Below are 57671 nucleotides of genomic sequence, written 5' to 3' on the forward strand. Positions count from 1 at the left end.
ATTTTCCAAAGCTGTTACGTTATATTTCATATTACTAAGGAGAATCGTTATGTTAAAAATAATGTTGCCAAAGAAAGCTTTAAATTCAAAGACATCCATCGTATAACAGGTCGACAACGCTGTAACATGGTCCTGTAAATATTGAAAAGCTGAGTCAAAGTGTTTGCGCTTTAATTCTTCTGTAAACCAATCTAAACTAAAATTTTCAGGTTTGGAAGGCAGATTAGGGAGATTCTGTTTCTTAAAGAATGATTGTTCGGGAAAATAAAAGCGATAAGCTAACAATTTTAGCAGACTTTCTTTGTAAACTGTCCCTAATCGAGAAAGGTCTGCAAACTCCTCCGTCATAGCCAGGCTAATTTCCGGAAATGACTGTACAAGTTGGTGCGCCAATTTAATGACCTGTGGTAGATTCTCCTCGTTTATATTAATTAAGTATCCAATAATACTATCTTCAACGTTTAATGGCTCAAGAACAGTTTGGCTTATGTTAAGTTGAATGGTCTCTTCGATTTTCATTTTAATACTTGTTTGAAATTCTGCGCTCTTACTAGATGGGTGGTTCCTTAGATCCGCTCCGATTAAACAATAATAACGATATGGAAAAGCCTGGGAGACTAACTCTGAATCATAATTTACTTCATATCCTGAAATGAGCTTCTCAATAATCTGCCCAATTGGAAGATTACGTTTTGATTTATTTTCCACTTTCTGAAACGAAGGGATTCTGCATGATGCCGTTTTTAAAGCTTTTAACAGCCCGTCTGCATTGAGCTTGGGCTTTAATATATAATCAACAACGCCACTTTGGAAGGTGGATCGTACATAATCGAACTCTCCAAAACTGCTTAAGATAATAATTTCAATGTGAGGATATTTTTCCTTCACAATTCTCGTTAATTCTTCTCCATCCATTATTGGCATGACGATATCTGTAATGATGATATGTGGGTCCGTGGCTTCGATTAATTCCAGTGCTTCCCGACCATTCGAAGCTTCACCGACAATCATAAACCCCTCTTGCTCCCAATTTATATAGTGCTTAATCCCTTGTCTGATTAACATTTCATCGTCTACAATAAGTGTTCGGCATAGTTCCCCGACTGTCAACGCAATCCCTCCAGAAGATGACCTGTACAATTAGAAATTTCAATATTTTTATTATACTATAACAAATTCATTTATTATTTTTTAATGGCTGCCAATATGTTGTACCTATCTCAACCATTCATGGTGTCAACATGGTGTCAGGCACCACACAAAGACATTTGTCCACGGCTGGTGCCTGACACCATGTTGGCGAATTATATGAATAAATTCCCAGTAGGTTTGGATACTATTTTTAAGAAGGGGTGTGTATTGTGAACATAAATTCATTATGCTATCTCGGATTAGGTTTGTTAAGTATCATTCTTTTGAGTTATGTATGTTATAAAAAAGGGGTACGAAGGAGTTTGCTGCTTTTTTTAGCGATGGTCGGTATAGGGTACATCATTGAGGCGGTCATTTATAATTTACTAGGTAGCTATCAATATTATCCGAAACTTATCAAGCACAATGCTATTTATGATAGTAATCTGGGAGCGATCGCATCGAATGCATTAGCCTTGCCTGTAACCGCCACCTTCATCGCAGCTTTTCACAAGAATTGGCTTTGGATTGTTTTTATTACCGGGAGTTTCGCAGGGATTGAGTGGTTATTCCTAAAGCTGGATATCTATACCCACAATTGGTGGGAGATAGAATACACCTCACTGGGGCTGCCTTTTTATTATATATTTGCAAAAATATTGCACAAAAAAATCAGGCTTCCGTTAAAAGGAATGATTCATTCCTTTTGTCTATTTCTCATTATTGGGCCCTTTGCGGGGAGCTTTCATATTTTTCCGATTATGTTTTTCTCCAATCGATATTATGAATTGGGCATGTTTGAAAATTAAGCAAAGGATACAACTGCTTTTGGGGCCATCTTCTATCTATGTGCCAGTCTCTTCTATGTTGCCATCGTGAAGTTTCATTTGATACCAAGATGGTTAAAGTACATTGTCACAGCCCTATCTATGTATACAGCCACAATCCTTCTTAGAAAAACAGGTATATTGCACAGTCAAGTTTGGTGGGATACATCCTATTACATTTTATTATCAATTGCAGCACTATTATTTTCAGAAACAATCAGCAAACAATTAGCTAAAGGGACTTAAGGTGTCAGGCACCGTACGTGGACATTTGTCCACGTACGATGCCTGACACCTTCTCATTTCACCTTTTCATACACAATTAAAAATGAAGCTGGATTTTTTGCGCTTCCTCGAGCCTTTCCTGTTTCTCATTAAACACGTCGCTGGTTAGAATTTTAATCCATTCTATTTTCTTACTCTCAGCTGGGTCTACAATAAAGCCGAGGCTTCCACGCTTGACTTGGTTCCCTTCGATTTCACCATTTAAATGGTCAAGATACATATCCTGTTTCCAGTCCATTTTTACTCCTGTATTCGTTTCAAATAGGGCAACTGGGGCAAAATTCCGCGTTTCTTTCGATTTATTTTTAATATCGGCACTTATTTTAATAAAGTCAAATTCCTCTGCCTCCGTTAATGGGTGTTAATAGTCAATTAGACTATAATCTGGCCGGTAGTGCAGCAGTTTTATTTCCTTGATTGTAAACTCGATATCCCCCAAATGATAGACACTATTTATTGGTTTGATCGCCTTTAAGGTTGCTTCCCCCTTTTCATCGGTAACAGATTGGCCTACTTTCTGTAATGTTGAATCATCAGTCACCTGCGGACTATTATAGTAGGCATTATGATCGTGTTCGGAAATCTTTTTTGTTGCTGTGGAGATCTTTTCTGTTTTTGAATCGGTCTTGTCTTTATTTGGTTGAATTGAAACAAATGAACAGCCCGTAAGTAGAAAAACTAATGCAATAGTTATCATAGTTTGTTTCACATTGATTCCTCCCATTAAGTAAAGATGGCTTCGTATAAAGATATCCCGTTGCTGCTAAGACAACGGGATATCTCATTTCCAAATTCTAGTCTACCTTATTGTAAGGTCCTATTTATCTTCGATGACTGTTTCTTTGCTGCCGTTATCAAGAATTTCAAAGATGATTTTAGCATTGTCTGTATTGTCAATTTGACCGGCGAAGCGCTCGCTGGCAGGTCCGAATGCATATACATTTACATCCTCACCTGTATGGCCCCCAGTCGTCCATCCAGTGAAGGAGCGGGTATCAATAATTTGCTCGATTGCATTATCGATATCTACAACTTTCTTAGCAGCAGCCGCATCTTTAACGGACTGAATCTCTTTATCCGTTAAAGGAAGATTGATAAATTTAGTCAGCGTATCTTTCACATCGGCGCCGTTAGCAATTTGTTGAGCCATAAAATCAGGCGTACGCTTTGCCGCGTTGATTGGCTCACTAAACCAGTTGTACTCGCCGCGGGCCCCGATTGAGTAACCGCCGGTCGAATGGTCCGCCGTTGCTACAACAAGTGTATGTTTATCCTTTTTGGCAAAATCAATAGCTGCTTTGAATGCTTTTTCGAAGTCTTCCATTTCACTCATCGCACCAACGATATCATTATCATGACCAGCCCAGTCGATTTGGCTTCCTTCCACCATCAAAAAGAAACCTTTCTTATTTTGATTTAAACGCTCAATTGCCGAAGTCGTCATATCCGCTAGTGATGGCACTTCTGCCGTCCGGTCGATCATTTTTGGCATGCCGCGTTTTGCAAATAACCCGAGAACCTGATCATTTTTATCGTTCGTTAATTCTTGAAGGTTGGAAACATAGCTGTATCCATCCTTTTTAAATTCATCTGTAAGATTACGATCTTGACGGATAAACAAATCAGAGCCGCCTCCCAAAAGGACGTCAATTTTGTGTTTTCCGTTCACTCTTTCATTATAATAATCATCGGCAATCGCATTCATATTATTACGGTTTACATCATGAGATCCGAACGAAGCAGGTGTGGCATGTGTAATTTCTGAAGTAGCCACGAGACCCGTTGATTTCCCTTTCTCTTTCGCTGCTTCAAGGACAGTTTTGACTTCAGATTTGTCGTTATCCACTGCAATGGCAGCATTATAGGTTTTGACCCCTGCAGCCATTGCCGTAGCAGCAGATGCTGAATCCGTGACATTTTGCTTTGCATCCTCCGGATATGTAGTTTGCTGTCCCACTAAGAATTTATCAAACTCAGTTGGCTCCACTCTTTTAGTAGACGGATCGTCTTTTAAATAACGGTAAGCCGAGGTATAAGAAACGCCCATACCATCACCAATCAGAAAAATGACGTTTTTAATCTCCGCATTATTTTTAGCTGCTTTTTCCGTTTTGGCATTAGCCGTACCAGCTCCAACAAGACTGCTAAACGCCAAAGATGAGAGTACAGCAACTGGAAGAACCTTTTTCATAAGTTTTTTCTTAAACAATTCCATTTCCCCCTCAATTAAAATTGTTATTACTATTACGACTCTCATTATAGAGGGGCTATATTAAGCAAATGTAAACAATTGTAAAGGTGGATTTCACTAACTAGCATAATTATAGGAATTTCGTCTGAGTAAAAATACATTTGAACAGAAAAGATGTATTTTTCAATTCGTTTCGGGGCTGTCTTGTCCTGAAAACGACCTACTTTTCTTTATATATTCTTAACAAAAATTGAACAATTGAATAAGTGCTAACTCAGAAAGTAAACACCATGCAACATAAAATGGTATTAATCCTCAAGTGGTGCCTGACACCGTTTTCTGTTAGTATTTTGAATAGTATTGTAGTTTTATATGGATATGAATAGAGGATTGAGGGACATAGTTTATGTTGAGGAATAGAAATGTTTGGATTTTGTTAATAGGGGAATTTATCGCTGGACTTGGGTTATGGCTCGGCATTATTGGTAATTTGGAATTTATGCAAGCAAAGCTGCCTTCAGACTTCTTAAAATCTCTCCTTCTCGCAGCAGGGCTTCTTGCCGGAATTGCGGTTGGACCCTATGCAGGCAGACTTACAGATGAAGCCAGTAAGAAAACCGTTATGCTGATTGCTGGATTTGTTAGAGCTATTAGCGTCATTTTTATGTTAATTGCGATTGCGACTGGCTCCATTTGGTGGATGGTCGTCTTTCTAGTCTTACTGCAGATTTCAGCTGCTTTTTATTTTCCTGCCCTTCAGGCAGCTCTTCCGCTGATTGTCGCGGAAAAAGATTTACTGCAATTAAATGGAATTCATATGAATGTTTCGACTCTTTCACGGATTATCGGAACAGCAGTGGCTGGAATTTTGTTGGTTGTTCTGCCTTTATCTATGCTTTATGTCGGTTCTCTGGTAGCGTATATCGCGCTATTCATTTTAACTTGGTTCTTGAATATCGATGAAACTAGGGACCGTCAGACAGTTCAAAAGGACGTTTCAGAAAAAACGAGTTTTAATGAAGTTTTCCCGATTATTAAAGGTCTGCCTATTGTATTGATGACACTAATTATGACATTGGTTCCGGTCCTATTTCTAGGCGGCTTTAACCTTGTCGTCATTAACATTAGTGAGCTGCAAGATAGTTCAGCCATAAAAGGCTGGATTTACACGACAGAAGGAATTTCCTTTATGCTTGGCGCTTTTTTCATTAAATTAATCAGTGATCGAATTTCCCCCTATATCATCTTATTTGCCTGTTCCTTTTTGATTGGGGTTTCTCAACTGCTTCTTTATTTGGCTGACGTTCCGGTGTTGACAATTGTTGCGTTTGCAATTTTTGGATTTTCTGTCGGCTGCTTTTTCCCAACGGCTGCCACCATTTTTCAAACAAAGGTACCAAAGGAGTTTCACGGGCGCTTCTTTTCTTTCCGAAACATGCTGGACCGAATGACCTATCAGATTGTCCTGCTCATTAGTGGCTTTCTTCTTGATCTAATTGGTTTGCAGTTGATGTGTGTCCTGTTTGGGGGGGTATCGGTCATCATGACAATAGTTTTTTATGCGAGACACAGATACATTCAAACTCGTGTAGCTAATCAAAATAACTGACATACGAAAAACCGGGTGCTACCCGGTTTTTTGTGTTGATTTAATTACGCTGAGTCTATTTTTCAGCCTTCCTGAGCACTTGTCACCTTCACTAGTTACTGCTGAACTGTTTTTTCACCCTCCACGGGCACTAGTCGCCTCCACTAGTTACCATTGAACTGTTTTTTCAGCCTTCACGGGCACTAGTCGCCTCCACTAGTTACCGCTGAACTGTTTTTTCAGCCCCCACTGGCACTAGTCGCCTCCACTAGTTACCGCTGAACTGTTTTTTCAGCCCCCATGGGTACTAATCGCCTTCACTAGTCTCAAAAATGGGTAGTGGAGTAGATGGGCTTGAGTTCTTTTTCGGGTTCTATGTAGGCTTTGGCACTATTTACTGCGATGGGACCTTCGGAGAATCCGCCTGCGATTAAGTGTAATTTATTGGGGTAGTTGGCCACATCACCAGCCGCAAAGATTCCTTCAATATTGGTTTGCATCCTATTGTCTACTTTGATATTCCCATATTCGAAGTCTAATCCCCAGCCCTTAATCGGACCGAGGTCAATGCAAAAGCCATGGTTAACAAGGATTTCATCTACTTCAATGACCTGAGTTTCGTTGGTTTCGAGGTTTTTAACGCACACACTTTTAATTCGATCATCACCCCCATGTAAACCGTCCAAAACATGCGGGGTCAGGATGGCTGCAGCTGATTTACGCAAATTACTTATATTCCGCTCAAGTCCTGAAAATTCATGCCTGCGATGCACTACGGTAACATGTTTCGCAATTGGCAGCAGCTCATTCGCCCAATCCACAGCTGAATTTCCCCCACCAGAAATCAGCACATGTTTATCCCTGTAGTCATTCAGCCTTTCCACCCCATAACGCAGGTTCCGTCCTTCAAATCTCTCAGCACCTTCAACATCCAGCTTGGCACTTTTCAACGTCCCGAAACCGGTCGCTAGAATGATGGTCCGTGTTTGATGTCTTTCCCCATTGTGACTTGTTAATAGAAAAGTCCCATCTGCTAATCTTTCCAACCCGACCACCTGCTGATTCAAAACGATTGTCGGATTAAAGGTCTGTGCCTGTTCCGACAACTGTTTGATGAGATTTTCACCTGAAACTGCAGGGATCCCACCAATATCTCTGATAACCTTTTCAGGGTAGAAGTAGGAAACTTTACCACCTAAATAAGGCAGGAACTCAATTATTTTCGTTTCCATCTCTCTCATCCCACAATAAAAGGCGGTGAATAGGCCAATGGGACCGCCACCGATAATGGTTACATCATAAATTTTCATTCCATTCCCCATCCAATCCCGCTCCTAGAAATTCATGACTCTTAGCTTATCTAAACTTTGCTCTTTCTCTAATAAATCATAGCAAAGACATACCGGCTTTTTCGTCCGCGGGTCTTTGACAATTTCCGCATCGATTTGAAAAACAGTTTTTAAAACATCTGGAGTCATTACTTCGTCTGCAGTCCCCTCTTTAACAATAGTACCGCTGCGAAGAGCAACCATATGGTGGGAAAACCTTGAGGCGTGGTTTAAATCGTGAATAACCATCACAATGGTCCGGCTTTGTTCCCTGTTTAATTTTTCAAGCAGCTGTAAGATCTCAAGCTGATGCGCCATATCGAGGTACGTAGTTGGTTCATCCAGCAGCAAGAGGTCAGTTTCTTGTGCGATTGCCATGGCAATCCACGCGCGCTGCCGTTGTCCTCCTGACAGGGCATCGACAGGTTGTGCCGAAAAGGATGTCAGCCCGGTCACCTCTAATGCCCAATCGATCACTTTTCGATCATTATCAGTCAGCCTGCCGAACCCGCTTTGATGCGGGGAACGACCAAAGGATATCAATTCATAGACCGTTAAGCCGTTCGGTGCCTCTGGACTTTGCGGAAGTACAGCCATTTTTCTAGCAATTTCCTTGGTTGGAACTTTGTGAATCATCTTCCCATCTAAATAGATAATTCCAGATTTGGCCGAATGGACACGTGCTAATGTTTTTAAAATCGTCGATTTCCCGCAGCCATTGGCTCCGATGATCGTGGTAATTTCCCCTTTGTTTATCTGTAAATTCAAGTTCTCAACTATTGTCTTGTCTCCATAACCAATCTGAAGATTCTCGGTTGAAAGTGAAACCACAATCCGTCCCCCCTTATTTTGCTTTCATTAGTAAAAAGATAAAATATGGTGCGCTAAATATTGCTACAACAATTCCCACCGGTATTTGCGTGGGTGCCAGAAGATTTTTCCCAATCGTGTCTGCCAATAAAAGCAGGAAAGAACCAAGCACTGCTGTTATTGGCAGAAATAGTTGGTGCTTAGGTCCAATTAGTCTTTTGGAAATATGAGGAGCAACTAATCCAAGAAAAGCAATTCCTCCCCCAGCTGCCACACTAAAACCTGCAAGTGCTACAGCTGCTAAAAGCAAAAGCCGTCTTTCCTTCTCGACCCGGATACCAAGGCCTGTCGCGACTTGATCACCTAAATTCATAATATTTAGGGTGTGGGCTTTATATAAAGCAAACGGAAGAAGCAGCAGAATTAATGGGGCAAGAATGGCGACAAACTTCCAATTCGCTCCCCAGATATCTCCTGATAACCAAACAGCCGCTTGCATAAAGTCCTGCGGATTCATTTTTAACTGAAAAATAACAATTGCGGCGCCAAAACCTGAATTTACACCAATTCCTACTAAAATTAACCGAACGGGGTCAATCCCTTTTTTCCATGCCAATATATAAATCAGGAACGCTGCGATTACAGCCCCAACTAAAGCGAAAAGAGGCATGAGGAAAATGCCAAACGTAGTCACACTATTCATCGATCCTTGAAAGAAATAGATAAAGAGGATGACCATGAACCCTGCCCCTGCATTAATTCCTAAAATCCCAGGATCCGCTAAATCATTTTTCGTCACTCCCTGCAGAATGGCTCCGGAGACAGCTAAACCTGCCCCAATTAGCAGGGATAGAATCATTCTTGGCAGCCTAAAATCAACTAAAACGAGTTGGTCCCGGGCTGTACCCTGTCCCAGTAATGTCTTAAATACATCCAGTGGGGCAATCCGCACCACACCAAGATTTAAACTGATAATAAAAGTGAGAATCGTTAGAATAAATAATAGGCTAATTAGGACGATAAATTTTTTGTGTTTTGCTTTCGATTGAGACATTACAGCCCTCTCCTTTCCCCGCGCGCTAGGTATAAGAAAAAGGGAACACCGATAATAGCCGTTATTGCTCCAACCGGAGTCTCAAACGGGGCATTGACCATTCTTGCCGCAATATCGGCCAAAACGAGTAACAGCCCGCCCATGACAGCGGATATAGGAATAATCCAGCGGTAATCCGATCCAATCATAAAGCGAGTAATATGCGGAATCACTAATCCAATAAAACCGATGGCACCAGCAACGGAAACTGCAGCACCTGTCAGTATTAATACAACAATTACCCCAAGTAATTTTACTAAAAATGTATTTTGGCCGAGCCCTCTTGAAACTTCTTCTCCTAAGCTAAGAATGGTGATTGACCTAGAGATGTACAGGGCAAGCAGTAGTCCAAAGCCGCCAGCGATGAGTAATATCTTAACGGATCCCCAAGTTGTAGTTGTTAATCCGCCTGCATACCAGAAGCTCATGTCCTTTGCAACTTGTGTATGAAGAGCGATCGCACTTGAGAATGCACTGAGCATTGAGCCTACCGCTACCCCGGCAAGTGCAAGTTTTACAGGTGTCAATCCACCCTTGGAAAAAGCTCCAATTGTAAAAACGAGGATCACGCCGAGTCCCGCACCTATAAAGGATGAAAAGGTTAAACCTAACATCGTCGCTGATGGAAAAAAGGCGAGAGTGATAACTAACGCAAACGCTGCCCCGTCTGTAACACCCATGATAGACGGTGATGCGAGTGGGTTCCGTGTCAATCCCTGCATCACGGCACCAGAAACAGCCAGTAAGGCCCCAACTAAAACGGCACTGATTGCCCTTGGCATACGAATTTCTTGGATAATTTGATGGGATGTCAGCTCCGGATTAAAATGTGCGACAGCTTCCCACACCGTTCCGAATTTAATATCCGCCGCACCGTAGGCAATCGATAAGCCCATTGAGATTAGGATTAGTATCGATCCGACGATTAATACTAAAGTTCCTTTGATTGATGTTTTTAATTTATTTTTATAAAGTTCTATAGAGTTGCCTTCTCGTTGATGTGCATTTCCATTCAAATCTTACACCTCTTCTAAATAAAAAAAGAATCTTTGGGTATATTACTACATTGAACATGATTAATTGTGGAATTTTATCAAAGTAATGATAATCATTATCACTAAGTATAGATATTTACGAGCTATTTTTCAATACGTTTACAGTACAAAAGGCGCTTCCAGAAATATCCTTCAAATTTCTTTCACAATATAGCCTGATTTGAACAGTATTGTTTATTGACTTTGTAATTGAAAATGATTATCATTACCATTATCAAAGGATTATACTATCTTAGGAGGTTTAATGATGTCTAAAAAGCGTTTTTATTTATCTTTTACTTTATTACTGATGTTATTTTTGGTAAGTGCTTGCAGTAATTCCGATAATTCAACTACGGACAAGAAGACTGAGAAGAAAAATACCGAGGTAACATTAACAGATGCTAAAGGAGAAGTGGTCATTCCGACCAATCCTAAGCGCATTATTGCCCCCTACTTAGAGGATTCATTAGTAGCATTAGGAGTAAAACCTACAGCACAATGGTCGATCGGTGATACGGTTTTGGATTATTTACAGCCAGAGTTAAAGGATGTTCCGAAAATCAGTTGGGACCTTCCACTTGAACAGGTAATGAACAACAACCCAGATTTAATTATTTTCAGCTCTCCTGCTGCCATTCAAAAGGGCCAATATGAAGAGTATAAAAAAATCGCCCCAACCTACGTCTTTAAGGATGAGGTCAGTGCAGATTGGCGCAAACAACTTTCGCAAATGGGAGAGATTTTAAGTAAACAGAAGGAAGCAAAAGAAGCCCTAGCGAATTACGATACGAAAGTCACGGATGCAAAGGCAAAAGTCCACGATGCCATTGGCGATGAATCCGCCGCTATCCTATGGGTTATGGCCGATAAGTTTTATTTAATGGAAAACAATCGTTTCAGTGCCAATGTTCTATACGGCGATCTAGGCATTAAGCAACCTGCCTTCGTTGAAGGTCTTGGCGGCGCCGCTGTTCAGTGGGATCCGATTGCTCTTGAAAAATTGCCGGAAATCAAAGCAGATCACATCTTCCTCGTCAGTAAAAAAGGGGAACCTGGATTAGAATTATTAGCGAAGAGCTCCATCTGGAACGGGCTTGATGCCGTTAAAAATGGACATGTATATGAAATGAACGATCCAAGTAATTGGACCATCAACGGTTTGAAGGCCAGTGAAAAAACCATCGATGAAGTGGTAAAATCATTTACAAAATAAAGGTAAAACTATCCAAAAAATAAAAGAGAGGATTTCCACGCTATGAAAGTCGTAGTGGAAATCCTCTTTTTTGCTGATTTACTCGTGAATTTAGTTTTTTTTCAATTATTAAAGTTTAATCAAACGTTTGGTTAGTATATTAGCCTTTCTTAAAATACCCAGATATATCATAGCTTCAACACGATTTAATCAAACGTTTGATTAGTTTTCCCATTTTCCTAAAAAAATCAGATATATCATGGCCTCACGTACATTTAACCAATCGTTTGATTAGTTTTTTAATCCTTCCACGAAAAAAGTGCCTGACACCAACAAGCAAAATCGCAATCGGAGTGTCAGACACTTTATTAAGGCAGTTCTGGTTTTGTGTAGACTGGAGGTTTTCCACCCAAGGTTTTTAAGAACGCCAATAAATCAGATTTTTCTTTCTCTGTTAGACCAATGGGATTCATAAACTTTTTCATAAAGAAGCTTTTATTTGGATGGTCGTCACCGCCACGGTCGTAATAATCAATGACTTCCTCTAGTGTAGCGATACTGCCATTACTCATATAGGGGGCAGTGTGTGTGATTCCATATAAACTAGGTGTTCGGATTCTGCCCAAATCCCTTTCGTCCTTTGTAACTGAGAAACGGCCTTCATCCTCGGTATTAAGCCCAATATTATAATAGTTGTTATCTGATAAATTTGAACCATTATGACAGGTGATGCACATGGCTTTACCCGTAAATAGGTCCAATCCGCGGATTTCTTGCTGTGATAAGGCGTCAGTGTCTCCCTCTAGGAAACGGTCTAGGGGTGTATCTTTTACAGTAATTAATCGTTCAAAGGCCGCAAGGGATTTGGCAATATTTTGTTCCGTAATACCATCCTCAAAAGCAGCATCGAAAAGCTTATCATAGCTTTGAATTCCTTTTAACTCCCTTACTAACTCTTTAAGGGTCTGATTCATTTCATTTGGGTTTTGAATTGGACCTAACGCTTGCTCCTCTAAGGAAGCAGCACGACCATCCCAAAAGTTTGTTTGGTAATAGCCTGAGTTAATGATGGTTGGACTATTTCTTGCCCCAGCTGTGCCATCTATCTTTTTCAGGGTAGGGCGATTGTCACCATAACCTAGGTTTGGATCATGACATGTTGCACAACTAACCTGGTTGTTTCCTGATAAACGAGGATCAAAATATAAAGTCTGCCCCAATTTAAGCACCTCAGGATTCATCGGATTATCCTTTGGAATAGGAACTTCCCCTATCGGCACAAGCTGTCCTTGACTCTTGAGGCTTTGCAGCAAAGCATTAGGGTCAATTTCGCTTCCTTGCTGTTCAGTTGTTTTATCTGCAGGAAGCTTAGTCGGTGCCGCAACATCATCATCTTTCGAGCAACCAATCAAAGCCACACATAATAGACCAAGTAAAAATAAACTAGATAAAAATTTCTTCATATGAAGGAATACCCCTTTAACATAATTTCTTACCATAATTATAAGTTAATAAATTACGTTAAAGGTGTTGCTATTATGGAGATATTATTAAATGTTTACTATCAAAAATAAAAATGGTGTCAGGCACCGCCAAAAGACAAATGTCCACGAGCGGTGCCTGACACCATTAGTTTGTTTATTGAGTGATATCCTTAAGAAACACGCTTCAAATGTTTAAATTGCCCTTTTGATAGGACTGATTTTTCTAGGCGGTGAGCCATCATTCCGGCAAGGACGGCTAAGATAATGTCTTTTGGCAGAAAAGCAACCATCCATAACCATGCCATTTTATAAGTGAATCCTTCTGGTGCAGCAGCCCAAAGTTTATAGGCATAGTACATCCAATTTGTACCGAATAGGTAGTTCACAGCCATTCCGATTAAAGACGCAATGATAAATGCAGCCACAGTTCTTTTCTTTTCAACAATTTTTCCAATGATAAATGCTGTAAAAATATACGAGAGAATAAAGCCGAAGGTAGGACTGAAAAGGGTAGAAGGTCCAGCTCCAAATTTAGCAAATACAGGGACGCCTACAAATCCTACGAGCATATAAACAGTCATCGCAATTGACCCTAACCGACTCCCCAAGATAGCCCCTGCTAAGATTGCAAAAAAGGTTTGCAGTGTAAGGGGAACTCCTCCAACTACCATAAAAGGTACAAAGGAGGTTATGTTAGCGCCAATCGCCATTAATGCAACGAACATTCCCACTAGTGTTAAATCCAACGCTCTTAATTTTTTATTCATTCTCTCACCCCAAATATTAATTGTTATAATATTAAAATAAGGGGAATAAACAGTATTGTCAACCAAAATTTAATAAGGGTTAACAATGTAAGGGTAAATTAGTTCTCACCAACTATTTATGATCTATTATTATTAACTTTAAAAAAGTGTCAGGCACCGCAAATGGACATTTGTCCACGAGCGGTGCCTGACACCCACTTTCGACACCAAATTTTACTTTGTTGTGATGTCGGTCAGGACGGCGTACCCATTGTTTACTTTAAGTTTGGCTAGTATTTCTCCTTTAAAAGAGGCTTTTTCCCATTCTGTTCCGGTGTTGTCTTCTAGGTAGTAATTATCTAGATTGTATTCCAGGAAGGCTATTTCCTGTCCTTGGTTTTCTTTGTCGATATAGTTTATGGTGCCTTTTAGAAATAGCCCCTTATCAGGCTTCTCGAGGGTTACTCTCTTTGGCGTGTGGACACCCATCTTTTTCTCCATAAGGACATATACATCAAACGGTCCTCCCCGGTTCTGCATTCTATTGACTACTGCTTTATCCACCATACCGACCGGAATTTCTTCCGCTTCATATCGAAGGGTCACGTAATCGCCTCGAAATGGGTCTGATGGGTCCAGAGGTTTTGTTTGGAGAATCATTTCCTCGCCGGTTAACATGGTATAAATAGGAGTAATGCACAGGCCTAACAGAATCAGCACTGGCAAGGAACAAGCCAAAACTAACTGCTTTGCTCGATTATTCATGCACACTCACCCCTTTTTTTCTTTGCTTTTCAAAGTAAAAACCGAAGCCAAGCAGCAGTAATCCGCCAATAATAAATACGAACGACTTTGGCAAAAATTCAAAGGATAAATCCAGGTAAAAACGGAAGATCATCACGCATAGGATGATGATACTGATTAAACTGCCTCGTTTGATTAAGTACAACACATAGAGGAAGTACAAGATAGAGAAAGGAATGTATACCCAATCCAGTGGCCAGGTATCCTCAAAAGATAACAATAGCGCTGCCGCCCCATGTAAGAGGTATCCCAAGACCACATAAATATCTCTCACTTTCCCCTTTGAATGAACAAGAGCAACCCCAATAACCAAATAGATTAGTCCATACACATACGGAAAATCAGTATAGCCAGAGCGGTTGAGAATAAAGCTAACGACCGTCCCGATAAAGGCAAGCGAAACCAAGCCCGTGATAAAGCCTGTTACTTTTGAAAAACCAATTTTTTCATTAAAAATATAAATCGCCGCTATCCACAACAACGTCCAATACGGGATGTTTACGCCTTGCAGGTATTGTCCATCGAGCAGGTACTTGAGGACAAATAGGGAAGAGGCAAGAAGAATCCATTTATCCCGTAATACCCAAGCTAGCGGCAATATTCCAAGCGACCACCATAAAAAGGCATTTTGTGAATTTGTACCGAGATGGAACATTTGCTCAATCAGAAAAATTCCCGCACCGAACACAAGAACACCTAAATAGTATAAGCTCCTAGAAGTTTTTGGATAGTTTTTTTCCATTTTATATCCAGTCAGATTGCTGGCAAGGAAGATTGCAATTATTAATAGGAGTTTCACTGTCTTTCCAATTTCATCCCAGTTACTCGCGATAAAACTAAGCACCCCAGCACCAATCAATATCGAACCAACATACAAAAGTGTTTTTGTAAAAGAAAGCTTCTGCACCTCGTATATCTCGTCTATCTCGTTTTCCTTTCCTGCAGGCAGAATCTCGGAATCTCCTAAGAACTTAAGCTCCCGCTTTAAAAAATTTAATTCATGTTGTTTTATAATCCTCTTCGCCATCCACCCCACCCCTTTTAAGCTAATCTTATATTGAGATTAACCGTTCTCAACTGTTTCAAAACCAATGTCTCTATAGTTAAGTTTATTCGACAAATAGAGTTAATAATCCTTTTAAAACAAAGTGTTTAACCATTTATTTGATACAGAATGAAACAGAAAAAAATGGTGTCAGGCACCGCAAAAAGACAAATGTCCATGAGCGGTGCCTGACACCATTGAATGACCTATCATTATTTATCCCGGCAAAATTTACAAACTTTGATGGTTTGGTTTGTTTCAGTCTTATGCGGATATAGCAGTTTGATTCTTGTTCTTTCACAAAGCGGGCATGTCCCGCGGCCATTTGAAGGCAAGTAGCTGATTGTTTTCCCACGGTTTCTCTTTGCCATTTTCATCCATCCCTATCTTGATAAATTCTCGTTTCTTTATCTAATGATGGACTGGCACAAATATTGTTAGGCATATAATTGTTTTTCGAAAAAAGGTTGTTGTTCGAATATTCCCTTATTCAGAAGCTCAATATGGAAAATGTCTACATCACTGTCATGTCCCCCCACGGTGCCTGACACCACGCTGACGCCCCTCATGCATTTTTGCTCACTAATCTACATACATATCTATGAAGATCAAATACTTTCAATGGCTGCACGACAATAAATCACTTTCCATAAGATAGGAATAAGAGCCGAGACTAAGACTTTTTTTAGTTGGAAAGGAAAGATGTGGTGCTTCAATATGAAAAAAAACGAGGCTTATCACGATTTGTTTCAAAATCTTCAAGAGGATGGGATGTCATTCGATCAGGTCTTTGACCGGATCGTAACATTCATGAAGTTAGACCCAAACGGAAACTATCGACTGATGGTCGGCACAGATTCTCAAGTCCATAAATCAACGACCGTTTTTATCACGGGGCTTGTCATCCAAAATAAAGGAAATGGAGTATGGGCATGCATTAAGAAGGTGGTCATTCCAAGAAAGATGACTCATTTACATGAGCGAATATCTCTTGAACTATCATTAACCGAGGAAGTCGTTTCGATGTTCACGGAGGAAAGAAAAAATGAGTTAATTAATCTTGTTCTTCCCAACATATATCAAGGAGCAACCTTTACGATGGAGGGCCACATTGATATCGGAGCGGGCAAACGAAATAAAACAAGTGAGTTTGTCAAAGAAATGGTCACCAGAATTGAATCTATGGGCGTCGAACCAAAAATCAAACCAAATGCCTTTGTTGCTTCAAGCTATGCCAATCGTTACACCAAATAAGAGTGTCAGGCACCACGAAAAGACAATCGTCCTTAAGTGGTACCTGACACTCTTTTTAAATCTCTATGAAAGACATTCTAGTTCAACTTTTATCGTGGTGCCTTTGCCAATTTGGCTTTCGATTTTCATGGTACCGTTATGTTCCTGGATGATTTTGTTGCTGACCGTTAGGCCAAGTCCAATTCCTTTATCCTTGGTTGTATAGAACGGAGTTCCCAAATAGTGCATAAGTTCATCGTCAATGCCCATTCCTTCATCCGAAAAACAAACCTGCACTCGGTTTCCTTCTACTCTCTGAACATGTATATTGACATTTCCGCCAGAGGGCATAGATTCAATTGCATTTTTTAAAAAATTAACAAAAACCTGTTTCAACTGATTGGGATTACAAAGCAACTCAATATCATCATTTTGATATTGGCTGGTTATTTGCACATTATGTAATAATGCTTGTGGATGTAGAATATTAACCGTACTTTCAACAATTGAATTTAGATTTTCTTGATCAAATTGAATGGCTTGAGGTTTTGCCAAGGACATAAATTCATTCACTATCATATCGATACGGTCTAATTCATTCATAATGATAGATAAATAGTCATCCTGTTTTTCTTTGGTGGTTGTATCTTTTAATAACTTTGAAAATCCCTTTAAGGAAGTCAAAGGGTTTCGAATCTCATGAGCTACTCCAGCAGCTAATTGACCGATGATTGAAAGCCGATCTAAATTTCGGAGGACATCATCATTATTTACCCGGTCTGTAATATCTCTGCCGACTGTGACATAGGAATCAATCTCTCCTAGTTCATTAAAGATGGGAGAAATTGTGGTCTCAGAGTATATCACTCGATTATCACCTGTTTGTATCTTCGTTTGGAGCAATTGTGGCTCCTCTGTGTCTATTAACCTTTGACAAACTCTTTCAAAATGTTCCATTTCCTCTGGCAAGATAAGATCATGAGCGCTTTTACCAATTAACTGTTCAGAGGTATACCCAATTCCCTTTTCATGGGAAGGAGAAGCATAGACAATCTTTTTATCCTTCGTATAGACCTTAATCATATCTGTTGCATTTTCGGAAATAAGCCTGTACATCTCTCGAGTCTTTTTCAATTCTCTTTCAATATTTATATGCTCAGTTATATCACGAAAAATGGCAAGGACAGCAATGATTTCCCCACATGGACTTCTAAAAGGGGAATATGAAACAGCTATATCAAGGATGGTTCCGTCTTTATGGTACCTTTGGGTAACCATATCCGGAAATGCTTCACCGCATTTGACTGATTCAATAATATCATGCACATATTCAGGAGCAGAAATTTCTTCCACTCTTTTACCTATCACATCTTCCTCGGTATAGCCAAATATTTTGGTATACACATGGTTCACCCGAATAAATCGATTCTCCATATCAACGATACAAATCCCGTCCGCTGTACAGTCTAGAAATAAGTCAATTAAATCATCTGGATTATAAACCATAGATTCCTTCTCATTCGTAAAAATCGGGAAAAACTTTGACATAGAGATCTCTCCAAACGCATCATATATTCTCTTATTCTCCATTTTACAGAATTTTTCGGTAAAGAAAAGAAGTATTTTCAAAATGGTGTCAGGCACCACAGAAAGACAATTTCCTAATTTTGTCCACTCCACAAGTACAATCATGTGTAGGAACTAAAAAACGCTTGGACCACAGTTGTAGATTACATATTCAAAGGGAATACTCTGGCCATTCATAAAATATTATTCTTCCCGCTCATAATGGACTTCCTCCGCCTCATAAATTGGGCAATAGGAGGTGATACAAATGAAAAGAAGGCTATTCGTCTTAATCATACCCCTTCTATTGATGTTGTCAGGATGCTCTGGTGATCCAGTTCAGGACGACTTACTTAATTATGTAAACAAAGAAATGAAGGATGTAGGAAAATTGGAGAGTACTGCCGTTTCTGCCTATGAAGGGGCCTCGGGTACAAATTATCAGGATGATCAAACAATGTACGATACGTTAATGAATGACGTTATACCGAATTACTCTGAATTTGTTAAAGAGCTAGAATCTGTAAAGATTGAAACAGATGAGGTACGAGAAATTCACGAAATATATATAGAAGGGGCAAATATTCAATTTAATGCCTTTGCAAAAATTAAACAGGCTTTAGAAAACCAGGACGCAGATTTAATCCAAGAAGCGAACGATATGCTGGCGGATACCAGAACGCATATCCGGGATTATCAAACAAAACTAAATAAGCTTGCAAAGGAGCATGATGTAGAGATAAAAAACTAACAAGAAAAATACTACTAAACTAATAACGGAAACCACTGTTTTTCTAGTTTGCTGAAGCAAATGCATAAACTAACTAGCCAAAAAGTCAGCCCTCTTCTGTTAAAAAAACGGAAGGAGGACTGACCTTTTCATATATATTTGGGACGCAACTAGCGGTGTTAACGACATGAATCGCTAGCTTTACCGATCGGCATCCATTCGAAATAAGTCAGCATTCGCCATACCCATTCCAATGGGCCGTACCTAAAGTAGCGGAGCCAAATGGTACTGAAAGTCAGTTGGATGACAGAAATAGCCATACATAGAACCAGTGATTGGATATAGCTCAAATGATCGACTAAATTTAGCATCTGCCCCAAAACTAGGATGAAGATTGTTTGCGAAACATAGTTTGTTAGCGCCATTCGTCCATAGCTCTTTAGAGGTGACAGAACCTTCCGGACAATTGGAAGGTTAAGAAGCAATATTAGCAGTCCTGCATAAAAAGCAGAGACAATGGGACCTATTGTAATTCCAAGCTGTAAGAATCGCTGTGTTTCCAAGGAATCGGCACCCGATCCATTTCCAAACACAGACGGAACATGTTGATATTGATACACAAGCCCCGCGACACTTAATACGAACATTATGCCAGTAAAAATTACTATCCTTTTCCCATGTAGTGAAATTCGTTCAAAGAATCTATATTGCCCAGCAGCAACGCCCAACAACATTAGTGGAACAACCATGAAGATTTTTTCTGCAAAAAGGCCCAACACGACCAACATTGCCGTTCCAAACAAAAGATTTACTAGCTTATTAGCTTTGTAAAAAGGCAAAATGATCAAACCGCAAATGGCGTAAATTGTTAGGGCTTCCCCCGGGTGAAATTGTACATGCACTAACCCAAAGAGAAACAGTACAAGTAGCCGCCGCAAAAACATAACATAGCCATTTTTCCCCTTCGCATTGGCCCGTGAGATAAAAATATAGAACCCCACACCAAATAAAAAGGTAAAGATCGTATAAAAGCGACCTTCGACAAACAAATATAAAAATCTTAAATACGATGCATCCGTGGTTCCAGGAACGGGTAATTTAACCGACAATAACGAAATGATATTCACCAGAATAATGCCCAGGAGCGCAAATCCCCGCAAATAATCAAGTGTTTCAATTCGTGTGTCCAACTGATGTGTATCCATCCAAATCAACTCCACACTTAGTATAACGGTTTACGCAGATTTCACCTATATCATCAATACAAAAAGGCTGACACACTTCCTTGTTAGCCCTTTGTATCACTTTTCCAAATTCGATTATTTCTTCACAGTTAATTTTGCCAACTTACTGGTATTCCCTGCTGCATCCTTTGCATAAACATAAAATATTTGACATCACGCCGTTATCTGTACCGTAAGTATCAATTTGGGTAAAACCCAAAAATTGCAATGTATTATTAATATTGTTATAAAACTCAATTGTTACATAGGAATCCCTGTCATCTAATTGATCCGATTGATAATTCATCTGAACGTCCATTTTATTCGCATCAATTGAAGCAACTTTTTAAAATTGAATATAATAGGAACCTTTTGAGTCTTTCAAGGTACCCGCCACTTGCCCATTATTTTTCAGTGGATAGTCTCTCAAAAGTAAATTCCTTATTCGTTAACTTCAAGAGATACACGTCAGGATTGCTAAGCTGTCTCCATTCCTCATAGCCAAAGTCAGGTAGGTAATTTTTAATTAATAAGGACATTAAATTCCCATGAGTAACGATGAGATTATTTTCTGAATCACTTTTAAAAATCTCCTCGACAACACCAACAATGCGGTCCATTGCTTCCCGACTGGACTCCCCTCGGTCGAACCTTAAGTCCAAGTCATCAAATGTAGCTTTTAGTTTTTCAAGCCAATCAGGTAACATTTTCGCACTTAATATCCTCTCAGCTAACCTTTCGTCAACCTCAATATTTACTTTTGCACGTTTGGCAACCCGCTCAATCGATTGGATAGCCCGTAGAAATGGACTTGAAATGATTCGGTTAATCTTTACATCTACAAAAAATCCGGCTAAATCAACTGCTTGCTGGATACCATTTTCGGTAAGTGGAGCCTCTTTTGGCTGCCCTTCTGCCTCACAATGCCTTATCACATAAATCTTTTTCTCCAAGCCATCATCCCCATAAAATAAGTAGGAAACTGTCATTAAATTCAATATCTTTTATTGATATCCTTCTCCAAAAACATTTTTAATCCATGCATCCGTTGATTACCGCCCTCTATTTTGAGAAAAAGTATAAGCTTCACTAAGCCACTGATATACATCCTTATTCAAATCAGCTTCCATTTTAATAATCACATGGTGAATCCAGCGGCCAGGGTATGGCTCAACCGCTTCAACAATTTTTTCATCTTCAATATACCGGTCAACCACAAAGGTCAGGGCAAGGCAATCCTCAGGACGTGTACTTGACCAGGGCTGAGGCATCCATATCCAGGCAAATTTTGTTTTTGTTCCAATTGAGATAACGGATTTCTTCACTTCAATGGTTACTGGACCGATTGAATTGATCGTCTCTTCAACAGCTTGGAACAACGAAATGTGTTTTTCTTGGCCGGTAAAAAAACGTTCTACATCTTTTCGATAAGATGAATTCACCATTTATCCCACCTCGTTTTATATACTAGTGACAACGACAATCCAATTAGCTCTTCTCTCTTTAGTATAAAACCATAAATTGGATATAGAAAGTTAAATCGTTGTCCAACGATGATTACAACATCTGCACAGTGGACCCATACCAAACACTTTCCTTTTTCATACCTTAATAAATAAATGCAACTGAGATGTTTGAAAAATGGAGGTAAATAGAGCTATGTTGGAGGTAAGGCAATCTCAATACGGGAGAGGAATTTTTGCCACTCAGGATATAAAGAAAGATGAACTTCTGGAGGTTTCACCTGTCATCATTTTTCCAAAAGAAGAGTTTAAGTATTTGGAAAAAACAACCTTGATCGACTATGTATTCTGGTGGGGAAAGGATTTCGATGAATGCGCGTTAGCCTTAGGAATTGGGTCCCTATTTAATCATTCCCGCACACCAAATGCCATCTTTAAAAGAAAATTAAAAAAGAGAACCATTAACTTTTATGCCTATTCCGACATAGAAGCCGGCGAGGAAATACGGATTAATTACAATGGTGACCCTGATGACAAAACGCGATTATGGTTTGAGGAATAAATTAAAATATACTAAAAGAGTTCATATCCTCTTAGAAATAGGAAATGGACTCTTTTTTTAGACTATATCTCCCCTTTAGATTGACATTTATTTTGATGTATATTATTCTAGTAAAGTCATTTTATATAAAACCTATCAAAATACTAGGAGATGTCCAAATATGAAGAAATTCGCAGTTGTTTTTCTAGCTCTCCTTCTTACTGCCGCTTTAGGTGCTTGCAGCAGTAAAGAGGAAAAGGTAAGTTCTGCTAAGGCTACAAGCCTATATGATCAAATCAAAGAAAAAGGTGAAATTACCATCGGTACAGAAGGTACATACGCTCCTTTTACTTATCATGATGATTCTCAAAAACTAACAGGTTTCGATATTGAAATTGCTAAAGAAGTATTTAAACGATTAGATATTAAGCCCGTTTTCGTTGAAACAAAATGGGATGGCATGATCGCAGGTCTTGATGCGAAGCGTTATGACATGGTAGCAAACGAAGTTGCTGTTCGTCCAGACCGTTTAGAGAAATATGATATGTCTGAACCGTATATCGTCTCAAAAGCTGTTCTTGTTGTTCATGAGAACAATAACGATATTAAAACTCTTGATGACTTAAAAGGTAAAAAAGTAGGACAATCATTAGATAGTAATTACCGCAAAATTGCTGAAGAACATGGAGCAACTAATACAGTTGTAGAAGGATTTAATCAATCGATCGACCTTATCACTTCAAAACGTATTGACGCAACAATTAATGATAGCCTTTCATACCTAGATTTAAAGAAACAACGTCCAGACCTTCCGATTAAAAAGGTTTATGAAGAAGCAGACGCAACAAGTAATGCATTCCTCTTCCGTAAAGGAAATAAAGAGCTAGTAGATGCAATTAATGGTGCACTTGCAGAAATGAAAAAAGATGGTACGTACCTAACAATCTCTAAAAAATGGTTTAATGCGGACGTATCTAAGTAAAGGAATGGAACAAAATGGTTGCAGATCAAGAACGCATAGATCGAATTATAGGAATCCTTAGTGATTCCTTTTTTCCTATATTAAAAGCCGGAATGGAGTTTACAATTCCATTAACACTAATCACCTTTGTTTTAGGGTTAATCTTAGCCTTCTTTATCGCACTGGCACGTCTATCCAACATGAAAGTTATAAACGCCGTTGCCAAATTTTATGTTTGGATCTTCCGCGGCACTCCCTTACTCGTACAAATCTTTATTCTATTTTACGGATTACCAAGTATGGGAATAACACTAGATCCATTTCCGGCTGCTGTCATTGCTTTTACATTAAACAAAGGTGCTTACAGTTCGGAAATTATCAGGGCAGCGATACTTTCAATTCCTAAGGGGCAGTGGGAAGCTGCATTTTCAATTGGCATGTCCAAATCACAGGCGATGAGACGAATTATCATTCCTCAATCCATTCGTGTGTCTTTACCACCACTAGGAAACTCTTTTATTAGTCTAGTAAAAGATACTTCCTTGGCAGCAACAATTACGGTTACTGAACTCTTCCAAAAAGGTCAACAAATCGCTGCTGCTACCTATGAGCCATTGTGGATTTACATTGAAGTCGCCTTTATCTATTTAATCTTCAGTACTGTACTTTCTTATTTCCAGACAAAAATGGAGATTCGATTTGAGCGAAGCGTAGCTAAATAATGGAGATGATACAATGATTCACATCAATAATTTGCATAAACGATTTGATCAGCTTGAAGTATTAAAAGGAATTGACCTGACCATTCCCAAAGGAAAGACAGCCGTAATTATCGGTCCATCCGGTTCAGGAAAGACAACACTCCTTCGTTGTCTTAACCTACTAGAATTACCAAACCAAGGCTCAATCGAACTTGGAAATCAAACCATCAATTTTGACCAAAATAATAAATTGAGGTCAAAAGAACTTGTTTCTTTTCGAAAAAATACGGGCATGGTCTTTCAAAATTACAACCTATTTCCACATTTGACTGCACTTGAAAATGTAATGGAAGGACAGACAACTGTTCTTAAACGGTCAAAAGCAGAAGCAGAACATAAAGCAAGAACCCTTCTAGATAAAGTTGGTTTGAAAGAGCGGGCCGAGATGTATCCTCATCAACTATCCGGAGGACAACAACAACGTGTTGGGATTGCCCGAGCTATGGCAATCGATCCAAAAGTACTACTTTTTGATGAACCTACTTCTGCCTTAGACCCAGAGTTAGTTGGGGAAGTTCTAAAGGTCATGAAGGATTTATCTAAAGAGAACATGACGATGGTCATTGTTACCCACGAAATGAACTTTGCCAAAGATGTTGCTGACCAAGTCCTCTTCATGGACCAAGGAGTTATCGTGGAAAAAGGTACCCCGGAAGAGGTATTCGAGAACACCAAAAATCCACGGACCTTACAGTTTTTAAATAAGGTGGCTGCGAGATAATAATTTACACCAAAAGCTCTTCCTAATCATATTTAGGAAGAGCTTTTTTATTTACATATAATACTCAGAGACAGCTGCCTAAATATTCAATATTTCCCTAATCTCTTGTTCCGTTATTCTTGGAGTTATCTGGTCTCCCGGTTGCACGATGGTTTCGATGAGTTCTTTTTTGTTTTGTTGGAGCTCATATATTTTTTCTTCGATCGTTCCCTGTGTGATTAATCTGATGACTTGAACAACCTTTTTTTGGCCAATTCGGTGGGCCCTTCCCGCTGCTTGCTCCTCAACAGCCGGATTCCACCAAAGATCATACAAGATCACCGTATCCGCTCCTGTTAAATTGAGTCCTGTATTTCCTGCTTTTAAAGAAATGAGGAATATATCAGCCCCTCCTTGATTAAACTGATCAACCATTCTGATCCGCTCCTTAGGTGCTGTTTGACCGTCCAAATAGAAGAAGTTTAAACCAGAACTCGATAACTGTTCACGTATAATCGCAAGCATACTTGTAAATTGTGAAAAGATTAGCAGGCGCCTACCGTTCTCTATGGCGTTACTGACAATCTCCTTTAGTTGTTGGAGCTTACCTGAATCCCCTTGATAATTTTCCAAAAACAAGGAAGGATGGCAGCATAATTGACGGAGTCTTGTCAAACCAGCCAAGATCTTCATACGGCTTTTTTGGAATCCTTCCCCTTGAAGCGATTCTTTTGTTTCCTTTTGGATTCTTTCAAGATAAGCCAAGTATAGCTCTTTTTGTTGCTTTGTCAGCTCAGAATAGTTGACCGTCTCAATTTTGTCCGGTAATTCTTTTAATACATCCTTCTTAACTCTTCGCAATAAAAACGGGCGAACCATTTTTGCTACCTTAGCTGGGTCAAGCTGGCGAAATGCCTTCTGATTCGGAAAGAAATCTGGCATAATCGTTTGAAAAATGGACCAAAGCTCATCAATCGAATTTTCAATCGGTGTCCCGCTAAGTGCAAAACATGTTTCTGCATGAATATCCCTTACCGCCTTCGCTGTTTTGGTTGCATAATTTTTAATCGATTGTGCTTCATCTAAGATTAACGTACTAAATTCATGCTGTGCATAAGAATCAATATCCTGCCTTAAGGTTGGATAAGTTGTTATCCAAACATCAGGCAACAAATCACTTTGCAGCCGTTCCATTCGCTCTTGTGGTGTTCCAATTAACACATCAATTGTTAATGATGGGGCGAATCTCTGAAATTCATTTTTCCAGTTATAGACGAGTGATGCTGGTGCTACAATCAACGCTGGTTTCGCATTTTTGTTCCCATTTCTTTCTGATAAAATAAAGGCAATACTTTGCACGGTCTTCCCAAGCCCCATATCGTCTGCAAGAATGCCGCCCAGACGGTAGTAGCTAAGCGTTTTAAACCATTGGAAGCCATAGTTCTGATAATCTCTCAATTTAGCCTGCAGCAAATCTGGCAACTCAAATTCCAACTCTTCAGGGTTTTTCAAACGGTTTAATAATCGACGAAATTGCTTTCCGAATTTGGCTTTGCCGCCGTTTTCCTTATCAACCAATTCATCCAGCTGCATTCCTCTGTATATGGGAAGTTGAATCGTGTCTTTTTCCCATTGTGATGGTTTAATCTTTACCTCTTGAAGCATGTTTTGAATCGTTTGAAATTCTTCTGATTCCAATGAGACAAACGCACCGCTTGGCAGTCGATAATATTTTTTCTTCTCCACAACAGATTGTAGAATATTTCTAATTTCCTTCTGCTCAATCCCTTCCATATCAAAGCTCACTTCCAGCCAATTACCTGAGGAATCGACATCGATAGTGGTAACGGGTGCATGCTTGTCCGGTAATACAAATGACCTGACGGCACTTGTTAAGAAAATTTCCGTTTTGTCTTCAAGCTGCGGTAAAATTTCAAATAAGAACTCGAATATCTCATCTTCCCCTTTAACATAAACGAGTTTTTCATTGAATCTTAGAGAAGTAGATTGAAACACTTCCATGATTGCCTGTTCCTTTTCTGCATCCCTCATTAAAATAGGACCGCTCTTTTCAGGAGTCGTTTGTTCAAACGGATTTATATTATTCTCACCGTAATAGAATTCCAGTGAGGTCTGGAGGAAATCGTCGATTCGGTCAACATAAATCCTTGCCTCTAGGGGGAATTTTGCGATTTTGCTTGAGACATTTTCCGTAATCTCCAATTGACCAATCTTGTCAATTATCGGAACCACCTGGGAGATGAATGGTTCAATTTGATCATTAGCAATTGGCAGGACAGGATTGTTTGACTGGTCCACCAGTTTTTTTAATTCCTTGATGAGCAGCTGCTGCTCAACCGAAATCTTATAAAAGCGATGATCTACGATGATATATCCATATAAATCTAAGTAGTCGAAAGTTGCTAGTGATGTCAAATCTAATTGAAACCCATCTGCTTTTCCTTTATCTAATTGAATCGTAAAAGGCAATTCCGATTGATCGATTTCAATCTGATTAAAAGATTTTCTATCAAGTTCAAAGTGAACCTCTCCGTTTTCAAGCTTTCGAAGGAGTTCATCCGCAATCATCGGGGGAATAGTAAGCGCCCGTTCATCTAACGAACCATAGGTTCTACTATAAGGAGATTGGAATTCCTGGTAGATCTCCTCATACTTAATTGCCTCCTGTAAAAGGTTAATAATCTCCAGATCATTCGGAGTAAACTCGTGTTCTATCGGATCATAGGTAAAGCTTTTTGTAAACGGGTACTGCACTTGTATATTTATAGCCTTAAGAAAGTCCTTAATATGCTTTACAATATAGGCTCTCTTTTGGCCTACCTTCATTTCTAAGATTAGAAATTGTTTTGTTGCGTAGTACGGCCTATATACTTTCATTATCCATTCTACAAGTAAAGGCTCCTTGATTCTCTCTATCTTCTGTTCCTTACTACCTTGTACTATGCTAGAGAAGTTTTGAATAAATTGATTAGTCAGCTGCTTGACATAAGCTGCTTGTCTTTCTTCCCTTTTCCTTTCTAGTTCCAATTGTTGATTTTGAAATTCCTTCTCTTGTATTCGTTTCCTATCAAGAAAACTTTGGTTTTCTTGATGAGGGTTACTAAAGACTATTTCCCCCTGGGTATTGTCGTGAATTTTCAGCATAACTGCAGCAATATGTTTACATGGCTCCCAGTATTTATCATAGGCAGGACAGTTGCAATCTGAGGAAATTCCGAACCCATCATCCTCAATTGTCACAAGATAGGTTTTTGACCCTCTTACTTTGGCACCCCAGATATTTTTAACGGGATCATGAGATAAATCTCTGACACGACCTTCTTGAAAGTAACCAAGTCCACGACGATAAACTGCATCTGTAAACATATCTTTTATATCAGCTTTTGTTAATTGCTCGAACATAAACTTCCCTCCACCTAAAGCATCCAAGGAAATAGACTATTACTTTCATACTTTCCAATTAACTAATATTCTAGACTATAATTATACAATTTTACTTATGTAGATTTTCTACAGTATTATGGAATATATTAGTTCCACTTATCTTTATTATCCTTAATATGCTACTAATATTTGTAGTATTTTTACTGGTGATTTTTGAAATGAGTAATATTTAAATCCTCGCAAAAACTAAAATGCCCAAATTTAAAAAGAGAGAGGGATTTGTGTGTACCACAGGATATGGACGGTTACCAATGTTTTACTTATTATAGGCTCCATCATTTATATTTGGTTTTTTCGCCCGCATGACTCCATTTTAATTGTAATTAGCCAATTTTCTGCTCAAATAGCTATGATCTTATTTATTTTTAACGTGAATATGTATTTTATTTTTTTACTCATTCGTAAAACCAAACAAAGAAAAATAAAGATTCGGCTTGCCACCTTTTCCAGATATTTTATGAAGTGGCATATTAAAATAGCTATTTCAGCTGCCATACTTATTATCGGGCATTCTTGGATTAATCTTTTTAAAATTGGACCTATCATTGGTTTTGGTCATATCAAACTGTTGATGGGCTATTCGTCCTTTATCTTTCTAATTATCACTTTGTTTGCCGGGTACTTACGCCATAAGAAAGCATCAGGATTTCGAAAAAGGTTCCACCGAATCATCGCAATGATCTTTACGGTTATATTTTTAATCCATATGCTCATTCCTATTTAATATTTAGACTCTGTTTTATATATATATTTTAAGTGGAAATCCAATATAAAAAATGCCTGGAATGTTGTTTCCGGGCATTTCTTTAAGATTAATGAAAACTACTTATTTAATTTCTCTATAAAGCATTCAAACATTAGCCAAAATACACTCCTACACTCCCTTCTATTTTGGCGGTTGCTAAACAATTTTGTATAAAATCCGAGATTTGTTTTTGATCCAAAGTTAAGAAATGACTATTTTTATAAAATTGCTGGTACCCATTCAAAGCCTTTTCAATTTGTTGTATCGAGAAGGTAGAACTGCCGCCTGATCCACTAACTCCTGCATAGTAATTATTTGCATCAAGTAAATTATAAAGTATGGTAGCATTACGATTCCCCATGCTAAACCGAGCATAAGCAATTTCTTCTCCTGCTTTATTGTATCCTGATATATCGTGACCCATTGATTCTCCTCCTTCAAATATATATAAGTTTACTTACCAAAAATAATTAGTTTTAGGGAACTTAACTTAGAATTTCATTTACTTTTTCCTTCATCAGTTTGAATCGTTCATTTAAAAGTTCTAGGGTCGTATTATCCGCGGTAAAATGCATAACGATGGCCTTTATTTCACGTCTGGTGAATTTGCCATGGTCATGTATTTTATATCCCCTGCCGTTAAGTTTATACCTTACCATGAAACTGTCAGCTTTCTTACCTTCCTTCGGAAAGGCTTGAACAAAGTTTAGAACTGCCTCTTGGCATGTACAATCTGGATTCATACAATATGAGTCAGCGACCACATATATCTTTCCGATATAAACAAAGTGGAAATAATCGTCGTTTGCATTGGGGAAAACCTCTGAATAACAAACAGAGATCCCTTTAGCCATCTTACTCAGCACTGCTAGCATAATACCGCTCCTTTTTCAGTAACTTCAATTTTAGCGGCAATATTCCCATTGATTTTAGTTTTTAAGTGATTTTATTCGCTTCAGCATTTTAACAAGAAGTTATTAAAGAGGCGCATGTAGTGGATTTAAAATGATGAGGATGAAAGGGGAAGATTGCAGATTTAATAGAAAGGGATTAAATTCGATAATATTTATTACTTTTATGGTAGTTTCGACATTATTCTACCTCCTTTTCGGTAGAATTATATCATACTGCATTTCACAATAATTTTGTTTTTTCTAAAAATTTACTACAATTACGTGAACAACGTTCAGTTTATTTTCTCCAATCTTTTCAATTTCCCTTAAGGTATGACCGTGTTTCAGGGACGCTTTTCCGGATAAATAAAACACCAAAATACAGCTTGTCACCCCGTTAGAAAAAAACTAAAAAGGCAACGCCCAATGTAATGGGTTAGTTGCCTTTCCTTAAAATGAGTTGCGAAACGCACTCCACATGCGTTGTCATCGGAAACATATCAACCGGCTGAACTTCCATCGTTTTATATCCTCCGTCCTCCAATATCCGCAAGTCCCTCGCAAGGGTAGCTGGATTACAGGATACATAAACAACCTTTTTCGGTTTCATCTCAATAATCGTTTGCAGCAAAGCCTCATCACAGCCTTTACGCGGCGGATCAACGACCAAGACATCAGCGGAATTTCCATCTTTATACCACTTCGGAATCACAACCTCCGCCTCACCTGCCGCAAACTCTGTATTCGTCATACCATTTAATTCTGCATTCCGCTTCGCATCCTCAATTGCCTCCGGAACCACTTCGACGCCGAATACCTGCCTTGCTTTTTGTGCTAAAAATAAAGAAATTGTTCCGATTCCACAGTAGGCATCAATGACAGTTTCTTCCCCCTGAGGTCGGCATATTCAAGGGCTTTATCATATAAAACCTTGGTTTGAACGGGATTTACTTGATAAAAGGACAGTGCAGAAATGGCAAATTTCACATCACCGATAAAGTCATAAATGACTTCATTCCCCCACAAAACTTTCGTTTTCTCGCCCATGATCACGTTGGTCCGCTTTGAATTCACATTATGAACAATCGATTTCACATTCGGGAGTCGCGCTACAATTTGCTCGACCAGCTTGTCTTTATGAGGAAGGTCAGCCGTCCTTGTTATAACGACCACCATGAGTTCACCCGTTTGTTGACCATAACGGGCCATAATATGTCTAAGTACACCTTTATGTGATTCCTCATGATACGCTTGAATCCTTAGGTCACTGCAAATTTCCTTTACGACCTGTACCGCTTCATTGATTTCAGGCAGCTGAATGATACTCTCATTTGTATCCACAATTTCATGGCTCCTCGGTTTAAAAAAGCCAGCAATCAGTTTGCCTTCCTTTTCCCCAACCGGTACCAGTGCCTTGTTGCGGTAATGCACGGGATTGTCCATTCCCAAAATCGGGTGAACAACGACATCTTCCAGTTTACCGATGCGTGTGAGCACCTGACGGACTTGGTTTTCTTTATATTTCAGCTGTCCTTCATAGCTAATATGCTCGAGCTGGCAGCCACCATATTTATGAAGCTCACTGCTCTCAATCTCTACTCGGTAAGGACTTTTCTCATAAATCTCAAGCAAACGTCCAAAGCCGTAGCCTTTGCCCGTCTTAATCACCTTAACTTTTGCTTTTTCTCCAGGCAGTCCATTGGGAACAAATAACGGATAGCCATCAATCTTGGCCACACCCGCTCCGTCATGGGTTAAATCTTCAAAAACAACATCTATATAATCATTTTTAGTTACCGGTACAATTCTGCTCATTCGTTTCTTCCTTTGCATGTTTTGACTAGCTAAGATTGTAACACAAAGCCTGACCGTTTGCGAAACTTCAATAGGACAAACGCCCTTTTTATAAAAAAGGCAAGAAAATTGTCAGAATATTTTTATTTCCAAATATAATAAAAGTGTATATGATTAAAACAATCTCATTATTGGAAGGAGTGGATAATGATCAAGTTGAAAAAAAATCTTGCCGTGCCTTTACTCCTTGCCTTTCTTGCCTTCACCTTCAACCACTTGGCCTATTCACTTCCGCACTCACAAGCAAATTTCAAAGCTGTCATCAATGTAGATGATGGTGCCTCAAAAGGGCAATGGGATAATGAAAAAAAGCTGCCCCTAGTCATTCAAATTCATTTTGTGCTTACATTCATCCTTTTAGCAGCTGCAGTACCGCTCATTTATTTGTCAATAATTTTGAAAAAAAGCCACATTTTCCTTATCCCTATTTTTCACCAATCAAACTATGTGATCCACTCTCCCGAATTATAAGCTAACACCAAAAAAGGGAGGAAATATATATGTGGATGCGCTTTGTAATCATCGGCTTCTTTTCACTATCAGCTGCAAGCATGTTAACTTACCAAGGTGTCGAGATTTTCCATGCTTTTGTCGATTTCTTTAAGCAAAAATAAACGAAGGGCAGACTCGGAGGGGGGAGGAAATTCATCCCCCACTGAAGTCTGCCCTTTTTTGTAAAGTAGAAATCACATGGCTACTTTTTCATTGCTTCAACTTTTTCTTTAACCTCTTCAATATTTCTCATTTTATTATCCCAGCATTTTTGGCTCAAGTCGACGGGATAATCCTCCGGATTTGTAATCCGCTTATACTCGTCCCAAAGGGCATCAAGGTTTTGCTTTAAATAATCACGAGATTCTTCCAAGCAAGGCATGTCATAAACAAGCTCGCCTTTAGAAAAAATTTCATTATGTAATTCTTTTGCTGTAAAGTTGGTAACCACCTTATTCATATACGTATGGGTAGGATGGAACATCCGTAACCGCTTTTCCGGGAGCTTTTCATCCGCTAAAGCAATATAATCCCCTTCCGCATGGTGGTTTGTATTATTGATAATCCGATAAACCCGCTTCAATCCCGGTGTTGTAACCTTTTCCGGATTGGAAGAAATTTTAATCGTATCCTCCATTTTTCCGTTATCATTCTCTATCGACACAATTTTATAAACCGCACCAAGTGCAGCCTGGTCGTAAGCGGTAATTAGCTTCGTGCCCACTCCCCAGCTGTCAATTTTTGCCCCCTGTGATTTCAAACTCATTATTGTATATTCATCTAAATCACTTGAAGCCACAATCTTAGCATTCGCGAATCCCGCCTCATCCAGCATTTTCCTTGCTTCCTTCGAAAGGTAAGAAAGGTCCCCGCTATCCAGGCGAATACCGATAAAATTAATTTTATCCCCCAACTCTTTTGCAACTTTAATCGCATTTGGAACGCCGAGCCGAAGTGTATCATATGTATCAACCAAAAAGACACAATCCTTATGTGTTTCTGCATATTTAATGAAAGCCGTGTATTCATCTTTATAAGCTTGGACAATTGAATGGGCATGTGTTCCGGATACAGGAATACCAAACAGTTTCCCCGCTCTTACGTTGCTCGTTGATTCAAAACCAGCAAGGTATGCGGCTCTCGTTCCCCAAATCGCTGCATCCATCTCCTGGGCCCGCCTTGTCCCAAATTCCATTGCCACTTCAGCGCCGACGACTTGTTTGATTCGCGATGCCTTCGTCGCAATTAATGTTTGGTAATTCACAATGTTAAGCAGCGCTGTTTCAATCAATTGCGCTTCCGCAAGTGGAGCCTCGACTCGTAAGATCGGTTCATTACCAAAAACAAGCTCTCCTTCTTTCATCGCACAGATAGTTCCGGTGAAACTGATACTTTTAAGGTATTGGATAAAGTCTTCCTTATAACCTACTTCATTTTGCAAATATTCGAGGTCTTCCTCGCTAAAACGGAAGCCTTGAATATACTGGATGACTTTCTCCAATCCAGCGAATACTGCATAACCGTTCCCAAACGGTAGCTTGCGGAAAAATAGTTCGAAGACCGCACGTTTATTATGTATCCCATCTCTCCAATACGTTTCTACCATATTGATCTGATATAGATCCGTATGCAGAGTTAAACTATCATCCTGATAAAAGTGTTTCATAATCTGACCCCCGAAGTACTATTTCAGCTTTTCCATCATTATAACCAATATTACCCTCGGAAGTCTATTTAACGTTTGCTCCTAGGGATTGTTCAAAATGTCCAATGGCCCATTCATGACCTGCCTGATTAAAAGAAGCAACGGCATCCTTGTAAACGACAATCTTAAAGCCTTTATTGTAAGCATCAACTGCGGTATGTAAGACGCAAATATCCGTACAAACGCCGACTAAATGGACTTCGGTAATTCCACGCTCTCGTAATTTGATTTCAAGGTCCGTTCCAGCAAACGCAGAGTATCGCGTTTTATTCATAAACACAACGTTTTCAAGCTGACGATTCCTTTCATATACCTCTTTCAAGGATCCAAACAATTCCCTGCCTGAGGTTCCACGCAGATTATGTGGCGGGAACAGTTTTGTTTCCGGATGGAATTCATCTCCGTTGTCATGGACGTCTATGGCAAAGACCACATAATCCCCACTCTCCATAAACTCTTTCGTTAACGCAACAATCTTCCCTTCAATCCTTTGTCCGGGCTCCCCGCACGTTAATGCCCCATCCACCGCTACAAAATCATAGGTATAATCAATATTAATTAACGCCTTCAATTCCCATCTCCCCCTTTATTTCTTTACAACCATTTACCGTCCATCATACAAAATATTCTAGAACACTTTCAAATTCCCCTTTTTCATATGCAAAAAAAAGCCCGCCCCAATGGAACGAACTCTCTTAGCTATATCTCTTTCCTGGTTCCCAATCCGTTGGACGGTCATTCGGACGAATATCTTCAAGTGGTACAAATACTTCCAAGTGACGATAGAGGTTTTCAAATTCAGCTGGCAACAATCCGCCAAATTCACCATCCAAGTTTAATTGAACCTTTTCCGTCGCATGAACTTTAATACGGTTGGCTTGTGTGTAGATGACATTCGGATCATTGACATGCTCCCCGCGAAGAGCTAATGTGGCAATCCGGATAAACTCAGCAAGATTGGTCTTCTTCAGGATCAACAGTGAAAATAAGCCATCATTTATGGAGGCATCAGGCGCCAGTTTCTCAAAGCCGCCAATCGAATTGGTCAGGCCGACAAGAAACAGCATCGCTTCCCCTTCAAACAATTTCCCATCATACTCAATAGAAACATCAGAAGGTTTAATGGAAGGCAGCATTTCCATCCCTTTTAAATAGTAGGCCAGTTGGCCGAGCATCGTTTTCAATTTGCTTGGTACCTCATATGTAAGCTCGGTGATTCTACCGCCGCCAGCAATATTTATAAAATATCGATCATTGATGCGCCCAATATCGACTGGAATCATTTCCCCTTTTGTAATAATATCCACTGCAGCTCCGATATCTCGCGGAATTTGCAAGGCACGGGCAAAATCATTGGTTGTTCCGGCAGGAATAATTCCTAACTTCGGCCGATACTCCTGTTCTGCGAGACCATTGACCACTTCGTGAATCGTTCCATCACCGCCCGCTGCGATGACAATATCATACTTACGCTCAACAGCTAACCGTGCTGCTTCCGTCGCATCCCCTGCCCCAGTCGTTGCGTGACAAGAAGCCTCATACCCAGCTATTTCTAGCTTTTGGAGAATTTCCGGTAGATTCCGCTTTAGAATTTCACGTCCTGAGGTAGGATTGTAAATCAGTCTTGCTCTTTTCATCGTTTCATCATCCTATTTTTGAAATCAACATCGGTAATAACGTCCCACTCACTTCAATATTCTACCAATTATCATTCGTACTAACAAACATATTGCAAGCGTATCTACTAATAATCTTCAAACATCCATTTCCTATCATACCTCTTTTTTATCTTTTTGCAAAAAAAAACAAAAAGCGGAAGCGCCGGTTTACTGATTTGTATTTAAGCTGATCTCATAGGCATTGGCAATTGTAATATGGTATTTTCCTTCGCCCGCTTGATAAACCGCATTTTTCCTGCTATTATCCGGTCCATCATCCGCCTTTTCCTTTGCCACCTTCCAGTCGCCCTCTTTCCCTCTTACCTCTTGGGCACCGATGGCATCCACCTTCAGATTACTCTTTTCCGCCACATCGACGACAATCGATGATACACTTTCAATATTCCAGTCGTTCTCGAGTGTGCGCGGCTTCAAAGTGAGTGCATTATCACTGCCATTCACCTCAAGCTTTACATGCTTCGGAACCAAAAGCGTCGCAGCCGTCTCTCCATATCCATTAAACAAGCCAATATCGTTTGGCAGGGACTTCATATTTAAATAAAGCGTATCCCCCTTTTGGTTTGCCGAAATTACATTATCTGCACTTTCGAGTAACTTCGCCTTTTTAGCTGTTTGGACCCGGTAGGTGCCGAACAAAGAAACTTCCTTATCCTCCGTGGACTCGATCGTCATCTGATGGCCAACCGTCCTGACGACGACCCGTTTGATACTGTCATCGATTTGGTAGGAGAAATCAGGCAGTTCAAACGAGCGCTCTTCCCTCGCCATCACTTCTTCTACCTTCCCCATAATTCCTGTTGTACTTAAAATCGCAAACACAATCCCTGCCGTTCCAATCACTCCGACAAAGAAAATACTAAGGAAATCATATTTTAACACTGGCTTTTCCTGTCGTGACAAAAATAAATAAACGAGAATTTCAATCCCAAGGACAACCAATAAAAGCGGCCACCAAGCCGTCATCACCTGTACAAGATCTAACCCCAAAAACTTTGAAAAGAACAGGAAGAGACCAAGGAAAACGAGTGAGGCCCCCATCGAAAACGTTCCAACACGCCATGTTCTCATGCTGCTTCCCCTCCCTTTCTTTTTCTAAAAAGGAACCCAATCCCGAATCCGATAATTGCTGCGCCTGCAATTGTTTTTCCCCACCTACTCATTCTTTTCAGCCCCCTGCTTTTGCTTGCTTCCAGATAAAAGTTTGATTCCTCCGCCTATCAACAACAGACAAACAAGCCCCGTTTGAAAATAACCTTGAACCCAATACATCACATCGATATTAATCAGCCTGTTTATGAATGGCGAAAAAGCTGGAAGCAGGACGTTCATCACGAGATAGTAAAGTCCTAACAAGACTAGGCCAATGCCGACCCATTTCTGATGATTAAGGAAGTAAGCAATAATCGGAACGTCCTCCATCTCGTCTTCGCCGTACTTTGAAACCTTTTGCATTGCATCAAAAAAGCTGTAAAACCAAATGATTGGGATCAAGAACAAGAAGATACCTAGCCGTAAGATATCTAAAATATAGATAGAAAAGAGAAATGCTGCCATTAGCTGGATGCCTCGGCGCTGTAGGCCTATATAGAGATGGCCAGCCCCTGGGAAGATTGAAAGAAAGGTCGCAATCGACTTACTCTTTTTTCCATCCTCGCGGCGCATTTCAAAGTCTTCAAAAATCGTACGATCAACTAACTCCTCACCGCGCTGCTTTTTATTCACCTGCTGAACGGCATCAAAGAATCCGTAGACCCAAATAATTGGCAGGGCGGCCATGAAGACCATAAATTCACTACGATTGGAAAGAGCCGTTACAAAGGTAACCATAACCCCCAGCCCCAAAAACGTGGCCAAAAGCGTTAAGCCCCTGTTCATCAAACCAATCTGGAAATGACCTAAGCCTGGGATAAACGATAAAACAATCGTATAAAATCGTTCTGAATCTTGGGCAGCCTGTAGCTGAGGTTCATCCGGATTCGCTGACTTCAGCGCTTTTTTATGTTTGGAGATCTGCACACCCATGTCGATAAAGCTGATGAGGTAAAGGAACAGTCCCAGCATAAAGGTAGCGATGCCCAATTGCTCATTGTTCGTTGCTAACCCAATGACCGTGACGAATGCCAGCCCCATTACGGCTATTAGATAAAGTACTCCGCGAAACATGTTGCCGAAATAAATATGACCAAGACCAGGGAATAAGGATAAGGTCAATGCTTTTGTCGGATTTTTCATTTCTTAACTGCCCCCTTCTTTTCTAGTGAATCCATCCATGCAAAAGTTTTATTAATAACTCCCTCTGTCACCGAAGGCTTCTTTTCCTGAACTTGCTGTTTCGGGCTTTCTAACGCATTCGCATACGTAGCGAGCGATTGGAAAGCACCCGTGAAGGTCAACAAAATCGTCGCCGCGGCCGCTAGTAAATAATGGAACAACGCCTGCTGATAAAAAGGTTTTTTCTTAATTTTGGTTTTGGTGTCAGGCACCGAAGGAACCATTAACATAGTGTTAAAGTTACCAGTGGTGTCAGGCACCACAATTTTTTGTTTCGAGACCTCTGCCATGACCAAATCGGTAAACTCGCTCATGTCTGATAGAATTGGAAGCGATGTTTCATTTGCTTCGATCGCCAGTAAGTAATGGGTTAGACATTGGTCACATGTATATAAATGATCTTCTAGTTCCTGTTTGTCTTTTTCATTAATTTCGTCCTTAACGTATTGCAGCCACTCATCATAGTTGTAGTGCTTCATGAAAAATCGTCCTCCTTCCAATTCCTTTTCATCCAATGGCGTGCCCGGTACAGCTTCATTTCGATTGTTTTCACCTGGACATTTTGCTCCTCAGCCATTTGCTGATAGCTTTTTTCCGCAATGTAAAATCCGTAGATGACATCACGGTAGTTGTCCGGCAGTTCATCAAGCTTTCTCCTGACGAGCCTTCTTCGGTCCGTTTCAATGATCTCTTTTTCCACACTATCCTTCGCTGTCCCTACTAACGGCAACTCGAGCTCTTCTGCCACTTCCTCTCTTCTTCTCACCTGTTTTCTTTTGATATCTATCGCTTGATTAACCGCAATTCGCGTTATCCACGTTTTGAAACCTTGATTTTGGTATTGGGGGAGAGACAGATAGATTTTCATAAATACTTCTTGTGCTGCATCTTCTGCTTCCTTTTGGTCGCGAAGTACGGCAAAGATGGTCCGGAACACATCATTGCGGTACTTCTCAACCAAAAGGCGGAAGGCATGATCATTGCCATCCAACACCTTTTCTATTAATGCTTCTTCATTAATGGTTCTCTCCCCCTTTCCTTTTTTGTTACTCACCTTAATAGACGAAAGGTAATTGAAAAACCCCTACATTATTTTAAAAAATATTTTTCCCCATTCTATTTATCATACCATGGTGATATTAGTGGTGGTTAAACGTAAAAACCGTGCGGGTAGCAACCGCACGGTTTTACAAAGTTTACTCTTTAATTTCCAATCCTAACAGCCTCGCAAATCCAATCGCCTGATCTGCAGAAACTATGCACCCGGCTACACTATCTAGTGATAGATTTAGGTGGTTAAATTTACAGGTGCTGAGATCTACTCCTTTAAGTGTGGTTCCTGTAAAATTCGCATCTTCGAGATCACAATCTTTAAACCCTAATTTATTAAGCTTTGTTTCGTAAAAATCTGCACTGCGAAGGGAACAATTTTCAAACCTTATTTCCTTCAAATCAGCATATCCGAACGAGCCCATATTTAGATTACAATTTTCAAATAAGACATTTCTTAGCGCAGCATCAGCAAGATTTAATCCTAATAGCTTGCAATCCCGAAACTCGACACGGTGGATGATTCCATCAGTAAAGTCCACATTGGATAAGTCGCACCGTTCAAAAATAACATCGGTTAATTGAACAAAGCGAAATGATCCATCTAGAAATGTAACATTTCTAAATACAACCTCTTCGAATCTTACCTTTTCAACTTCCTCTTGTGAAATTGAACAGTCGCTAATAAGCGCCATGTTAATATATGAATCTTCTCTTTCATTATAATCAAAGGGAGTTAACTGGGCTGGGATTTTTGGTTTTTGAACTTTAAACTTCTGACTCAAATAGATCATCCTTTTCAAGAGGTAATGTCGTTCATCATGTACTGTATGTATGTCATTTAGTAATTATATCGGGAGAATTCAACAAAATACTACCACTGAATTGTGATATTATCTATAAATAATACGAATTTATTAAAAGAATAGATGGGGGGATGGTGCTTATGTTCTGGCTGTTGATTCTAGCTTCCTACATAATTGGAGGCGTTCCCACAGCGCTAATCGTGGGCAAGTTGGTTTTTGGGGTGGATATCAGGGATCATGGCAGTAAAAATCCTGGTGCGACCAATACTTTGAGAGTTCTCGGTAAGAAGTCAGCTATTTTCGTATTGATCATAGACCTTGCCAAAGGCTCCTTGGCAGCCTACCTGCCCATCTACTTTCATCTTGATGCAGAACCCCTTTACTTTGGGTTAGCGGCTGTTGTTGGGCATTGCTTTCCGATTTTTGCAGGCTTTAAGGGTGGAAAAGCGATTGCCACCACCGCAGGGGCCTTATTAATCGCTAATATTTATCTATTAGTTATTGCGTATGTTGCTTTCTTTTTAGTCATCTTTTTAACAAAGTATGTCTTTATTGGCTCCATTACCGTTGGTATTAGTATGCTCGTCTATTCTTTGATGTCTTCCAAATTAGAATTTGAACTTATCTTTACATTATTCTCGTTATTCCTAATTTATTTGCACCGCTCAAATATTCGTAACTTTATTCTCGGTATTGAACCAAAAATCAACGATAAAAAATTGATTAACGATCGCATCCCTCCAAAGAACAGCAGTTTTTAAAATAAGAAAAGCGCAAGCGCCCTGTTCAGCGGCGTATGGCCTGGAGCGCTCCAACTGAGATAAATGTAAACTTGCCGACTGGCAAGCCGTTAGGCGAAGACAGAGGTATAGTTGAATTTATGCGTTTATAATTTATGGAATAAATTATGATTAGCTAAAGGAAACACGAAGAGCCGGAGGCGCATTCGTGCTTGACTTATCGTAGGGCGGAGAGCGAAGGACACTAGCCGCTAGGGCGCTGGAGCTGGACAATTTTCAAAGTCGAAATTTATACTTTTCTTTATTTTATAAGTGTTGCAAAGATACTAGTGGCAACGGTTTGCCAAATCGTTGTATCTGTTTGATAGGTTGCTCTTAGACTCTTAAACAATTCCGTTTGTTTTGCCTGGAAATCCTCGGCATCTTTATCCGGCAAAGCTGCACGCTTTTCCATTACAAACGCCTGCATTTCCGGTGCTCTTGGTCCCCAAACACCGACTTCATTTCCTTCTTCGTTGATAAAAATAAAAATCGGAATGGCTCTCGATGTGCCGTTGGTTAAATATTGGTCCATTAACTCCAGATTTGAATCGCGGAGCACGAAACGGACTTCCATTCCGGCAGCTTCGGCTATTCTCAGCAAAATAGGGTTATTAAGCATCGCATCCCCACACCAATCCTCAGATAGGACAATCACTCGTAATTTTTGCGGCCGTAACGCCTCAAGTTTATTCTTGTCTTCATCTGTTAAGGTAAATTGCTTATAGATTGTAAGCATTTCCTCTTTATTGGTTGTCATTGCGTTTATGTACTCATCCACAGTCAACCCTTTTTGAAACCATTGGTTTAAATCCATTTTCACAGCACCCCTTCCATTTTCTTCAATCATAGACTTTTCAACAACACGTAACAATTGAACTGCTTATAAGATTTACCAATATTATTCTACAAGCTTTTTTTACTATTAATTCAATAATATATTTTTACACTAGTAATAGTAATTTAAAGTTGATAGAATATTTTATATATAGGAAATATTATTAAAAGTATTTTCTAAAATAACTTCAAGGGGAGGAAATATATGTCTAACGAGTCACTACAACTACTTTCCATAGGAATCTATATTGCCGCGATGCTTTTTATCGGCTGGTATTCCTATCGAAAGACTAGCAATCTTACGGATTACATGCTTGGGGGAAGGTCTTTAGGACCTGCTGTAACCGCGTTAAGTGCCGGGGCTGCTGATATGAGCGGCTGGCTGTTAATGGGCTTACCTGGGGGAATTTATGTAACCGGTTTAGCCGATGCGTGGATCGCCGTCGGTTTAACGATTGGCGCTTACCTTAACTGGTTATTAGTAGCACCTCGCTTACGTTCATATACTCAAGTTGCCAATGATTCCATCACGATTCCTAGCTATCTTGAGAACCGCTTTAAGGACAACACAAAGCTACTCCGTATTGTTTCAGGTATTGTTATTCTTATCTTCTTTACTTTCTATGTTTCTTCCGGGATGGTTTCCGGAGCAGTCTTTTTTGAGAGTTCGTTTGGCACAAGCTACCATACCGGACTGTTAATTGTTGGCGGCGTTACGGTTGCCTACACCTTATTTGGTGGATTCCTGGCGGTAAGTTATACAGACTTTATTCAAGGATTAATGATGCTAATTGCCCTAGCGCTTGTTCCCGCCATTGGAATCTTTCACACGGGTGGTCCCGCCGAAACGTTTGAAACGATTCGAGCAATTGATCCTACTAAAATGGATTTATTAAAAGGGACAACCTTTTTAGGAATTGTTTCGGCCATGGCATGGGGACTTGGCTATTTTGGCCAGCCGCATATTATTGTAAGATTCATGGCAATCAAAACGATTCAGGAAACAAAAAGCGCCCGCCGCATTGGGATGGGCTGGATGATTATCTCACTTATAGGTACAATCTTTACAGGATTTATTGGTATTGCATTTTTCCACAATAATCCAGATCATGTATTAAAGAATCCGGAAGCCGTATTTATAGAATTAAGTCAGATTTTATTCCATCCTCTCTTCGCTGGATTTGCTTTAGCTGCCATTCTTGCAGCGATAATGAGTACGATTTCTTCCCAATTAATCGTAACTTCCAGTGCACTTGTTGAGGATTTATACAAAATGGTGATGAACAAAAACGCCAAGGACAAACAACTGGTCTTCTTAGGAAGAATGGCCGTTCTTCTCGTTTCTGTTATTGCCGCTGCTCTAGCTTTCAAACAAAATAGCACCATATTAGACCTTGTTGCCTATGCATGGGCAGGCTTTGGGGCTTCTTTCGGACCAATTATCTTGCTCAGTTTATTCTGGAAAAAGATCACAAATTGGGGCGCCCTCTTCGGGATGATTGTTGGTGCTGTTACAGTTATCGTTTGGAAAAATGTTGGACTTGGCGACAGGCTTTATGAAATTGTTCCGGGCTTTGTCTTCAATCTAATTGTAGCGGTGGTTATCAGCTTAATCACTTATAAGAAAAATGATGTGATCGAAAAGGAATTTAATGAAAGTGTTCGCCTTTTAAAAAATGAATAATATGATTAACGCTCGGATCCCGATGATCCGAGCGTTGTTTATCTTTATAACGTATCAACCATGGTTGATAGTTTGATGACGGTCTTCCAGTTGCGTACAGTTACCGGAACACCTAGCTTTGGAAGCTGTGTTGCTAGCTTTGAATCGAGGATACTTTGCCGTAAAAAAAGATAAACTTCTTTTCCCCAAATAACGCATTCGTCCGGGTCACTCTTGTAGTTACGTAGAAGGTCCACTTTCTCAAGAGAAGGTTCGTCAGCCAAAAAGGCTAATTGGATACTCTCGCCTTCCTTCAGTGATTCCACCCGATAAGGGCAGTTACGGATCATCTGCTCGTATTCCTCTGAGCTTCTTAAAATCACAGGGACCGGGAAACCAAAGGTCTTGCTTATTTCATCCTCTAATCGTTTGCTAAGTTGAGGGGCCTCGTCGTTTGATTCGAACAAAACATTGCCACTTTGAATATAGGTCTTCACTTTTTCTAACCCCATTGATTCTAATAAACTTTTTAAGTCTGCCATTTTAATCCGGTTATGTTTGCCAACGTTGATGCCTCTCAGCAGCGCAATGTAAATAGTCATATATGAACCTCGCTTTTTTTAAAATACATCTTCCTAAAATCTTACCATTTATTCGTTGGTTTAAACTATCTATATCCGTAAGTTTGGGAGGATAATATGGACCGTAAGGAGAAAATTAGATACAAAATCATTTTTATGGAGGGATTAACTTATGGTACCTCAAAGAGTTAGCTTACTTACGATCGGTGCGAACGATTTGCCTGCTCTTAGAAAGTTTTATCAAACGTTGGGGTGGGAGGAAACGGATATAAGCTCAGATCAATTTGCCGTCTTTAAAACAGCAGGCGTCCTGCTTTCGTTATACCCAATTGCCGAATTAGCAAAGGATGCCGGCATTGAATTTACACACTCTCCCGAGAGCTTTCATGGTGTGACCTTTTCCATTAACGTAGACCACCAAGACCAAGTTGATACAACGATAGAAACGATTCGAAGTGCAGGGGCAAAAATACTGCGAGAGCCAAGTGATGTCTTCTGGGGTGGACGCATAGCCTATTTTGCTGACCCTGAAAATAACCTCTGGGAAGTTGCTTGGAACCCTACGGCTATTTTTGATGAGCGCGGTGCGATGATAGCCTTTTAGGGACAAAGGCTAATTCCTACACGACTCGACTATTTTAAGCTAAAAATAATACTAACCAAACGTTTGATTAGTTTTAGCTTCAACCCTTTTAAATAAAGGGTTTTTCTATATTTTCAGGTAAAAAGTTTGTCGGTAAATGGGGCATCAAAGCCTCCTAGCTGCCCTATTTCTTTTAATTCCCACATCCTTCAACTTATTGCAATTTAATCAAACGTTTAATTAAATTGGCTGATTACCTTTATGAATTAAGCTTTTTATGCAAAAGGCACTAAAAATATTGTTGAATTAACACTCTTTAATAAAACTAACCAAACGTTTGATTAGTTTTCCATGAAGCCATATAACAAAAGGGTTTCAGCCCTTTATTGTGAAAACTCTTTGTCGACCCAGTTATCATTTTCCACGTAAAAAGTAAAAAACCTGTCGATACTAGGATTTCCTTAGGGAAATTCTCAAGCTTCGACACCATCCCCGAACATTCCTTACTAACCAAACGTTTGATTAGGTACAGGATAAACCCTTTTAGCATATGAGTTTTTTCCCGGGAAATCGAGAAAAGAATGTCGAAATCCGCTCGACAAAATAAAAAGCTTTCAGATTTCATTTAAGGGGTTCCATTTTGAGGTAATTTTCCTAAAATACGTGCTGAAATGACAGTTGTATTTATTTGCATCGTTATTGGTCAATAGAAAAGTAACATAAGCGGAGATTTTCCGCTTAAATAACGAATGGAGCTCGTTTCGGAGTTAATAAGCGGAGGTTTTCCGGCTATGCAAAGAAAAATCCCCCATTTTTGAATTTTTCGAATCAATAGGCGGAATCTCTCCGTCTATTTAAGCCCTTTTTATTAATAATTACGAATTAAGCGGAATTTTTCCGTCTATTTATCAATGCGGTCGCTTAACCTAGTCAAGTCCCCCAACCGCTATCCTCTGATATCCTAGATGCGGTTATATTAGCGACAAGAAAAAGACGTATGCCAATTCATACGTCAATTCTTGTGTCTTTTAATTAGAAAGCGCCGGAAAACGGAACCTTTTAGACTGCATTCTGCCAGCTTCCATTTAACGCTTTTGTAGTTCTTGCTGTAACAACTGATTAACCAGTTGTGGATTGGCCTGCCCCTTAGTCGCTTTCATTAATTGCCCTACTAAGAAACCAACCGCTTTATTTTTCCCATTCTTAAAATCGTCAATCGATTGCGGATTGGCATCCAATACCTCTGAAATAATTTTAAGAAGGGTTCCTTCATCGGATATCTGTACAAGCCCTTTGTCTTTGACAATTTGCTCAGCATCGCCGCCGTTTTCGATCAACTCTTTAAAAACAGTTTTAGCGATTTTTGAAGAAATTGTTCCGTTTTCAATGAGCTTAATCATGCTTGCCAGACCTTCTGGTGTTAAGGCAACTTGGTGAAGTTCCTTTTGCTCCGCATTCAAGTAGGCGGAAACATCCCCCATGATCCAGTTCGAGGCTAACTTCGCATCGGCTCCGCCATTAACTGTAGCTTCAAAGAAATCAGCCATTTCTTTTGTAACAGTCAATACTTTTGCATCGTAAACAGGTAGTCCAAGTTCGTCAATATAACGCTTTTGACGCTGGTCCGGCAATTCCGGGATTTCCGCAAGAATGCGGGCTTTCCAGTCCTCATCAATGTACAAATCCATTAAATCCGGCTCCGGGAAGTAACGATAGTCATCAGAACCTTCTTTGACCCTCATCAATAGTGTGGCTCCAGTCGCTTCATCAAAGCGGCGCGTTTCTTGATCAATCGTTCCGCCCGCAGCTACTACCTCACGTTGACGCTTCTCTTCATATTCAAGACCTTTACGAACAAAATTGAAAGAGTTCAAGTTTTTCAATTCTGTCTTTGTACCGAATTCTTCTTGTCCCACAGGACGAATTGAAATATTGGCATCACAACGGAGTGAGCCTTCTTCCATCTTACAATCGGAAACACCTGTATATTGGATAATTGATTTTAATTTTTCAAGATAAGCATAGGCCTCATCAGGTGTGCGAATATCTGGTTCGGATACAATTTCAACAAGCGGAGTGCCTTGACGGTTGTAATCACATAGTGAATACCCTTTGCCATGGTTCAGCTTTCCTGCATCCTCTTCCAAATGAATTCTCGTAATCCCAATCCGCTTCGTGTAACCATTTACCTCAATATCAATATAGCCATGCTCCCCAATCGGCTTATCAAACTGAGAAATCTGATAGGCCTTGGGATTGTCCGGGTAAAAGTAGTTCTTGCGGTCAAACTTGGTATGGGTGGCAACCTCGCAATTAATCGCCATGGCAGCCTTTATCCCGAATTCAACCGCCTTTTTATTTAGGACAGGTAAAACTCCCGGATAACCAAGGTCAACCACGCTTGTATTCGTATTCGGTTCCGCACCAAAATGATTAGGGCTCGCCGAGAAAATTTTTGATTCTGTTTTTAACTCAACATGGACCTCAAGTCCAATCACTGTTTCAAATTCCACGGTCTTCACCCCTATAATCCAGGTTTCTGTTTATGATAGTCTGTTGCTTGCTCAAACGCATGGGCTGTCCGATAAATGGCTGCTTCATCAAAATACTTACCGATGATTTGTAATCCTAACGGCAAGCCGCCATCAAAGCCACACGGAACGGAAATTCCCGGTAAGCCCGCAAGGTTCAATGGAATGGTTAAGATATCATTGATGTACATCGTTAACGGATCTTCGATTTTCTCACCAATTTTAAAAGCTGGTGTTGGTGTTGTTGGTCCAACAATTACATCAAATTTAGCAAAAACATTTTCATAATCTTGTTTGATTAATGTCCGAACCTGTTGTGCCTTTTTATAATAAGCATCATAGTAACCAGAGCTTAGAGCAAATGTTCCAAGCATAATCCGGCGCTTTACTTCATCACCGAAGCCTTCTGCTCGTGACTTTTTATATAAATCGATTAATGTTTCAGCATCCTTTGAACGGTAACCGTAACGGACTCCATCGAAACGAGCTAGGTTTGCTGATGCTTCTGATGAAGAAAGCAAATAGTAGGCAGCCAGCGCATATTTCGAGTGTGGTAAGGAAACTTCTTCCCAAACGGCGCCAAGACCTTCGAGTACCTTTAAGGCATCTAAAACAGACTGGCGGACGGATTCGCTGACACCTTCACCAAGATACTCTTTTGGGACAGCAATTTTGAGACCCTTTACATCGCCTGTTAAGGCACTAGCAAAGTTTGGAACGTCTACATTTGCTGAGGTTGAATCCATTGGGTCAAGACCGGAAATCGCTTGAAGCAGATAGGCATTGTCCTCAACCGTTCTTGTAATCGGTCCAATTTGATCAAGTGATGACGCGAAGGCCACGAGACCAAAGCGAGAAACGCGGCCATAGGTTGGCTTTAAACCTACTACACCACAAAAAGAAGCCGGCTGACGGATCGAACCACCCGTATCAGAACCTAGCGAAAATAGGACTTCACCTGCGGCAACAGATGCTGCGGAGCCGCCTGAAGAACCACCAGGAACTGTCTCAAGATTCCATGGATTCCTTGTTGTTTGGAAATGAGAATTTTCGTTGGATGATCCCATTGCAAATTCATCCATATTTAATTTTCCAATGGTTATGGTTTCTGCCTGCTGAAGTTTCTGAACGACAGTGGCATCATAAATAGGATCAAAATTTTCAAGAATTTTACTCGCACAAGTTGTCCGCAGTCCTTTTGTCACCAAGTTATCTTTTAGACCAATCGGCATCCCAAATAGCAATCCTTTTGCGGAATCAGTGTTGAATTTCTCATCTAACACTTTCGCGGATTGACGAGCCCGCTCTTCATCTAATGTTAAAAATGCCTGAACTTTGTCCTCGACTTGTCCGATTCGCTTGTATGATTCATCAACAAGATCAGATACTTTCAGTTCCTTTTTATGTAGCAATTCATGTAAGTCTGAAACTTTATAGTCAAATAAACTCACCGTTAATCCTCCTTCCCCATAATCGATGGTACTTTAATCTGGCCATCCTGATGCTCAGGTGCATTTTTTAGTACATCATCTAGTGATAATCCTTGTTTGGCCTTATCTTCGCGTAAAACATTTTTCATATCCAGCACATGGTATGTAGGCTCTACATTTTCCGTGTCCAATTCATTTAACTGCTCAGCAAAGGTAATAATTGCATCCAGTTGCTTGGTAAATTTTTCTGTTTCTTCTTCGGTAATTGCCAATCGTGCCAGATTGGCTACATGCTTAACCTGTTGATTTGAAATTCTTGACATATCCTAACCCCCAATCCCATTTATCTTGTCATATCAATACTAATGATGATACCAAACTTTTCCGCTTTACCGCAATGATTCCCTCATCAGTATTGGCAAGTGAAGTGTTTTTTCTTCAAACTTTTGAAGATTAAATCTATTTTTCTCTTAGAATTTTTTCATTAAGCCCATCGCAGACATTTTTTGCAACTTCCCTTATAATGTTAATGGATGGGAGGGATTCTATTTTGAAAAAACGAAAAAGGAAGAAATTCAAACTTTTTTTCATGCTGTTTGTCCTTTTTTGCGTATTAGCCATGTTCCAAAATTATTTCCAACACCAGTCATCCCCAGATTTAGTGAAAACTGATCCCTTTGCTGATGTAAAAAAATATCGTCCCTTAATACATGATGAATTAGCAAAATATAATCTCGAAAGTCATACGACCGTTCTAATTGCCTTAATGCAGCAGGAGAGCCTAGGCCGGGGCGGGGATCCGATGCAGGCCTCAGAATCGGCAGGTTTGGCAAGAAATACGATAACAGATCCCCAAAAAAGTATTCAAGTTGGAGTGAAACATTTTCAGCGCGTACTCACCTATGGGAATCAGAAAAAGGTAGATTTCGAGACAATTATCCAGTCTTACAACATGGGAATTGGTTACATTAACTATATTGCCCAGCACGGCGGCAAACATAGTGAGGCACTTGCAAAGGAGTTTTCACTCCAGCAGGTAAAAGAAAAGCCTACTATTTATACTTGTGGCGGCAATAAGGATAATTTCCGCTACCCTTACTGCTATGGTGATTTTACTTATAGTACAAAAGTAACGAAAAATATTCAATTATTAGCTGACACGGTTCCAGTAACGGAGAATGAAAAAACCACCAGTGGATCTTTTTAAAGATTCATCGGTGGTTTTTGTTTATTTAAAAACTGCCCCTACTATTGGGTTATGTCTATATTCCTCTTTTTAAACCCTGTGATAAGAAGAACGAGTTTAATAGGGATATAACCCAAAATCCCCCCTACCGTATTTAATATCAAATCGTCCACATCAAAGCTGCCAAATTCAAATATTAGCTGCAGCAGTTCAAACGTCAGACTTAAACAAAAGGTGGAAATGGTAACGGTGCTAAGTTTTTGAAACTTTTTTGCCAGCAATGGTAAGATAAATCCGAAGGGTACAAAACCAATGATGTTTCCTGCTAGGTTTTCAATTCGTATATTTAAGTTGATATCCGCTAAGAACAGATAGAAATTAATCGTCTTAAAAGGCACGAAGTTATTCGAACGCCAGTGGTATTCATCATAAGTAAAGTTAAAATGATTTATAATTTCAGATAACGGGATATATTTAAACAAAATCAATTTTGAAAGAATTGCTAAATATAAACAAAGAAGTAGGATAAGAGTTATTTTATAAATGATTTTCATTCGTCACTGCTCCATTTTTTACATATCGAAATAACCATACCATATTTTCCAAATCACGTGGGAGCAAAACTAAAATTGGAGGAAATTAGAATGGCTGAACATATTTTTCACTTAAAAGCGAACTGGCCGGGATTACGGAATGATGTTGGCGAGATTGAAGCTGGAAATTTAATAACAAAGATCTCCATCCCATCAGAAATGGACGGACCGGGTGTCGGCACCAATCCAGATGAGATGCTGCTTGGGGCTGCTGCAACCTGCTATATTATTACACTTGCAGCAATGATGGAGCGTAGTGGGTTAGTGAAGGAAAACTTAACGATGGAGTCTGAAGGAATTGTTGATGTCACCAATGGGGTGTTTACGTATAAAAAGATCATTCATCGACCGCTTGTTGTTTTGAAACAAGATGCATCTGAGCGAGAAGTAGCAATGGCTGTGAGGCTGGCCAAAAAAGCGGAGGCATCTTGCATGATCAGCCGCGCGATTCAGGGGAATGTTGAAATCGAGTTGCAGGCTACGGTGGAAGTGGCTGCAGGATAAAAAATAGTGGAGTCTCTGTTTAGCGTTTCATAGGGCTTCTGCGGGTCTGGCTTTTGGGGATTTTGTCCTTATGAACTTCTCATAAGGACAATTTTGACTCTGGCTGATTAATTTCTGATGTTTCGGAGTAAGTTTCTTGAAATGACATACATCATTTTTTAAAGATTTTTGCAAAAAAGCCTTTGTTTTTTTTGACTTCTTTCTGCAAGACAGGTTCCTTATTGGTAATAAAAATATCTTCCTGATCAATCGCATAATCCATAGCTAGCACCAAGCCAATTTCTGAGTCGTGCTCTTTATTGGTTACAAGTGTATGTTCAATTTTATATTTTGTGGCCAGCTTTACATATTTCGAAAGGGTTTCATAACTCATATTTCCATTTAAGAAAAGGTGGGACTGTGGCCTTTCTTTCATTTCCTTCTCAACTTTGGGATACACGCTGGTTTCTGCCACTTGGCTTTTTGTAAGTGCCACTACAATTCGTTCCCTCAAAGTCCCTAAGAATTTCCGCCGCTCATCTGGTTTTGTTTCTAATGGCCCATAGATACCCTGCTGTAAGACCTCGTCAACGGTTGTCTTTTTCAATTAAATCAACTCCATAAAAAGGCTATTATTATCTATGATGATACCCTAAAAAATGTTCCTCAAACAAAAAAACCCTCTCTCCACTAGGAGAGAAGGATCGCCCTTTAGTTTTTCCCTGTAAATTGCTCTGTCTCCGTTGAGCCTTTCAACGCGGTTGTTGATGAGGTTCCACCTGTAATGACCATGGAAACTTGGTCAAAGTAACCTGTACCTACCTCACGTTGGTGACGTGTGGCCGTGTAGCCGTATTGCTCGCTGTCGAATTCAGCTTGCTGCAATTCGGAGTAAGCTGCCATTCCGCGCTCTTTATATCCGCGTGCAAGTTCGAACATACCATGGTTTAGGGCGTGGAATCCTGCCAGAGTAACGAATTGGAACTTGTAGCCCATTTTGCCAAGCTCGACTTGGAATTTCGCAATCGTTTCTTGATCCAATTTCTTTTTCCAGTTGAAAGATGGCGAACAGTTGTAAGCGAGCAGTTTGCCCGGGAACTCCGCATGAATCGCTTCCGCAAACTGTCTTGCTTCCTCAATATTCGGTTCCGACGTTTCACACCATACAAGATCTGCATAAGGGGCATACGCTAAGCCGCGAGCAATCGCCTGGCCAATCCCTGCCTTCACTCGGTAGAACCCTTCTCCCGTGCGTTCGCCTGTAATAAAAGGGGCATCATTCAAATCAATATCACTAGTAATTAAATCAGCCGCGTTAGCATCTGTCCGGGCAACTAAAATGGTTGGAACGCCCATAACGTCTGCAGCTAAACGAGCAGCAATTAAATTACGAACCGCCGTTTGCGTTGGCAATAACACCTTCCCACCTAAGTGACCACATTTTTTCTCAGAAGAAAGCTGATCTTCAAAGTGGACACCTGACGCACCGGCTTCAATCATGCCCTTCATTAGTTCGAAACAATTCAATTGGCCGCCAAAGCCAGCTTCTGCATCGGCGATAATTGGAGCAAACCAATCAATTGAATTGTCTCCCTCTGAATGAGTAATCTGGTCGGCACGCTGCAAGGCCTGATTAATTTTTTTAACGACATTCGGTACACTGTTTGCTGGGTATAGGCTTTGATCCGGGTACATATGTCCGGATAGGTTCGCATCAGCAGCTACCTGCCAACCGCTTAGGTAAATAGCTTTTAACCCTGCCTTTACCTGCTGGACGGCCTGATTCCCCGTTAGGGCACCAAGAGCGTTTACATAGTCTTCTTCATTTAATAGTTTCCAAAGCTTTTCTGACCCTTTCCGAGCCAACGTATGCTCGATATCAATCGAACCACGGAGCTTGATTACATCCTCAGCAGTATAGGGTCTAGTAATCCCATTCCAACGGCTATCCATTTCCCAGTTTTCTTGTAATTGCGCTACTCTTGAATTTGTCATTTTATATTCCTCCTAGTAATCTATTAAGTATTTTTTTATTAAAAAACTAAATAAGTTCATACCCCGGCAAGGTTAAAAATTCAGCAAACTCATCACTTAAGATCAATCGGTCAAACAGTTCAATGGCTTCATCAAATCTGCCGCCTTCAAAGGCATCAGCGCCCATCTCCTGTTTAATTCTTTCTAATTCCTCCACCTTGTATTGCTGATACATTTCCACACTTACTTTACGCCCGTCGTTCAGCACTCCTTTTGGATGGCGAATCCATTGCCATAGCTGGGCTCGTGAGATTTCAGCGGTTGCGGCATCCTCCATCAAGTTGTAAATCGGTGCCGCGCCATTACCGCTTAGCCACGAAGCAACATACTGGATACCGACATTTATATTCAAACGAACGCCCTCTTCTGTAATCGTGCCACCTGGTGATTCGAGCAAATCTTGAGACGTTACGGTGATTTTCTGCTGTTTACTCGTATGGATTTGGTTTGCCATAGGCATTTCACGATTGAAAACCTCTAAGGCTACCGGAACAAGACCGGGGTGTGCTACCCAAGTTCCATCATGTCCATCACGGGCTTCACGTTCCTTATCCGCACGAACCTTGGCAAAGGCTTCCTCATTTGCCGCAGGATTGTTACGGATTGGAATTTGAGCGGCCATTCCACCGATTGCCGGTGCCTTGCGGCGGTGACAAGTTTGAATCGTCAGGAGCGAATACGAACGCATAAATGGAACCGTCATCGTTACCTGCGAGCGATCGGGTAAAATGACATCCTTGTGATTACGCAGCTTTTTCAAGTAACTGAAGATATAATCCCATCTTCCACAATTCAATCCTGCAGAGTGATCTTTTAGCTCAAATAAAATCTCGTTCATTTCAAATGCACCCATGATGGTTTCTAGTAAGACAGTCGCTTTAATAGTTCCATTTGGAATCCCAAGCTTTTCTTGGGCAAATACAAATACATCATTCCACAGCCGTGCTTCCAAATGACTTTCAAGCTTTGGCAGGTAAAAATATGGCCCGGTATCCCTCGCAAGTAACTGGTTCACATTATGGAAAAAATACATTCCAAAATCGAAAAAGCTTCCTGAAATAGGCTTGCTATCTAATAAAATATGTTTTTCTACTAGATGCAGTCCGCGTGGTCGTACAAACAGAACAGCTGTCTTTTCATTTAGTTCATATTTTTTCCCATTCGGATTTTCAAAGGATATCGTTCGATTAACCGCATCTCTTAAGTTGATTTGTCCTTCGATGATGTTTTCCCAAGTCGGTGAAGTGGCGTCTTCACAGTCAGCCATAAACACCTTTGCACCCGAGTTCAAAGCGTTGATGACCATTTTCCGATCAGTCGGACCGGTAATTTCGACCCGGCGGTCTTGGAGATTATCCGGCAGTGGAGCAATGGTCCAGTCACCATTCCGGATATGTTTCGTCTCAGGGAGGAAATCCGGCAATTTTCCATCGTTAATTTCCGCTTGGCGTTTTTGTCTGTACTGTAACAGTTCAACTCTTCTATCGCCAAACTTTCGCTCTAACTCTTCAATAAAGTTTAATGCCCCTGGTGTTAAAATCTCATCGTACTGGGCTTTCACTGGCCCAACCACTTCAATGCCTGTCGTTTGCGTCGACATGAACTACATCACCTCTTTGTTATAATACAGGAAGTATCTACGCTTTGTATTATATAACACCGTTTTTAAAAATGGAACCACCTTTCTGGAAATTTTAGAAAAATAGGTAAATACTCCCTATATCCTATTTTCAAAAGAAAAAGGGCATAAAAAAAAGGACGTCTGTGACATCCTTCATTGGATCATGATTGGCGCGTTTCTTTAAGCAGCGCTTCATATAACCTGATAAAATCATCTTCCCGATTTGCACTAGTTAAGAAATCCGAGCTGACAATGGTTTTTAATAGTTTTCTCTTCAAAGTGGCATCTTCTACTTCTTTCAAAATCCATTTTCGTTTGCAAGAAAGAAATTCAAGATAGCTTTCATACGAATCATCAAACTGCTCTTCAAGCTGCTCCCGAATTTTGCCGGCGAGGGTTGGGCTGGCTCCTCCTGTTGAAACGGCAATGCTCAACTGACCCCGCGAGAAGTGGGATGGGACATGAAAATTGGAGCCATCTGGATCATCTGCTATCGTTACAAGCTGGTGGGCTTCAGCCGTTTTCTTAATTGACTGATTCAGTTGTGGATTGTTTGTCGCAACAAGAATCATGAATGCATCCGCCAGGTCGCTAACAGCAACCAACTTTTGCTTCCAAACAATTCTTCCCTCCCGATGAAGTCCTTGAATTCCCTCCGTTGCCTCCGGGCTGACGACGACGATTTCGGCTCCGGTACCAAGCAGTCCCTTAACTTTTCGCTCGGCAACCTTACCGCCACCAACAACAACAACCTTTTTACCTACTAACCTTAGGGTCACTGGATAGCCTGCATGCATCTTCTACACTTCCTCGACAGGACAACGGGCTGCTAAATATTCCACCAGCGCTTCCTGCGTTGCTTGTGCAGGCGTTCCATTCGACGAAAGGCCCGCCTCTACAACGGCAGCTTCTGTTTGTTTTCCCATGCTGACGATTTGCAGTCCTTTAAACAGTTCATCAGCATTCAAGTCACCTTCACCTAACGCTCTCATAAACGGTTCAACAGAGGCACTGCTTGGGAATACCATGGTGTTCACGTCCGCTTCATCTAACATTCTTTTAAAAAGAGGCAGGAATTGATAATCAAGCTCTTTCTTGCTGGTCACCATAATGTCTGCTGAATCTGAATCAAACTCTTTTTTCAAGATGCTATCGTCTCCAACGATCAACATAGTACCTGGCTCGCCTAATTCATCCGCATGTGCAGCAATAAACCCGCGATTATTTAATGCTTTTATCGATTTCACAGAAGCACCAAAGAAGTCGGCACGGATTTTTCGGATATCGATTCCGTCCTCCAGCACCGCTGTGAAAAATTCATTTACACTTTCTGGTGAGGTAAAGAGTATTTTCTCATAGGAAGTCACTTTTTCTAATTCAACTGGCAATGAAGTCCGTTTCCACTTTGGAAATTCAATCACATCAGCGCCTTGGTCCATTAATTCCTTTGCTAATTCACTTGGGGCCTCACTCGTCCGGGCAAGCAGGATTTGCCGTCCATACAGCTGCATTTTCTCGAACCAATTGATTTTTTCACGAAGGGCAATGACGTCACCTACTAAGATAATCGATGGGTTGCTAAACTTTGCCTCGATGACCTTCTCAGAGATATCTGCCAGCGTCCCTAGCAATGTTTTTTGACGGGCAAATGTCCCCCATTGAATCAAAATAACAGGAGTTGACGATGGTTTTCCATAGGTGATGAGATTTTCGCAAATAAACGGTAAATTGCCAACCCCCATGTAAAAAGCAATCGTATCGACACCACGGGCAAGTCCTTCCCAGTCTAGCACCGGTTTGCCCTCTTTCGATTTATCATGGGCTGTAACAACAGCAAATGATTCTGCATACTCACGATGGGTAACAGGAATTCCTGCATATAGGGGGGCTGCAATACCCGATGAAATACCAGGAACAATTTCAAAAGGAATTTGATACTCAGCCAGGGAGGTAGCTTCTTCGCCAACTCTGCCAAATACGCCAGGATCGCCGCCTTTTAAACGAACAACCCGCTTTCCTTCAAGCGCCTTCTCAACCAAAAGCTCGTTGATATTCCCTTGGCGCAGAATATGGCGGTTTGGTAACTTTCCGCAATAAATCAGTTCGCAATCCGCTGGAGCAAATTCCAATAGCTTGGGATTGGCAAGCCGGTCATATAAAATGACTTCGGCTTGCTTAATGGCCTCCAGTCCCTTAACGGTGATTAAACGGACGTCGCCCGGCCCTGCTCCTACTAAGAATACTTTCCCCTTTTTCATCCTGCAGCCATCCTTCCCATTTCGCTCTTATCTGATAATAAAAACGATATCTTCCTCTAATTCTACCTTAAATGTCCGTACTTGACCTTCATCCGGTGCTTGTACTTTACCATCTTTTAAGGATATTTTCCAATCATAGACGGGGCAATATACATATTCGCCACTAACAAGTCCTTCTGAAAGGACGCCGCCTTTTGGATGGGGGCTGCGGTTTTCAACAGCATAAACCTCTCCACTGGTTACTTTAAATAGAGCGATTTCTGTGTCGTCAATTTTAAGTGAATAGCCTGATCGAACTTTTATATTTGAATAGTTTGCCACTGGAATTCGAGTTAATGTTTGTAGCATATAAATCACTCCCCCACCTTGATTGTATGTTTTGCATAATATTTATCTTGAATTTCTTCACTCTGGATCGCTTCATTCCAAGGCTCAATATACTTTTTCAATGTCTTATCCATGCGCTCGTTCAATGCTTTTCGCGTTTCCTCGTTGGCAAGAACCTCTCTCACGTTGTCTAATCCTACACGTTCGACCCATTTAGAAGTACGCTCTAGGTAATTGGCTGTTTCACGATAATATTGCAGGTAAGCCCCCGTCATTTCCATTACATCGGCTTGCGTTTTCACCGTACATAGGAGGTCACCTGCGCGGAGGTCGACACCCCCGTTACCTGCGACATAAATTTCCCAGCCGCCATCAATGCCAACAAAACCAATGTCTTTAATACCTGCTTCAGAGCAATTTCGTGGGCAAGCAGACACACCCATTTTTACTTTATGTGGTGTATCTAGGCGTTCAAATTTCTTTTCCAGTTCGATTCCAAGTGCCATCGAATCTTGTGTTCCGTAGCGGCAGAATTGTGCACCCACACATGTTTTGACTGTCCGAAGTGTCTTTCCATAGGCATAACCGGATGGCATATCTAACTCTTCCCACATCGCTGGCAGGTCTTCTTTTTTCACTCCGAACAAGCCAATTCGTTGGCCACCTGTTAATTTTACAAGTGGTACCTCATACTTTTCGGCAATCTCGGCGATTTTTTTCAAATCAGCAGCAGTCGTTACCCCGCCGTACATTCTTGGTACAACTGAATAGGTTCCGTCCTTCTGGATATTAGCATGCATTTTTTCATTAACAAGACGGGAGTCACGATCATCTTTGTATTCATCCATATGAATCATGCCTAGATAGTAGTTGATAGCCGGACGGCATTTGGTACAGCCCTCTTCGTTATTCCACTCTAGGACATTCATAACTTCTTTCACACTAGTTAAGCCTTTTTCTTTAATTTCAGCTACTACTTCATCACGGCTTAGTGTGGTACACCCGCAAAGGCTTGTCTTTTGTGCCGCTGCTTCATCAAATTGATCCCCAAGTGTATGTGCAAGAA

Annotated in this window: 59 protein-coding genes and 1 pseudogene (2 of these 60 only partly in view); 17 read left to right on the forward strand and 43 right to left on the reverse strand. The window is 40.3% G+C overall.

All coding sequences use genetic code 11. The features are described from left to right. A protein-coding gene (locus RCG22_RS13530; protein ID WP_308103401.1) for a response regulator transcription factor crosses the window boundary here: on the reverse strand, positions 1-1110 show its 5' portion. Its footprint begins 450 nt before the window's first position; only the first 1110 of its 1560 coding nucleotides appear in the window; it begins with the start codon at positions 1108-1110; its stop codon lies beyond the left edge, outside the window. A 251-nt stretch (positions 1111-1361) separates the two neighbouring features. Between RCG22_RS13530 and RCG22_RS13535 the strand changes: the two genes are divergently transcribed. Together RCG22_RS13535 and RCG22_RS13540 are read left to right on the forward strand one after the other, a co-directional pair. Further along, positions 1362-1940, forward strand: a complete 579-nt coding sequence (locus RCG22_RS13535; protein ID WP_308103402.1) for a hypothetical protein — start codon at positions 1362-1364, stop codon at positions 1938-1940. A 120-nt stretch (positions 1941-2060) separates the two neighbouring features. Then, entirely contained in the window at positions 2061-2204 is a 144-nt protein-coding gene (locus tag RCG22_RS13540; RefSeq protein WP_308103403.1) for a hypothetical protein, read from the forward strand. A gap of 76 nt (positions 2205-2280) precedes the next feature. Here the strand turns inward: RCG22_RS13540 and RCG22_RS13545 are convergent, their stop codons facing one another. From RCG22_RS13545 to RCG22_RS13555, 3 genes are all read right to left on the reverse strand, one after another. Further along, positions 2281-2481, reverse strand: a complete 201-nt coding sequence (locus tag RCG22_RS13545) for a hypothetical protein (protein ID WP_308103404.1) — start codon at positions 2479-2481, stop codon at positions 2281-2283. A gap of 123 nt (positions 2482-2604) precedes the next feature. Beyond that, the gene (locus tag RCG22_RS13550; protein WP_308103406.1) at positions 2605-2952 is read right to left on the reverse strand and encodes a hypothetical protein; all 348 of its coding nucleotides are present in this window, start codon (positions 2950-2952) and stop codon (positions 2605-2607) included. A 108-nt stretch (positions 2953-3060) separates the two neighbouring features. Next, entirely contained in the window at positions 3061-4452 is a 1392-nt protein-coding gene (locus RCG22_RS13555; protein ID WP_308103407.1) for an alkaline phosphatase, read from the reverse strand. Between the two features lie 388 nt (positions 4453-4840). Here RCG22_RS13555 and RCG22_RS13560 point away from each other — a divergent pair, with 388 nt between their 5' ends. Continuing rightward, positions 4841-6043 carry an MFS transporter gene (locus RCG22_RS13560; protein WP_308103408.1) on the forward strand — a complete coding sequence of 401 codons (1203 nt, stop codon included), beginning with the start codon at positions 4841-4843 and terminating at the stop codon, positions 6041-6043. A gap of 305 nt (positions 6044-6348) precedes the next feature. Here the strand turns inward: RCG22_RS13560 and RCG22_RS13565 are convergent, their stop codons facing one another. The 4 genes from RCG22_RS13565 to RCG22_RS13580 are packed head-to-tail and all read right to left on the reverse strand — an operon-like array spanning position 6349 to position 10269. Further along, the gene (locus tag RCG22_RS13565) at positions 6349-7344 is read right to left on the reverse strand and encodes an NAD(P)/FAD-dependent oxidoreductase (RefSeq protein ID WP_308103409.1); all 996 of its coding nucleotides are present in this window, start codon (positions 7342-7344) and stop codon (positions 6349-6351) included. Positions 7345-7356: 12 nt separating this feature from the next. Beyond that, positions 7357-8181, reverse strand: a complete 825-nt coding sequence (locus RCG22_RS13570; RefSeq protein WP_308103410.1) for an ABC transporter ATP-binding protein — start codon at positions 8179-8181, stop codon at positions 7357-7359. A 13-nt stretch (positions 8182-8194) separates the two neighbouring features. Continuing rightward, on the reverse strand, positions 8195-9214 hold the full coding sequence (locus RCG22_RS13575; protein WP_308103411.1) for a FecCD family ABC transporter permease: 1020 nt from the start codon (positions 9212-9214) through the stop codon (positions 8195-8197). After that, on the reverse strand, positions 9214-10269 hold the full coding sequence (locus RCG22_RS13580) for a FecCD family ABC transporter permease (RefSeq protein ID WP_374049359.1): 1056 nt from the start codon (positions 10267-10269) through the stop codon (positions 9214-9216). The genes RCG22_RS13575 and RCG22_RS13580 overlap by 1 nt, the downstream gene beginning before the upstream one ends. A 286-nt stretch (positions 10270-10555) precedes the next feature. Here RCG22_RS13580 and RCG22_RS13585 point away from each other — a divergent pair, with 286 nt between their 5' ends. After that, positions 10556-11503 (forward strand): iron-hydroxamate ABC transporter substrate-binding protein, encoded by a 948-nt coding sequence (locus tag RCG22_RS13585; protein ID WP_308103412.1) that lies wholly within the window; start codon positions 10556-10558, stop codon positions 11501-11503. Between the two features lie 347 nt (positions 11504-11850). Here RCG22_RS13585 and RCG22_RS13590 read toward each other — a convergent pair whose 3' ends face one another. The 5 genes from RCG22_RS13590 to RCG22_RS13610 form a co-directional block, all read right to left on the reverse strand. Next, complete coding sequence (locus RCG22_RS13590; RefSeq protein WP_308103413.1) at positions 11851-12945, reverse strand: cytochrome-c peroxidase; 1095 nt, start codon at positions 12943-12945, stop codon at positions 11851-11853. Positions 12946-13136: 191 nt separating this feature from the next. Next, positions 13137-13733, reverse strand: coding sequence for a biotin transporter BioY (locus RCG22_RS13595; RefSeq protein WP_308103414.1), 597 nt, complete (start codon positions 13731-13733; stop codon positions 13137-13139). A 213-nt stretch (positions 13734-13946) separates the two neighbouring features. After that, on the reverse strand, positions 13947-14477 hold the full coding sequence (locus RCG22_RS13600) for a GDYXXLXY domain-containing protein (protein WP_308103415.1): 531 nt from the start codon (positions 14475-14477) through the stop codon (positions 13947-13949). Then, complete coding sequence (locus RCG22_RS13605; RefSeq protein ID WP_308103417.1) at positions 14470-15543, reverse strand: DUF2157 domain-containing protein; 1074 nt, start codon at positions 15541-15543, stop codon at positions 14470-14472. The genes RCG22_RS13600 and RCG22_RS13605 overlap by 8 nt, the downstream gene beginning before the upstream one ends. A 230-nt stretch (positions 15544-15773) precedes the next feature. Beyond that, positions 15774-15932 (reverse strand): hypothetical protein, encoded by a 159-nt coding sequence (locus RCG22_RS13610; RefSeq protein WP_176525537.1) that lies wholly within the window; start codon positions 15930-15932, stop codon positions 15774-15776. 346 nt (positions 15933-16278) lie between these two features. On the opposite strand from RCG22_RS13610, the gene RCG22_RS13615 reads away from it, so the two are divergent. Continuing rightward, a complete protein-coding gene (locus RCG22_RS13615; protein WP_098261834.1) occupies positions 16279-16815 on the forward strand; it encodes a ribonuclease H-like YkuK family protein in 537 nt (178 codons plus the stop codon). 63 nt (positions 16816-16878) lie between these two features. On the opposite strand, the gene RCG22_RS13620 is transcribed toward RCG22_RS13615, so the two are convergent. After that, positions 16879-18384, reverse strand: a complete 1506-nt coding sequence (locus tag RCG22_RS13620; protein ID WP_308103419.1) for a PAS domain-containing sensor histidine kinase — start codon at positions 18382-18384, stop codon at positions 16879-16881. Positions 18385-18628: 244 nt separating this feature from the next. On the opposite strand from RCG22_RS13620, the gene RCG22_RS13625 reads away from it, so the two are divergent. Then, entirely contained in the window at positions 18629-19111 is a 483-nt protein-coding gene (locus RCG22_RS13625) for a hypothetical protein (RefSeq protein WP_308103420.1), read from the forward strand. Between the two features lie 158 nt (positions 19112-19269). On the opposite strand, the gene RCG22_RS13630 is transcribed toward RCG22_RS13625, so the two are convergent. From RCG22_RS13630 to RCG22_RS13645, 4 genes are all read right to left on the reverse strand, one after another. Next, positions 19270-20295 carry a DUF418 domain-containing protein gene (locus RCG22_RS13630; protein WP_308103421.1) on the reverse strand — a complete coding sequence of 342 codons (1026 nt, stop codon included), beginning with the start codon at positions 20293-20295 and terminating at the stop codon, positions 19270-19272. Between the two features lie 142 nt (positions 20296-20437). Next, on the reverse strand, positions 20438-20632 hold the full coding sequence (locus tag RCG22_RS13635) for a hypothetical protein (protein WP_308103422.1): 195 nt from the start codon (positions 20630-20632) through the stop codon (positions 20438-20440). A gap of 85 nt (positions 20633-20717) precedes the next feature. Beyond that, on the reverse strand, positions 20718-21302 hold the full coding sequence (locus tag RCG22_RS13640) for a histidine phosphatase family protein (RefSeq protein ID WP_308103423.1): 585 nt from the start codon (positions 21300-21302) through the stop codon (positions 20718-20720). A gap of 63 nt (positions 21303-21365) precedes the next feature. After that, entirely contained in the window at positions 21366-21758 is a 393-nt protein-coding gene (locus RCG22_RS13645) for a DUF5655 domain-containing protein (RefSeq protein ID WP_098261838.1), read from the reverse strand. A 214-nt stretch (positions 21759-21972) separates the two neighbouring features. On the opposite strand from RCG22_RS13645, the gene RCG22_RS13650 reads away from it, so the two are divergent. The 4 genes from RCG22_RS13650 to RCG22_RS13665 all read left to right on the forward strand — a co-directional run bounded on the left by RCG22_RS13650 (position 21973) and on the right by RCG22_RS13665 (position 24760). Further along, positions 21973-22338 carry an SET domain-containing protein gene (locus RCG22_RS13650; protein WP_308103424.1) on the forward strand — a complete coding sequence of 122 codons (366 nt, stop codon included), beginning with the start codon at positions 21973-21975 and terminating at the stop codon, positions 22336-22338. A 160-nt stretch (positions 22339-22498) separates the two neighbouring features. Next, entirely contained in the window at positions 22499-23299 is an 801-nt protein-coding gene (locus RCG22_RS13655) for an amino acid ABC transporter substrate-binding protein (RefSeq protein ID WP_308103425.1), read from the forward strand. Between the two features lie 14 nt (positions 23300-23313). Next, positions 23314-24000 carry an amino acid ABC transporter permease gene (locus tag RCG22_RS13660; protein WP_308103426.1) on the forward strand — a complete coding sequence of 229 codons (687 nt, stop codon included), beginning with the start codon at positions 23314-23316 and terminating at the stop codon, positions 23998-24000. Between the two features lie 13 nt (positions 24001-24013). Next, entirely contained in the window at positions 24014-24760 is a 747-nt protein-coding gene (locus RCG22_RS13665) for an amino acid ABC transporter ATP-binding protein (RefSeq protein WP_308103427.1), read from the forward strand. Positions 24761-24838: 78 nt separating this feature from the next. Here RCG22_RS13665 and RCG22_RS13670 read toward each other — a convergent pair whose 3' ends face one another. Then, positions 24839-28162 carry an SNF2 helicase associated domain-containing protein gene (locus RCG22_RS13670; RefSeq protein ID WP_308103428.1) on the reverse strand — a complete coding sequence of 1108 codons (3324 nt, stop codon included), beginning with the start codon at positions 28160-28162 and terminating at the stop codon, positions 24839-24841. Positions 28163-28427: 265 nt separating this feature from the next. On the opposite strand from RCG22_RS13670, the gene RCG22_RS13675 reads away from it, so the two are divergent. Next, positions 28428-28928, forward strand: a complete 501-nt coding sequence (locus RCG22_RS13675) for a hypothetical protein (protein WP_308103430.1) — start codon at positions 28428-28430, stop codon at positions 28926-28928. A 133-nt stretch (positions 28929-29061) separates the two neighbouring features. On the opposite strand, the gene RCG22_RS13680 is transcribed toward RCG22_RS13675, so the two are convergent. The 3 genes and pseudogenes from RCG22_RS13680 to rlmD form a co-directional block, all read right to left on the reverse strand. After that, entirely contained in the window at positions 29062-29373 is a 312-nt protein-coding gene (locus RCG22_RS13680; RefSeq protein ID WP_098261845.1) for a hypothetical protein, read from the reverse strand. 61 nt (positions 29374-29434) lie between these two features. Then, entirely contained in the window at positions 29435-29824 is a 390-nt protein-coding gene (locus RCG22_RS13685; protein ID WP_308103431.1) for a hypothetical protein, read from the reverse strand. 454 nt (positions 29825-30278) lie between these two features. Then, positions 30279-31657: pseudogene (gene rlmD, locus RCG22_RS13690) on the reverse strand (23S rRNA (uracil(1939)-C(5))-methyltransferase RlmD). Positions 31658-31843: 186 nt separating this feature from the next. On the opposite strand from rlmD, the gene RCG22_RS13695 reads away from it, so the two are divergent. Beyond that, positions 31844-32167 (forward strand): hypothetical protein, encoded by a 324-nt coding sequence (locus RCG22_RS13695; RefSeq protein ID WP_308103432.1) that lies wholly within the window; start codon positions 31844-31846, stop codon positions 32165-32167. 223 nt (positions 32168-32390) lie between these two features. Here the strand turns inward: RCG22_RS13695 and RCG22_RS13700 are convergent, their stop codons facing one another. The 8 genes from RCG22_RS13700 to RCG22_RS13735 form a co-directional block, all read right to left on the reverse strand. After that, on the reverse strand, positions 32391-33854 hold the full coding sequence (locus RCG22_RS13700; protein WP_308103433.1) for a nicotinate phosphoribosyltransferase: 1464 nt from the start codon (positions 33852-33854) through the stop codon (positions 32391-32393). A gap of 64 nt (positions 33855-33918) precedes the next feature. Continuing rightward, positions 33919-34464, reverse strand: coding sequence for a cysteine hydrolase family protein (locus tag RCG22_RS13705; RefSeq protein WP_308103434.1), 546 nt, complete (start codon positions 34462-34464; stop codon positions 33919-33921). 124 nt (positions 34465-34588) lie between these two features. Then, positions 34589-35530, reverse strand: coding sequence for a diacylglycerol kinase (locus tag RCG22_RS13710; RefSeq protein WP_308103436.1), 942 nt, complete (start codon positions 35528-35530; stop codon positions 34589-34591). A 189-nt stretch (positions 35531-35719) separates the two neighbouring features. Continuing rightward, a complete protein-coding gene (locus RCG22_RS13715; protein WP_308103437.1) occupies positions 35720-36640 on the reverse strand; it encodes a hypothetical protein in 921 nt (306 codons plus the stop codon). An 84-nt stretch (positions 36641-36724) separates the two neighbouring features. Next, on the reverse strand, positions 36725-37804 hold the full coding sequence (locus tag RCG22_RS13720) for a DUF6677 family protein (RefSeq protein WP_308103439.1): 1080 nt from the start codon (positions 37802-37804) through the stop codon (positions 36725-36727). After that, the gene (locus RCG22_RS13725) at positions 37801-38322 is read right to left on the reverse strand and encodes an anti-sigma factor family protein (protein WP_308103440.1); all 522 of its coding nucleotides are present in this window, start codon (positions 38320-38322) and stop codon (positions 37801-37803) included. The genes RCG22_RS13720 and RCG22_RS13725 overlap by 4 nt, the downstream gene beginning before the upstream one ends. After that, positions 38319-38897 carry an RNA polymerase sigma factor gene (locus tag RCG22_RS13730; protein WP_308103442.1) on the reverse strand — a complete coding sequence of 193 codons (579 nt, stop codon included), beginning with the start codon at positions 38895-38897 and terminating at the stop codon, positions 38319-38321. Before RCG22_RS13730 ends, RCG22_RS13725 begins: the two co-directional genes overlap by 4 nt. Positions 38898-39039: 142 nt before the next feature. After that, positions 39040-39678 (reverse strand): pentapeptide repeat-containing protein, encoded by a 639-nt coding sequence (locus RCG22_RS13735; protein WP_308103443.1) that lies wholly within the window; start codon positions 39676-39678, stop codon positions 39040-39042. Positions 39679-39839: 161 nt separating this feature from the next. On the opposite strand from RCG22_RS13735, the gene plsY reads away from it, so the two are divergent. Continuing rightward, positions 39840-40460, forward strand: a complete 621-nt coding sequence (plsY, locus tag RCG22_RS13740; protein WP_308103444.1) for a glycerol-3-phosphate 1-O-acyltransferase PlsY — start codon at positions 39840-39842, stop codon at positions 40458-40460. A gap of 280 nt (positions 40461-40740) precedes the next feature. On the opposite strand, the gene RCG22_RS13745 is transcribed toward plsY, so the two are convergent. Continuing rightward, positions 40741-41295 (reverse strand): thioredoxin family protein, encoded by a 555-nt coding sequence (locus tag RCG22_RS13745; RefSeq protein ID WP_308103445.1) that lies wholly within the window; start codon positions 41293-41295, stop codon positions 40741-40743. Between the two features lie 225 nt (positions 41296-41520). Here RCG22_RS13745 and putP point away from each other — a divergent pair, with 225 nt between their 5' ends. Beyond that, a complete protein-coding gene (gene putP / locus RCG22_RS13750) occupies positions 41521-42999 on the forward strand; it encodes a sodium/proline symporter PutP (protein WP_308103446.1) in 1479 nt (492 codons plus the stop codon). A 44-nt stretch (positions 43000-43043) separates the two neighbouring features. Here the strand turns inward: putP and RCG22_RS13755 are convergent, their stop codons facing one another. Beyond that, on the reverse strand, positions 43044-43580 hold the full coding sequence (locus tag RCG22_RS13755; RefSeq protein WP_308103447.1) for a DUF1697 domain-containing protein: 537 nt from the start codon (positions 43578-43580) through the stop codon (positions 43044-43046). Between the two features lie 151 nt (positions 43581-43731). On the opposite strand from RCG22_RS13755, the gene RCG22_RS13760 reads away from it, so the two are divergent. Then, the gene (locus RCG22_RS13760) at positions 43732-44163 is read left to right on the forward strand and encodes a VOC family protein (RefSeq protein ID WP_308103448.1); all 432 of its coding nucleotides are present in this window, start codon (positions 43732-43734) and stop codon (positions 44161-44163) included. Between the two features lie 1064 nt (positions 44164-45227). On the opposite strand, the gene gatB is transcribed toward RCG22_RS13760, so the two are convergent. Genes gatB through gatC form a run of 3 tightly spaced genes read right to left on the reverse strand, consistent with a single transcriptional unit; the run spans position 45228 to position 48426 of the window. Beyond that, positions 45228-46655, reverse strand: coding sequence for an Asp-tRNA(Asn)/Glu-tRNA(Gln) amidotransferase subunit GatB (gene gatB / locus RCG22_RS13765; protein WP_308103449.1), 1428 nt, complete (start codon positions 46653-46655; stop codon positions 45228-45230). 11 nt (positions 46656-46666) lie between these two features. After that, entirely contained in the window at positions 46667-48124 is a 1458-nt protein-coding gene (gene gatA, locus RCG22_RS13770) for an Asp-tRNA(Asn)/Glu-tRNA(Gln) amidotransferase subunit GatA (protein ID WP_308103450.1), read from the reverse strand. 2 nt (positions 48125-48126) lie between these two features. Further along, positions 48127-48426, reverse strand: a complete 300-nt coding sequence (gene gatC / locus RCG22_RS13775) for an Asp-tRNA(Asn)/Glu-tRNA(Gln) amidotransferase subunit GatC (RefSeq protein WP_166255763.1) — start codon at positions 48424-48426, stop codon at positions 48127-48129. A 227-nt stretch (positions 48427-48653) separates the two neighbouring features. Between gatC and RCG22_RS13780 the strand changes: the two genes are divergently transcribed. After that, positions 48654-49310 carry a lysozyme family protein gene (locus tag RCG22_RS13780; protein ID WP_308103451.1) on the forward strand — a complete coding sequence of 219 codons (657 nt, stop codon included), beginning with the start codon at positions 48654-48656 and terminating at the stop codon, positions 49308-49310. A gap of 41 nt (positions 49311-49351) precedes the next feature. Here RCG22_RS13780 and RCG22_RS13785 read toward each other — a convergent pair whose 3' ends face one another. Beyond that, positions 49352-49843 (reverse strand): VanZ family protein, encoded by a 492-nt coding sequence (locus tag RCG22_RS13785; RefSeq protein ID WP_308103453.1) that lies wholly within the window; start codon positions 49841-49843, stop codon positions 49352-49354. A 90-nt stretch (positions 49844-49933) separates the two neighbouring features. On the opposite strand from RCG22_RS13785, the gene RCG22_RS13790 reads away from it, so the two are divergent. Continuing rightward, complete coding sequence (locus tag RCG22_RS13790; RefSeq protein ID WP_308103454.1) at positions 49934-50386, forward strand: OsmC family protein; 453 nt, start codon at positions 49934-49936, stop codon at positions 50384-50386. Positions 50387-50537: 151 nt separating this feature from the next. On the opposite strand, the gene RCG22_RS13795 is transcribed toward RCG22_RS13790, so the two are convergent. From RCG22_RS13795 to nirB, 7 genes are all read right to left on the reverse strand, one after another. Beyond that, positions 50538-50972 carry a YueI family protein gene (locus RCG22_RS13795; protein WP_308103456.1) on the reverse strand — a complete coding sequence of 145 codons (435 nt, stop codon included), beginning with the start codon at positions 50970-50972 and terminating at the stop codon, positions 50538-50540. Positions 50973-51076: 104 nt separating this feature from the next. Continuing rightward, positions 51077-52360 (reverse strand): isocitrate lyase, encoded by a 1284-nt coding sequence (gene aceA, locus RCG22_RS13800; protein WP_098263942.1) that lies wholly within the window; start codon positions 52358-52360, stop codon positions 51077-51079. 46 nt (positions 52361-52406) lie between these two features. After that, complete coding sequence (gene aceB / locus RCG22_RS13805; RefSeq protein ID WP_308103457.1) at positions 52407-53999, reverse strand: malate synthase A; 1593 nt, start codon at positions 53997-53999, stop codon at positions 52407-52409. Between the two features lie 182 nt (positions 54000-54181). After that, positions 54182-54817, reverse strand: coding sequence for an NAD(P)-binding protein (locus RCG22_RS13810; protein WP_098263944.1), 636 nt, complete (start codon positions 54815-54817; stop codon positions 54182-54184). A 3-nt stretch (positions 54818-54820) separates the two neighbouring features. After that, on the reverse strand, positions 54821-56278 hold the full coding sequence (gene cobA / locus RCG22_RS13815) for a uroporphyrinogen-III C-methyltransferase (RefSeq protein ID WP_308103458.1): 1458 nt from the start codon (positions 56276-56278) through the stop codon (positions 54821-54823). Between the two features lie 27 nt (positions 56279-56305). Beyond that, positions 56306-56626 (reverse strand): nitrite reductase small subunit NirD, encoded by a 321-nt coding sequence (nirD, locus tag RCG22_RS13820; RefSeq protein ID WP_098263946.1) that lies wholly within the window; start codon positions 56624-56626, stop codon positions 56306-56308. Between the two features lie 5 nt (positions 56627-56631). Next, positions 56632-57671, reverse strand: the end of a protein-coding gene (gene nirB, locus RCG22_RS13825) for a nitrite reductase large subunit NirB (RefSeq protein WP_308103459.1). Its footprint extends 1384 nt past the window's final position; only the last 1040 of its 2424 coding nucleotides appear in the window; the start codon falls outside the window, past its right edge; it ends in the stop codon at positions 56632-56634.

This window comes from Neobacillus nitrireducens (assembly GCF_030915405.1).
In the GTDB taxonomy this organism is placed as follows: domain Bacteria; phylum Bacillota; class Bacilli; order Bacillales; family Cytobacillaceae; genus Neobacillus.

What these genes read in the sequence shown, in the direction of transcription:
- RCG22_RS13540 (WP_308103403.1), top strand. Translation starts at nt 2,061, where the DNA reads ATGTATACAGCCACAATCCTTCTTAGAAAAACAGGTATATTGCACAGT.
- RCG22_RS13545 (WP_308103404.1), bottom strand. Translation starts at nt 2,481, where the DNA reads ATGGACTGGAAACAGGATATGTATCTTGACCATTTAAATGGTGAAATC.
- RCG22_RS13560 (WP_308103408.1), top strand. Translation starts at nt 4,841, where the DNA reads ATGTTGAGGAATAGAAATGTTTGGATTTTGTTAATAGGGGAATTTATC.
- RCG22_RS13565 (WP_308103409.1), bottom strand. Translation starts at nt 7,344, where the DNA reads ATGGGGAATGGAATGAAAATTTATGATGTAACCATTATCGGTGGCGGT.
- RCG22_RS13575 (WP_308103411.1), bottom strand. Translation starts at nt 9,214, where the DNA reads ATGTCTCAATCGAAAGCAAAACACAAAAAATTTATCGTCCTAATTAGC.
- RCG22_RS13585 (WP_308103412.1), top strand. Translation starts at nt 10,556, where the DNA reads ATGTCTAAAAAGCGTTTTTATTTATCTTTTACTTTATTACTGATGTTA.
- RCG22_RS13590 (WP_308103413.1), bottom strand. Translation starts at nt 12,945, where the DNA reads ATGAAGAAATTTTTATCTAGTTTATTTTTACTTGGTCTATTATGTGTG.
- RCG22_RS13595 (WP_308103414.1), bottom strand. Translation starts at nt 13,733, where the DNA reads ATGAATAAAAAATTAAGAGCGTTGGATTTAACACTAGTGGGAATGTTC.
- RCG22_RS13600 (WP_308103415.1), bottom strand. Translation starts at nt 14,477, where the DNA reads ATGAATAATCGAGCAAAGCAGTTAGTTTTGGCTTGTTCCTTGCCAGTG.
- RCG22_RS13605 (WP_308103417.1), bottom strand. Translation starts at nt 15,543, where the DNA reads ATGGCGAAGAGGATTATAAAACAACATGAATTAAATTTTTTAAAGCGG.
- RCG22_RS13610 (WP_176525537.1), bottom strand. Translation starts at nt 15,932, where the DNA reads ATGGCAAAGAGAAACCGTGGGAAAACAATCAGCTACTTGCCTTCAAAT.
- RCG22_RS13615 (WP_098261834.1), top strand. Translation starts at nt 16,279, where the DNA reads ATGAAAAAAAACGAGGCTTATCACGATTTGTTTCAAAATCTTCAAGAG.
- RCG22_RS13620 (WP_308103419.1), bottom strand. Translation starts at nt 18,384, where the DNA reads ATGGAGAATAAGAGAATATATGATGCGTTTGGAGAGATCTCTATGTCA.
- RCG22_RS13625 (WP_308103420.1), top strand. Translation starts at nt 18,629, where the DNA reads ATGAAAAGAAGGCTATTCGTCTTAATCATACCCCTTCTATTGATGTTG.
- RCG22_RS13630 (WP_308103421.1), bottom strand. Translation starts at nt 20,295, where the DNA reads ATGGATACACATCAGTTGGACACACGAATTGAAACACTTGATTATTTG.
- RCG22_RS13635 (WP_308103422.1), bottom strand. Translation starts at nt 20,632, where the DNA reads ATGGACGTTCAGATGAATTATCAATCGGATCAATTAGATGACAGGGAT.
- RCG22_RS13640 (WP_308103423.1), bottom strand. Translation starts at nt 21,302, where the DNA reads ATGACAGTTTCCTACTTATTTTATGGGGATGATGGCTTGGAGAAAAAG.
- RCG22_RS13645 (WP_098261838.1), bottom strand. Translation starts at nt 21,758, where the DNA reads ATGGTGAATTCATCTTATCGAAAAGATGTAGAACGTTTTTTTACCGGC.
- RCG22_RS13650 (WP_308103424.1), top strand. Translation starts at nt 21,973, where the DNA reads ATGTTGGAGGTAAGGCAATCTCAATACGGGAGAGGAATTTTTGCCACT.
- RCG22_RS13655 (WP_308103425.1), top strand. Translation starts at nt 22,499, where the DNA reads ATGAAGAAATTCGCAGTTGTTTTTCTAGCTCTCCTTCTTACTGCCGCT.
- RCG22_RS13660 (WP_308103426.1), top strand. Translation starts at nt 23,314, where the DNA reads ATGGTTGCAGATCAAGAACGCATAGATCGAATTATAGGAATCCTTAGT.
- RCG22_RS13665 (WP_308103427.1), top strand. Translation starts at nt 24,014, where the DNA reads ATGATTCACATCAATAATTTGCATAAACGATTTGATCAGCTTGAAGTA.
- RCG22_RS13670 (WP_308103428.1), bottom strand. Translation starts at nt 28,162, where the DNA reads ATGTTCGAGCAATTAACAAAAGCTGATATAAAAGATATGTTTACAGAT.
- RCG22_RS13680 (WP_098261845.1), bottom strand. Translation starts at nt 29,373, where the DNA reads ATGGGTCACGATATATCAGGATACAATAAAGCAGGAGAAGAAATTGCT.
- RCG22_RS13685 (WP_308103431.1), bottom strand. Translation starts at nt 29,824, where the DNA reads ATGCTAGCAGTGCTGAGTAAGATGGCTAAAGGGATCTCTGTTTGTTAT.
- RCG22_RS13695 (WP_308103432.1), top strand. Translation starts at nt 31,844, where the DNA reads ATGATCAAGTTGAAAAAAAATCTTGCCGTGCCTTTACTCCTTGCCTTT.
- RCG22_RS13700 (WP_308103433.1), bottom strand. Translation starts at nt 33,854, where the DNA reads ATGAAACACTTTTATCAGGATGATAGTTTAACTCTGCATACGGATCTA.
- RCG22_RS13710 (WP_308103436.1), bottom strand. Translation starts at nt 35,530, where the DNA reads ATGAAAAGAGCAAGACTGATTTACAATCCTACCTCAGGACGTGAAATT.
- RCG22_RS13715 (WP_308103437.1), bottom strand. Translation starts at nt 36,640, where the DNA reads ATGAGAACATGGCGTGTTGGAACGTTTTCGATGGGGGCCTCACTCGTT.
- RCG22_RS13720 (WP_308103439.1), bottom strand. Translation starts at nt 37,804, where the DNA reads ATGAAAAATCCGACAAAAGCATTGACCTTATCCTTATTCCCTGGTCTT.
- RCG22_RS13725 (WP_308103440.1), bottom strand. Translation starts at nt 38,322, where the DNA reads ATGAAGCACTACAACTATGATGAGTGGCTGCAATACGTTAAGGACGAA.
- plsY (WP_308103444.1), top strand. Translation starts at nt 39,840, where the DNA reads ATGTTCTGGCTGTTGATTCTAGCTTCCTACATAATTGGAGGCGTTCCC.
- RCG22_RS13745 (WP_308103445.1), bottom strand. Translation starts at nt 41,295, where the DNA reads ATGGATTTAAACCAATGGTTTCAAAAAGGGTTGACTGTGGATGAGTAC.
- putP (WP_308103446.1), top strand. Translation starts at nt 41,521, where the DNA reads ATGTCTAACGAGTCACTACAACTACTTTCCATAGGAATCTATATTGCC.
- RCG22_RS13755 (WP_308103447.1), bottom strand. Translation starts at nt 43,580, where the DNA reads ATGACTATTTACATTGCGCTGCTGAGAGGCATCAACGTTGGCAAACAT.
- RCG22_RS13760 (WP_308103448.1), top strand. Translation starts at nt 43,732, where the DNA reads ATGGTACCTCAAAGAGTTAGCTTACTTACGATCGGTGCGAACGATTTG.
- gatC (WP_166255763.1), bottom strand. Translation starts at nt 48,426, where the DNA reads ATGTCAAGAATTTCAAATCAACAGGTTAAGCATGTAGCCAATCTGGCA.
- RCG22_RS13785 (WP_308103453.1), bottom strand. Translation starts at nt 49,843, where the DNA reads ATGAAAATCATTTATAAAATAACTCTTATCCTACTTCTTTGTTTATAT.
- RCG22_RS13790 (WP_308103454.1), top strand. Translation starts at nt 49,934, where the DNA reads ATGGCTGAACATATTTTTCACTTAAAAGCGAACTGGCCGGGATTACGG.
- aceA (WP_098263942.1), bottom strand. Translation starts at nt 52,360, where the DNA reads ATGACAAATTCAAGAGTAGCGCAATTACAAGAAAACTGGGAAATGGAT.
- aceB (WP_308103457.1), bottom strand. Translation starts at nt 53,999, where the DNA reads ATGTCGACGCAAACGACAGGCATTGAAGTGGTTGGGCCAGTGAAAGCC.
- RCG22_RS13810 (WP_098263944.1), bottom strand. Translation starts at nt 54,817, where the DNA reads ATGCATGCAGGCTATCCAGTGACCCTAAGGTTAGTAGGTAAAAAGGTT.
- cobA (WP_308103458.1), bottom strand. Translation starts at nt 56,278, where the DNA reads ATGAAAAAGGGGAAAGTATTCTTAGTAGGAGCAGGGCCGGGCGACGTC.
- nirD (WP_098263946.1), bottom strand. Translation starts at nt 56,626, where the DNA reads ATGCTACAAACATTAACTCGAATTCCAGTGGCAAACTATTCAAATATA.